This window comes from Pseudoalteromonas sp. SG43-3 (assembly GCF_014164385.1).
Taxonomy (GTDB): Bacteria; Pseudomonadota; Gammaproteobacteria; order Enterobacterales; family Alteromonadaceae; genus Pseudoalteromonas; species Pseudoalteromonas distincta.
The window spans coordinates 1-57,671 of the sequence record NZ_JACJFC010000011.1; the positions used below are offsets into that span (position 1 = coordinate 1).

The 57,671-nt window shown below is 38.5% G+C and carries 49 protein-coding genes and 1 pseudogene (1 of these 50 running past the window's edge); 15 read left to right on the top strand and 35 right to left on the bottom strand.

Features of this window, described 5'->3' with window-relative positions; all coding sequences use genetic code 11:
* Positions 1–118: 118 nt before the first annotated feature.
* A pseudogene (locus H5157_RS11650) lies at positions 119–628 on the bottom strand (siderophore-interacting protein); the annotation flags it as partial.
* 204 nt (positions 629–832) lie between these two features.
* Here H5157_RS11650 and H5157_RS11655 point away from each other — a divergent pair.
* The 3 genes from H5157_RS11655 to H5157_RS11665 all read left to right on the top strand — a co-directional run bounded on the left by H5157_RS11655 (position 833) and on the right by H5157_RS11665 (position 2,994).
* A complete protein-coding gene (locus tag H5157_RS11655; protein ID WP_024597583.1) occupies positions 833–1,252 on the top strand; it encodes a MarR family winged helix-turn-helix transcriptional regulator in 420 nt (139 codons plus the stop codon).
* 81 nt (positions 1,253–1,333) lie between these two features.
* Positions 1,334–1,747: a S24 family peptidase gene (locus H5157_RS11660; RefSeq protein ID WP_004334808.1), complete on the top strand. Its 414-nt coding sequence runs from the start codon at positions 1,334–1,336 to the stop codon at positions 1,745–1,747.
* Positions 1,735–2,994: a Y-family DNA polymerase gene (locus H5157_RS11665; protein ID WP_182724717.1), complete on the top strand. Its 1,260-nt coding sequence runs from the start codon at positions 1,735–1,737 to the stop codon at positions 2,992–2,994. The genes H5157_RS11660 and H5157_RS11665 overlap by 13 nt, the downstream gene beginning before the upstream one ends.
* A 27-nt stretch (positions 2,995–3,021) precedes the next feature.
* Here H5157_RS11665 and H5157_RS11670 read toward each other — a convergent pair whose 3' ends face one another.
* The 5 genes from H5157_RS11670 to H5157_RS11690 all read right to left on the bottom strand — a co-directional run bounded on the left by H5157_RS11670 (position 3,022) and on the right by H5157_RS11690 (position 5,210).
* On the bottom strand, positions 3,022–3,483 hold the full coding sequence (locus H5157_RS11670) for a hypothetical protein (RefSeq protein WP_004334802.1): 462 nt from the start codon (positions 3,481–3,483) through the stop codon (positions 3,022–3,024).
* A gap of 439 nt (positions 3,484–3,922) precedes the next feature.
* Entirely contained in the window at positions 3,923–4,441 is a 519-nt protein-coding gene (locus tag H5157_RS11675) for a DUF4240 domain-containing protein (RefSeq protein ID WP_024598177.1), read from the bottom strand.
* Complete coding sequence (locus H5157_RS11680; protein WP_004334795.1) at positions 4,441–4,632, bottom strand: YwbE family protein; 192 nt, start codon at positions 4,630–4,632, stop codon at positions 4,441–4,443. Before H5157_RS11680 ends, H5157_RS11675 begins: the two co-directional genes overlap by 1 nt.
* A 68-nt stretch (positions 4,633–4,700) precedes the next feature.
* The gene (locus tag H5157_RS11685) at positions 4,701–4,982 is read right to left on the bottom strand and encodes a hypothetical protein (RefSeq protein ID WP_182724718.1); all 282 of its coding nucleotides are present in this window, start codon (positions 4,980–4,982) and stop codon (positions 4,701–4,703) included.
* Between the two features lie 15 nt (positions 4,983–4,997).
* Positions 4,998–5,210: a hypothetical protein gene (locus H5157_RS11690; RefSeq protein WP_004334789.1), complete on the bottom strand. Its 213-nt coding sequence runs from the start codon at positions 5,208–5,210 to the stop codon at positions 4,998–5,000.
* Between the two features lie 100 nt (positions 5,211–5,310).
* Here H5157_RS11690 and H5157_RS11695 point away from each other — a divergent pair, with 100 nt between their 5' ends.
* Positions 5,311–6,117: an ion transporter gene (locus H5157_RS11695; RefSeq protein ID WP_182724719.1), complete on the top strand. Its 807-nt coding sequence runs from the start codon at positions 5,311–5,313 to the stop codon at positions 6,115–6,117.
* An 83-nt stretch (positions 6,118–6,200) separates the two neighbouring features.
* Here H5157_RS11695 and H5157_RS11700 read toward each other — a convergent pair whose 3' ends face one another.
* The 19 genes from H5157_RS11700 to H5157_RS11790 all read right to left on the bottom strand — a co-directional run bounded on the left by H5157_RS11700 (position 6,201) and on the right by H5157_RS11790 (position 32,804).
* The gene (locus tag H5157_RS11700) at positions 6,201–7,349 is read right to left on the bottom strand and encodes a DUF748 domain-containing protein (RefSeq protein WP_182724720.1); all 1,149 of its coding nucleotides are present in this window, start codon (positions 7,347–7,349) and stop codon (positions 6,201–6,203) included.
* A gap of 229 nt (positions 7,350–7,578) precedes the next feature.
* Entirely contained in the window at positions 7,579–9,468 is a 1,890-nt protein-coding gene (locus H5157_RS11705) for a bifunctional diguanylate cyclase/phosphodiesterase (protein ID WP_220496843.1), read from the bottom strand.
* 338 nt (positions 9,469–9,806) lie between these two features.
* Complete coding sequence (asd, locus tag H5157_RS11710; protein WP_182724722.1) at positions 9,807–10,946, bottom strand: aspartate-semialdehyde dehydrogenase; 1,140 nt, start codon at positions 10,944–10,946, stop codon at positions 9,807–9,809.
* Positions 10,947–11,149: 203 nt separating this feature from the next.
* The gene (locus tag H5157_RS11715; RefSeq protein WP_182724723.1) at positions 11,150–13,846 is read right to left on the bottom strand and encodes a TonB-dependent receptor domain-containing protein; all 2,697 of its coding nucleotides are present in this window, start codon (positions 13,844–13,846) and stop codon (positions 11,150–11,152) included.
* A 64-nt stretch (positions 13,847–13,910) separates the two neighbouring features.
* The gene (locus H5157_RS11720) at positions 13,911–17,999 is read right to left on the bottom strand and encodes a hypothetical protein (protein ID WP_182724724.1); all 4,089 of its coding nucleotides are present in this window, start codon (positions 17,997–17,999) and stop codon (positions 13,911–13,913) included.
* Between the two features lie 296 nt (positions 18,000–18,295).
* Positions 18,296–19,624, bottom strand: coding sequence for a lipopolysaccharide assembly protein LapB (locus H5157_RS11725; RefSeq protein ID WP_182724725.1), 1,329 nt, complete (start codon positions 19,622–19,624; stop codon positions 18,296–18,298).
* A 44-nt stretch (positions 19,625–19,668) separates the two neighbouring features.
* Complete coding sequence (locus H5157_RS11730) at positions 19,669–20,274, bottom strand: energy transducer TonB (protein ID WP_182724774.1); 606 nt, start codon at positions 20,272–20,274, stop codon at positions 19,669–19,671.
* A gap of 12 nt (positions 20,275–20,286) precedes the next feature.
* On the bottom strand, positions 20,287–20,700 hold the full coding sequence (locus tag H5157_RS11735; protein ID WP_004334764.1) for a biopolymer transporter ExbD: 414 nt from the start codon (positions 20,698–20,700) through the stop codon (positions 20,287–20,289).
* Between the two features lie 53 nt (positions 20,701–20,753).
* Positions 20,754–21,281 carry a MotA/TolQ/ExbB proton channel family protein gene (locus H5157_RS11740; protein ID WP_010552929.1) on the bottom strand — a complete coding sequence of 176 codons (528 nt, stop codon included), beginning with the start codon at positions 21,279–21,281 and terminating at the stop codon, positions 20,754–20,756.
* Positions 21,282–21,284: 3 nt separating this feature from the next.
* A complete protein-coding gene (locus tag H5157_RS11745) occupies positions 21,285–22,652 on the bottom strand; it encodes a MotA/TolQ/ExbB proton channel family protein (RefSeq protein ID WP_182724726.1) in 1,368 nt (455 codons plus the stop codon).
* Positions 22,653–22,662: 10 nt separating this feature from the next.
* Positions 22,663–23,415 (bottom strand): DUF3450 domain-containing protein, encoded by a 753-nt coding sequence (locus tag H5157_RS11750; RefSeq protein ID WP_004334751.1) that lies wholly within the window; start codon positions 23,413–23,415, stop codon positions 22,663–22,665.
* 250 nt (positions 23,416–23,665) lie between these two features.
* Entirely contained in the window at positions 23,666–24,280 is a 615-nt protein-coding gene (locus H5157_RS11755; RefSeq protein WP_182724727.1) for a DsbA family protein, read from the bottom strand.
* A gap of 13 nt (positions 24,281–24,293) precedes the next feature.
* A complete protein-coding gene (locus tag H5157_RS11760; RefSeq protein ID WP_182724728.1) occupies positions 24,294–25,376 on the bottom strand; it encodes a GGDEF domain-containing protein in 1,083 nt (360 codons plus the stop codon).
* A gap of 5 nt (positions 25,377–25,381) precedes the next feature.
* Positions 25,382–27,271, bottom strand: a complete 1,890-nt coding sequence (locus tag H5157_RS11765) for a methyl-accepting chemotaxis protein (RefSeq protein ID WP_182724729.1) — start codon at positions 27,269–27,271, stop codon at positions 25,382–25,384.
* 255 nt (positions 27,272–27,526) lie between these two features.
* Positions 27,527–28,783, bottom strand: a complete 1,257-nt coding sequence (locus H5157_RS11770) for a sugar MFS transporter (RefSeq protein ID WP_024595015.1) — start codon at positions 28,781–28,783, stop codon at positions 27,527–27,529.
* Positions 28,784–28,871: 88 nt separating this feature from the next.
* Positions 28,872–29,762 (bottom strand): ABC transporter substrate-binding protein, encoded by an 891-nt coding sequence (locus H5157_RS11775; protein WP_024595016.1) that lies wholly within the window; start codon positions 29,760–29,762, stop codon positions 28,872–28,874.
* Between the two features lie 78 nt (positions 29,763–29,840).
* Positions 29,841–30,353, bottom strand: coding sequence for an RNA methyltransferase (locus H5157_RS11780; protein WP_024595017.1), 513 nt, complete (start codon positions 30,351–30,353; stop codon positions 29,841–29,843).
* Entirely contained in the window at positions 30,353–30,865 is a 513-nt protein-coding gene (locus H5157_RS11785) for a YcgN family cysteine cluster protein (RefSeq protein WP_004334734.1), read from the bottom strand. The genes H5157_RS11780 and H5157_RS11785 overlap by 1 nt, the downstream gene beginning before the upstream one ends.
* Before the next feature lie 97 nt (positions 30,866–30,962).
* Positions 30,963–32,804: a DUF885 family protein gene (locus H5157_RS11790; RefSeq protein WP_024595018.1), complete on the bottom strand. Its 1,842-nt coding sequence runs from the start codon at positions 32,802–32,804 to the stop codon at positions 30,963–30,965.
* Positions 32,805–32,958: 154 nt separating this feature from the next.
* Between H5157_RS11790 and H5157_RS11795 the strand changes: the two genes are divergently transcribed.
* On the top strand, positions 32,959–34,236 hold the full coding sequence (locus tag H5157_RS11795) for an amidohydrolase family protein (protein WP_154902860.1): 1,278 nt from the start codon (positions 32,959–32,961) through the stop codon (positions 34,234–34,236).
* Positions 34,237–34,454: 218 nt separating this feature from the next.
* The gene (locus H5157_RS11800; RefSeq protein ID WP_024596844.1) at positions 34,455–36,875 is read left to right on the top strand and encodes a TonB-dependent siderophore receptor; all 2,421 of its coding nucleotides are present in this window, start codon (positions 34,455–34,457) and stop codon (positions 36,873–36,875) included.
* Between the two features lie 138 nt (positions 36,876–37,013).
* Here H5157_RS11800 and adhP read toward each other — a convergent pair whose 3' ends face one another.
* Complete coding sequence (gene adhP / locus H5157_RS11805) at positions 37,014–38,024, bottom strand: alcohol dehydrogenase AdhP (RefSeq protein ID WP_024596845.1); 1,011 nt, start codon at positions 38,022–38,024, stop codon at positions 37,014–37,016.
* A 205-nt stretch (positions 38,025–38,229) separates the two neighbouring features.
* Between adhP and H5157_RS11810 the strand changes: the two genes are divergently transcribed.
* Positions 38,230–38,775 carry a GbsR/MarR family transcriptional regulator gene (locus H5157_RS11810; protein ID WP_024596846.1) on the top strand — a complete coding sequence of 182 codons (546 nt, stop codon included), beginning with the start codon at positions 38,230–38,232 and terminating at the stop codon, positions 38,773–38,775.
* Positions 38,776–38,815: 40 nt separating this feature from the next.
* Here H5157_RS11810 and H5157_RS11815 read toward each other — a convergent pair whose 3' ends face one another.
* Positions 38,816–39,832 (bottom strand): lytic transglycosylase domain-containing protein, encoded by a 1,017-nt coding sequence (locus H5157_RS11815; RefSeq protein WP_004334714.1) that lies wholly within the window; start codon positions 39,830–39,832, stop codon positions 38,816–38,818.
* Positions 39,825–40,112, bottom strand: coding sequence for a YcgL domain-containing protein (locus H5157_RS11820; RefSeq protein WP_004334712.1), 288 nt, complete (start codon positions 40,110–40,112; stop codon positions 39,825–39,827). Before H5157_RS11820 ends, H5157_RS11815 begins: the two co-directional genes overlap by 8 nt.
* Positions 40,113–40,267: 155 nt before the next feature.
* Here H5157_RS11820 and minC point away from each other — a divergent pair, with 155 nt between their 5' ends.
* The 3 genes from minC to minE are packed head-to-tail and all read left to right on the top strand — an operon-like array spanning position 40,268 to position 42,052.
* On the top strand, positions 40,268–40,972 hold the full coding sequence (gene minC / locus H5157_RS11825; protein ID WP_024596847.1) for a septum site-determining protein MinC: 705 nt from the start codon (positions 40,268–40,270) through the stop codon (positions 40,970–40,972).
* Between the two features lie 5 nt (positions 40,973–40,977).
* On the top strand, positions 40,978–41,787 hold the full coding sequence (gene minD, locus H5157_RS11830; RefSeq protein WP_004334708.1) for a septum site-determining protein MinD: 810 nt from the start codon (positions 40,978–40,980) through the stop codon (positions 41,785–41,787).
* A 1-nt stretch (position 41,788) separates the two neighbouring features.
* Positions 41,789–42,052 (top strand): cell division topological specificity factor MinE, encoded by a 264-nt coding sequence (minE, locus tag H5157_RS11835; protein WP_004334706.1) that lies wholly within the window; start codon positions 41,789–41,791, stop codon positions 42,050–42,052.
* A 324-nt stretch (positions 42,053–42,376) separates the two neighbouring features.
* Here minE and rnd read toward each other — a convergent pair whose 3' ends face one another.
* The 3 genes from rnd to H5157_RS11850 form a co-directional block, all read right to left on the bottom strand.
* Positions 42,377–43,507, bottom strand: a complete 1,131-nt coding sequence (gene rnd / locus H5157_RS11840) for a ribonuclease D (RefSeq protein WP_182724730.1) — start codon at positions 43,505–43,507, stop codon at positions 42,377–42,379.
* 51 nt (positions 43,508–43,558) lie between these two features.
* Positions 43,559–45,211 (bottom strand): long-chain-fatty-acid--CoA ligase FadD, encoded by a 1,653-nt coding sequence (gene fadD, locus H5157_RS11845; protein WP_182672373.1) that lies wholly within the window; start codon positions 45,209–45,211, stop codon positions 43,559–43,561.
* A 115-nt stretch (positions 45,212–45,326) separates the two neighbouring features.
* Complete coding sequence (locus H5157_RS11850; RefSeq protein WP_182692914.1) at positions 45,327–46,178, bottom strand: alpha/beta hydrolase; 852 nt, start codon at positions 46,176–46,178, stop codon at positions 45,327–45,329.
* Between the two features lie 411 nt (positions 46,179–46,589).
* On the opposite strand from H5157_RS11850, the gene H5157_RS11855 reads away from it, so the two are divergent.
* Entirely contained in the window at positions 46,590–47,879 is a 1,290-nt protein-coding gene (locus H5157_RS11855; RefSeq protein ID WP_182724731.1) for an alkaline phosphatase, read from the top strand.
* A 95-nt stretch (positions 47,880–47,974) separates the two neighbouring features.
* On the opposite strand, the gene H5157_RS11860 is transcribed toward H5157_RS11855, so the two are convergent.
* From H5157_RS11860 to H5157_RS11870, 3 genes are all read right to left on the bottom strand, one after another.
* Positions 47,975–48,304: a hypothetical protein gene (locus H5157_RS11860; RefSeq protein ID WP_182716646.1), complete on the bottom strand. Its 330-nt coding sequence runs from the start codon at positions 48,302–48,304 to the stop codon at positions 47,975–47,977.
* A 68-nt stretch (positions 48,305–48,372) separates the two neighbouring features.
* Complete coding sequence (tsaB, locus tag H5157_RS11865) at positions 48,373–49,074, bottom strand: tRNA (adenosine(37)-N6)-threonylcarbamoyltransferase complex dimerization subunit type 1 TsaB (RefSeq protein ID WP_182724732.1); 702 nt, start codon at positions 49,072–49,074, stop codon at positions 48,373–48,375.
* 9 nt (positions 49,075–49,083) lie between these two features.
* Positions 49,084–51,000 (bottom strand): ATP-dependent DNA helicase, encoded by a 1,917-nt coding sequence (locus H5157_RS11870; RefSeq protein WP_182693235.1) that lies wholly within the window; start codon positions 50,998–51,000, stop codon positions 49,084–49,086.
* A 332-nt stretch (positions 51,001–51,332) separates the two neighbouring features.
* Between H5157_RS11870 and H5157_RS11875 the strand changes: the two genes are divergently transcribed.
* Both H5157_RS11875 and H5157_RS11880 read left to right on the top strand, forming a co-directional pair.
* On the top strand, positions 51,333–52,616 hold the full coding sequence (locus H5157_RS11875) for a sodium:proton antiporter (protein WP_024597348.1): 1,284 nt from the start codon (positions 51,333–51,335) through the stop codon (positions 52,614–52,616).
* A 283-nt stretch (positions 52,617–52,899) separates the two neighbouring features.
* Positions 52,900–54,753, top strand: a complete 1,854-nt coding sequence (locus tag H5157_RS11880; protein ID WP_182694935.1) for a cytochrome c/FTR1 family iron permease — start codon at positions 52,900–52,902, stop codon at positions 54,751–54,753.
* A 114-nt stretch (positions 54,754–54,867) separates the two neighbouring features.
* Here H5157_RS11880 and H5157_RS11885 read toward each other — a convergent pair whose 3' ends face one another.
* Positions 54,868–55,104 carry a hypothetical protein gene (locus H5157_RS11885; RefSeq protein WP_002960256.1) on the bottom strand — a complete coding sequence of 79 codons (237 nt, stop codon included), beginning with the start codon at positions 55,102–55,104 and terminating at the stop codon, positions 54,868–54,870.
* 419 nt (positions 55,105–55,523) lie between these two features.
* Here H5157_RS11885 and hisG point away from each other — a divergent pair, with 419 nt between their 5' ends.
* Both hisG and hisD read left to right on the top strand, forming a co-directional pair.
* The gene (hisG, locus tag H5157_RS11890) at positions 55,524–56,423 is read left to right on the top strand and encodes an ATP phosphoribosyltransferase (RefSeq protein ID WP_002960257.1); all 900 of its coding nucleotides are present in this window, start codon (positions 55,524–55,526) and stop codon (positions 56,421–56,423) included.
* A gap of 5 nt (positions 56,424–56,428) precedes the next feature.
* Positions 56,429–57,671: the 5' portion of a histidinol dehydrogenase gene (gene hisD, locus H5157_RS11895; protein ID WP_024597350.1), read on the top strand. 59 nt of this gene lie beyond the right edge of the window; the window shows 1,243 of its 1,302 coding nt (coding positions 1–1,243); it begins with the start codon at positions 56,429–56,431; its stop codon lies beyond the right edge, outside the window.

Consider the following 57,671-nt stretch of genomic DNA (forward strand, 5'->3'; position numbering starts at 1 on the left):
AGAGGAGCCTTCAATCAATCGAACTACTGTATAAAAGGCTTTGGTTGCAGCCAAAGCTTGGGCCTCACATTACCCGAACTTGGTTAAAGTATTAATTAATTTATGGGTTTATTATCCATACAAGCCAATTAATATCGCGGCTTGTTTCTAAATCAATAATGTCTTGCTCAGTGGGCGCATGTACAAAAGCATCAATTTTTGAAGTTAAAGGTAATTGCTGCGCATACCCCTTTATTGCATTTACCGATGTTAAATCCCCTAGCAACACATAATGCGAATGCCCATAATTATCTAGCTTTTTAGGGCCTGGGCCTGCAATACCTACCTCATCACCTACTTTTGCAATTTTAGCCCAGTCAGTTGCCGGACCTTGGTGCATATTTATAACAAAATCCAGTGTTAACGCGCCTGTTTGTGCATCTACATGCCTTATTGTGTAAGATCGCATACACGCTGTTTTTAAGTTAAAATCTACTTCACCATTTTTTGGGATCAGTACTTTTACATAGTTACCAATGTGCTGTGAGGTTAAGTCGTTAAAATCATCAGAGCCTACAACAATGCGTTGTAGGTGTGGTGTGATTTGCTGCGTACTTAATATGTTAGCTTTGCGAATTTGTTTACCCATGCATTACCTCGTTTTACAAAACTTGGACTTTAATACCAACTTGCATAAATCTTTGATCAATTTAACAAATTAAATAAACCCCATATATAAGCAGATTGGTATAATAATTAGCTGCTATAAAAGCAGACATTGCACAACGCCCCATTGGTTGATAAAATCAACTATAACAAGTTAATTGACTTTGTCAACTACATTGAGAGTTTTATGAATACACCTTTATCAAATACGCTGTTTGAATTGATGCAAAATTACCGCGTCACAATTCGTGAAGCAATTAACGCAGGCGAACTTGGTATAAATGCTATGCACGTACGCTGCATACATATTATCGCGAACGTAAATAACTGTACGGCTAACGATATTGTTACTAAAACGCAGCGCGACAAAGCGCAAATAGCACGTTTAATTAAAGATCTTATTGGCTTAAATTTAATAAATAAACAGGCAAGTGAGCACGATAAGCGCTGCTTTATTTTGTCGCTCACAGAGCAAGGCAAAGTTCTTTTTGATAAGTTATTAGCCTCAGAGCAGAAAATAAATAATCAAATGTGTAAAAACTTAAAACCTCAGCAAATCAAAGACTTTTTAGATATCGCACAGCAAATGATCAAAAATATGGATTGATCGGTTATACATTTCTTGGCATAACTTACACAAAACGCATATACTGTACACTTATACAGTATATGCGTTTTAGGTTGTGTTATGTTTGTCATTCCCATTTATATAGAAGCAGGCGTGTGTGGTTTTGAATCGCCCGCAGCGCAGTACACCGAGCTAGGTGTAACCCTTGATGAGCTTTTAATAAAGCACCCAAATGCTACCTTTATTGGCCTAGCATCGGGTAACTCTATGCAAGAAGTCGGAATTTTTGAAGGGGACTTATTAGTTATCGACCGTGCAGAGCCTGCAGAAAATGGTGACGTTATTGTTGCTAACTTAAATGGTCTTTTTGTATGCAAGCTGCTTGATAAAACCAATGCGCGGCTGCTTTCAGCTTCTTCTTTACATAAGCCTGTACAACTAACCTCTGCAGACGAGTTTCAGCTCGAAGGCGTAGTAACGCTATCAATAAGAATGCACAGGCAAAGCCCAGAGTTACTAAAATGTATGCCTTAGTTGATGCTGTGTCGTTTTATGCCAGCGCCGAAAAAGTATTCGACCCTGCTATTCGATCAAAACCCGTGGTTGTACTTACCAATAACGATGGCTGTGTATGCGCTATTTGCCCTATTGCTCGGCGCTTAAATATTCCTAAATTTGGCCCGTACTTTAAAGTTAAGCATTTACTTGAGCAAAACAACGTTGTTATTCGCTCTAGCAATTACGAGCTTTATGCTGATTTAAGCGACAAAATGATGAATATCATCGCTCGCTTTTGCGATACACAGCACATATACAGTATTGATGAATCGTTTTTGCACTTTGATGGCTACACATCATTAATTAAAGACTGGCATGAATACGGTCATACAATAAGGCGCACAGTATGGCGCGAAACAAAGCTACCTGTAGGTGTTGGTTTTGGCCCGACCCCTACTTTAGCAAAAGCCGCTAACCATGCCGCTAAAAAGCTCAGTGGTTTTAATGGTGTAGCAGTAATAAATAGCGAACAAACTCGCCAAGCTATTTTACAAAGAATGAGCTGCGAAGATGTGTGGGGGATAGGCCGGCGGCTAGCTAAAAAACTTAAAATAATGAATATACACACCGCCTGGGATCTTGCTCAGCAAAACCCTAGAGCAATGCGCCGTGCATTTAGTGTGGTTGTTGAACGCACAGTAAGCGAGCTTAACGGAATAGCATGTTTAAACTGGGATGATGTACGACAAGACAAGCGGGAGATTTATTCGACCCGTAGTTTTGGAGAGCGCATATGTGAGCCAACAGCACTTAAAACAGCGCTAATTAACCATGTAACCACAGTGGCTAATAAACTAAGAGCGCAACACTCGCTCACTCACCAGCTTTATATTTTTGCAGCCAGTGGCGCGCACGAAAATAGATATTATAAAAAGTCTTTTGTGTATAAGTTCCCCTCACCCACTAACGACACCTGCGTGATGGCTAATGCTGTATCTGAGGTATTTAATAAGATTTACCAACCCGGTATACGGTTTTATAAATGTGGTGTGGGTGCGGTAGAGCTAATATCAGAACAGTTTCAGCAAAATGACTTATTTAATAAAAGCCCTGATAATCCAAAACTTATGCAATGCTTAGACACAATTAACAATCGATACGGAAAAGGAATGCTAAGCCTTGCAAGTAGTAAATTAAATGACCGGTGGCACATGAACCGTGATTTTTTGTCGCCGCAGTACACTACGCGTTGGCGCGATATCCCTAAAATATACTGCGAATGATTTGCTACTTACTACTTACTAGATGCTTTATTTACTCTCATCTGCTTTTTTAAATGTGCACTCTACATTGGGTTCGCTCAATGTGTATTTGAGTGTGTTATCAGCTAAAAATTTGATACTTTGACTGATTGTTTTTTCGTTTGCAGGGCTTTCACAACGGCTCATTCTTAAGCCGTTTTCAAGGCCATCACTTTTATATTTAAGCGTGCTGGTTATAAAGCAAAAGTTTGGTTTTTTAATGGTTCGGGTACCATTGTGGAGCGATCCAAATACAATTTGCTCACCAAGTTTAAAACCAGCACTTAAATCACTTTCATCTGTCAAACTCAAATTGCTGTTAACGCATAACCCTGAGTTGCTCGACACAACTTCGTAGGCTCCCAATTTTGACTTTAAAAGCGGTATAAATCGTGTTTTATTACTCGGCTCAGAAAAAGCATTTGCACTTGTAAAAGCGACAGTTAATAAAGCGAGTGTTAAATATTTCATTTCGTGGGTGTATCCTCGTGAGTCAGCGTGTTAAATAATAGCAAAATGCCTAATCACTTAGCTTTTATAACTTTTAACAACTATAACAGAGATTTACTATAAAAGGAGAGAAGTCGTATTCAGGAACTAAGACACGAGCAGCTAAGGGAGTTTTGCTCGACTATTACTGATTCTTACATGTGTGTAAGCCAGTAAGATAACGCAAGAGCAATTACCGATCCCATTAGGTTACAAACCTCGTGCCACAAATAAATCCCTTAGATTGAACACATTTAAATCCACAAAGATTCATCCTAGATACTGCATTACAAACCATTTTGCTGTTAAGTACTTTAGTTAATACGTACTTAAACAACAAAACGATTTATATCAATGCGCTTACTTGTAGGGAAATTAAACTCATTAAATTGTTTAAATAGCGCACAAATTACTATTTATTTTATTGCCAGTACTTTGCAAATAATAAAGGGTAGCTTTGCTTTAAAAACTTAGGTTTGTCTTTAAAACGTTTGCCTTTGGGTTCATCGCTGCCTGATGGAATAAACGGTAATTCGTCTTCGCTGCGTTCTTCAAATAATAAACCGGCTATTAAATCATACTCATCAATATACGGGTAAGGCTGCTCATTTAAGTAATAAACAGGTGTACACTGCGCTAACGAATCAGCATTTTCTAAAGCGTTTTCGAAAACTGTTTTACCACGCGAAATTAACCAACATCTAAACTCACTAAAACCGTAATCGTCGTTACATCCAGCCATCACAAAAGCGGCACCAAATAAATCCCAGGTAAAACACTTGCGCATATGTATGCCAAAATGCTTATCAAAATCAATAAGGTGTTGATCGCTTAAATCATTAAGTTTAGTTTTTAGGTTATCGCTCACACTTTGCGGATCGAGCCCTAAATCAGGCGTTGTTACTAATTCCCAAAAAGCCTGTTCTGTTAACGCTGCCATTATAAAATCTCTTTTACTCGGCCAACTTGACCATCTTCTAAACGTACTTTAATGCCGTGTGGGTGATTTGGTGATTTTGTTAAAAGGCGCTCAACCACACCCTCAGTTAATGTGCCGCTGCGTTGATCTTCTTTTAATACAATATTTACTGTGGTACCTGGTGAAATTTGCGAACGCGAAGGAACAGCCATAATTTAAACCCTAAAAATAATTTATCTAATTATAACGTCCATGTGCTATCAAACCAACAAAAGCTCTGTTAATTGGCGGAAAATGAAATCTGTGCTGGTTTTGCGTTCAACTTAATACTAGTAAGCTCTTTGAGTATTATATTTGTTAATTCGTTAAGTTGCGGTTTTGCACTTTCAAGGGCTATATCATCATTAAAATAGCATTGTACTTTTAACGTGTTTACTTCGTTATTTAAATCAACTGTATGCGTTAGATAATCAAAACCAATTACCATTTCTTTTATTGCTTCGCATGCATTAGTAAGCGCTAAGCGAATTTGCTTATCGCGCTGTTTTTGAGTTTTAGTCATAAATATAAAGGTTACTTATTTAGTCTGGGCTTGTTGCTGTTTTTTAAACTCTTCGTAGTTAGAGTCTTGTTTATCTAGGCATTCGTAATATTCTTTGTCAGCTTTATAGTTACACTCATCAAGGCGCGCCGATTGTAATTCATGAAAACGTGCATCAGAGCTGCAACCAGCCAAAACACATGATCCAATAATAAGTAATGCGCTGCTTTTTAGTTTATTGATAAACATTAAATTTCCTTACACTTTCTATATCGAAAAAGCGTTAAATTATTACGATACTATTGTATATTAGCGCCATAAAATCTTAATATCCAAAGGATCTATTACTATGATGTCGCAGTTACAAAAGTTGTTTCAGCGTATAGACAAAAGCAAGATATTTCAATCATTTGTTATAGCTGTAATTATTGTTTCTGCCCTTACAGTAGGTGCACACACTTACTCACTACATCCTACCGTAGAGCTTGCTCTAAATTGGATGGATGTTGGCATTACTGCATTCTTTTTAATTGAACTAATAATTCGCTTTGTTGCAAGCAAAGGCATTAAAGACTTCTTTTCTAAGGGATGGAATATATTTGACACTATCATAGTATTGGGCAGTTTATACCCTGCTGCTGGCTCTACAATGTTAATAGCTAGGCTGTTGCGCATATTTAGAGTGTTACGATTGGTTTCGATGATCCCAGAGCTGCGCTTATTGGTTAACTCATTGCTTAAAGCCATTCCACAAATGGGTTATATAGCCCTATTAATGTTTGTTATTTTTTATATATACGCTGCAATGGGTAGCATGATGTTTGCTGAAATCAATCCCGTACTTTGGCAAGACGTCTCAATATCAATGCTTACCTTGTTTAGAATAGCAACGTTTGAAGATTGGACCGACATAATGTACGAAACAATGGCGGTGTACGAATTAAGCTGGATATATTACCTTACGTTTATATTCTTAACTGCATTTGTATTTTTAAACATGATGGTAGGTGCGATTTTAGAAGTAATGAGTGAGGAGCACCGAAATGCCCGAGAAGAGCTTGCGGATAACGATTCTCTACCTGCAACACAAGGTCAGGTAAATGAGCTACAACTTCAAATTGCAGAGCTTAAAGCGCTATTAAGTAAAGACAAATAGAAACCTCTAAACCAAGTAACACCAACATCAATGATGTTGGTGTTACTTTGAGTTAAACGTTTAATTTGGGAAATATAAATACATTAATTACTTTTATTACTTTTATTACTTTTATTACTTAAAGATTCATCACTCTTAGGAGCTTCAAAAGAAATAACATTATCCACTTTCATTTTAAACGCATCAAAAAAAGCATTTTTTAAAACCGAAATAACGGCTTGAAAAGTCGAAACATCCGTATTATCTAATTGCCCCTCTATAGGAATGCGTGCAGCAACAAGTTTAGACTCATCGTTTTCAAGTATAGAGCCCAGTAAATCTACACTGCCTTCAAATATAGCAGTAAAGATACCGTCATCATCTTTTTCTATATCTTCTCGCCAAGAAAATACACTCAGGTTTTGAACACCCGCTTTTACATAGCCATTTAAGTTATTATCTTTAGCCACAAGTTCCATTGCGCCATCAATGCCCCCCGCTTCAATATCAAAGGGTGTATACACTTTAAATACAGTGTCGAGATTTTTAACTGAGAAGCGCTGTACCTCTGCGTTAAAATCAAAATTAGCGTGTTTGCTAAAAGGGTCTAGTTTGCCATCAAGTTTTAATGCGGCCTCCCCCATTAACGCCCCCTCTACGTTTAGACTAGTCACAAGTGTTTTTGATAGGTTTTGCGCATTCGTTATATTTTCAATTTTGGCATTAATATTTGATATAAAAGTGGGTTTTTCACCGCTATTGGTTGAGTTAACTAAGGTTAACTTGCCTTGCTCAATTATTAAGGTATCAATAGAAAACAGTACTAAGTCATTCGCCAGCCCCACCCAAGTGGTTTCATCTTTTACTTGTTGATTTTGCTCAGAAGCATTGGGGTCTTTATCGTAAATAACTATCTCAGGACGCGTAAAAGCCATATTTGTGACTAAATTCCCTTTTAAAAGGGCTGACCACGCAAGTGAAAAATCGAGAGTTTGAATACTCAGTAAAGGCTTAGGAGCTGAAGTTGCATCAACAGCGTAAATTTCAACGTCGTCAATCGCGTAGGCACCGCGATATAAAAACAAATCTACATCACCAACATGCCCCGTAACACCTTGCGTATGTTTTAGCTGATAATTTACATACTGCTGAAGCGCATAAGGTGCGGCTATTCTGGCAATAATAAGGACTAATAAAATAACCGCTAATGAGTTAAACCATTTGCTATGAAATACATTAGAAACCGAGCTCATTGTAATTTCCTTTACCTAATACTTTCAAATGAGCATTTTAAACATGTAAGAATTACGCAAAATTGTAATAAGACTACGTAAATCGTATTTAAAATACATCGTTAATAGCCTAAGTGAAGTTAAAGTGGCTAATTTAAGTATTAACAGCAAAGGTTATACCAATTTAAGATTACTACAAAAAATTGGGTTTATGCAGCAATGCTTAACTAAATAAAAACAGCGAGTACCTTTAATATATCAAGGATAGTGCTTGATCAAATCTAACTGGTTTATTGAATATAAAACCTTGGTATTTATCAATTTCTAAGCTTTGTAATAACGTTAACTGAGCGGAGTTTTCTACGCCCTCCGCTATTACTTGGCAACCAATCATATGCGACATGTTAGTTACCGCAGAAACAATACTTTTATCTTTTGAGCACTCACAAATATTATCAATATAAGATTTGTCTATTTTAATGTAATCAACTGATAGCTCTTTTAAAACCGATATAGAAGAAAACCCAGTACCAAAGTCATCAATAGAAATATGCACTCCAGTATTTTTTATGGCCGTAATCACTTTAGACAAATACGGTAAATTTTTAATCATGACTGTTTCTGTTATTTCTAAATGCACATTGTATGGTTTAACTGCGTATCTATTTAAAAGCGCAACTAAAAAATCTAAAAAGTTATGGTTTTCTAGTTGCAACACCGACACATTAATCGACAATCCAATATTACTATTTACGGCATTTAGCCTACTTAAGCTCGCAATAGCTTGCTCTAGTACAAATTCGCCGAGTATATTAATTTTTCCATATCGCTCTGCAATATCTATAAATTCTGAAGGGGGAATAAATTCATCATTAAACTGCCAACGAAGTAGTACTTCAAACGTAGTTATTTCATTTGTGCTTATATCAACAATAGGTTGATAGCACAGATGAAAGTCACCTTTTTCTACGCACTCTTTAATTGAGCTGCGAAGTACTTCTTCTCTTTTAAGCGATTCATGCATTCGCTCGTCAAATACCGATATTTCATTACGGCTTTTCTTACCTTCATACATAGCTACATCAGCGTATTTAATCGCCTCTGCAAGATTAAAATTTTCGCGCGTAAAATACAGCCCAACCTTAAAAGAGGGATTTACTTGATAGCTGTCCATGCTTACTGTTTTCGTTAAGGTTTTAACTAATCTAAAAACACAGTCAAAAAGTTCGTCTTCGGTGTTAGTGCGAGAATAAAAAATAAACTCATCACCTCCCCATCGACAAGCAATAAAGTCGCCTTGGGTTTGTGTTTCAACTAATCGTTTACCTGTTTGAGCCAGTACAAAATCACCAAAATCGTGACCGTATTTATCGTTGATGATTTTAAAGTCATCCATATCTAAAAATAAAACAGCTTTAATATCATCATTTTGATTGGCTAAATCAAGTTCAACATTAGAAACAAAGCTCCCCCTGTTAAACAATTTAGTTAGGTTGTCTTTTTGCTCTAAAGAAATTATTTGTTCGGTACAAAGTTGCACTTCGTTTTCTAAGTTTTCAATAAATTGATCTAACTTAAGTTCGTTATTAATTGATGACTTTACATCTTTTGCACTACGTGAAGCCGTTATAAAACACAAAATAAACCATAAAACGAGCCCTAAAACACCTAGTACATTCTCATCTTCAATAGGCTGTAAAAGTAATAAAATACTAAAAGGAACCAATAAGCAGGTTATATACGACAAGGAGGAACGAATATCTGAAGCTAAAACATTAACGCCTCCACCAGCAAGGGAGCTAAAAACAACCAATGATACAAATTTTTCCTGCATTTGCATGTTTTCATAAAACAAAATAGGAAAAGCAGCCCATGTTAAAGCCGTTAATAATAAACCTATAAAATACAGATGATATTTAAAAGCATGGGTGTTGTTAACAAATACATGGCTTGCTATTCGAAGTAATGAAATAAATGATAACGTAAAAAGCCAATAAAGTTTTTCTTGCGAGGCGCTGTGGTTAATACTGCTAAAAATAAGAAAACAAGAAACAACCGTGTTTATAGCAATTGCAGAACTAAAATAGGAGCTAACAAATGCTAATCGCTTATTGGCAAAGTTATTTGTGTGAGAGGTCATTAATGTTACTTGAATAGGCTGTTGCACAATGTAAACAGTTTACTTAAGTTCAATAATAAACAAAAGTGAACATTCATAAAAAAGTATTGTTTTAGCCTCTTAAGCGGTTTTATAAGCCATTAAACTAAAAAGGGCTGGCAAATTGCCAACCCCTTTTGTTAATACTGATTATATATTATACCAATTCGCTTAATTAAGTGATCTATTTTGAGGGAAGAAAATCGTGTCGATAACAAGGCAAAAATTTCGTTATTTAGTTGTTCTATATCAGAAATATTTAACGTAGTTAACGTCAGATTTAACCCCTCAAATTGATTAAGTATTATTGCGAATTGGTATTACTCACCATCAACAATTATGCGTAGCATACGACGAAGTGGCTCTGCCGCGCCCCATAAAAGCTGATCGCCAACTGTAAATGCGCTAATGTATTTTGGTCCCATAGCTAATTTACGAATACGCCCAACAGGAATGCTTAAAGTGCCCGTTACTTTAACCGGTGTTAAGTCTGTGGCACTAATTTCACGCTCGTTTGGAATTACCTTAACCCACTCATTATGAGACGCTAAAATTTCTTCAATTTTTTCTACGCTAATATCTTCACGTAATTTAATAGTCATCGCTTGTGAATGACAACGCATAGCGCCAATACGAACACATAAACCATCAATTGGCACTGGTTGCTTAGAAGAGCCTAAAATTTTATTGGCTTCTACTTGCGCTTTCCATTCTTCTTTAGACTGACCGCTTGGCATAGGTACGTCAATCCACGGGATTAAACTGCCCGCTAGTGGCACACCAAATTGGTCTTGTGGTAAGTCATTTGACGCCATTGTTTGACTGACTATTTTATCAATTTCTAAAATAGCAGAACTTGGGTTATCTAATTGCTCAGCAACACTTGCATGAATAGCGCCCATTTGTGCAATAAGCTCTTTCATATTTCGTGCACCAGCACCAGAGGCTGCTTGGTAAGTCATTGGGCTTACCCATTCAATTAGGTCTTGCTCAAACAAACCACCTAGTGCAAGTAGCATTAGCGATACTGTACAGTTACCGCCAACAAACGTTTTAACGCCTTGCTCTAAGCCTTGTTCAATAACATCTTTGTTTACGGGATCTAGCACTATTATGCTGTCCTCACTCATACGCAGTGCTGAAGCTGCATCAATCCAGTAACCATCCCAACCCGACTCGCGTAATTTTGGATATACCGCATTGGTGTAGTCACCGCCTTGGCAAGTAACAATAATATCCATTTTAGCAAGTTCGCTAATGTCACTTGCATCTAGCAATGGTTTTGCGTCGCCTGCTATATTAGGGCCTAGTTGACCCGCTTGTGAGGTGGTGAAAAAGGTGGTGTCGATATGGGCAAAATCACTTTGCTGCTGCATACGTTCTAATAACACAGAGCCAACCATGCCACGCCAACCGGCTAATCCTACTTTTTTCATTGTTTGTTCCACTGTTTGATTCATAAAAGATGCCTTAATACATTAAAAATTAAATTCATTGCGTGAGATTTAATTTTCATTAACGTCAAAATAACACCACCAGCGCGCTAAAACTAGTGAATAAAGTAGAACTTAAATATTTTTCATAGTCATAAAAAAGCCCTGTATTAAATACAGGGCTAATAGGTAATTAGGTTTTATTATATCCCCCTTCCTTGGGTAGAAAATTAAAACTCGTAGCTAAAGCTTAAACTAAACTCAGTGCCTTCTTCTTGACGCCAAAGTGTTAAGTTTTCTTGTTCAATTTCTTTTTCTTGGCCAAGTATATTTTTAACTTTAAAATTAACTTTAGTATTAAAGTTAGGGAAGTAAGAATAAACTAAATCAAGAGAATGAAATGACTTTTCTTCTGCGTCTTCGTTACCACGCGTACCTGGTACGATTATGCGCGGCCCAAACACGTTATAAACAACTGAGGTAGAATGAAAACCATCAGCAGAGTCATAACCCATTTGTAAGTTTGCTACCCATTCAGAATGACCAACTAAACGACGTTTATTATTAGTAACAATGTTAGAAACAGAGTCAGCTTCCAACGCCTCTTTTAGTTGTTGTTCAAATAATGAATCAACCCCATCAGCATCGTTTATGCCAAGCTCAACACTTGAATCCGATAGAGTAACGTTACCTGATAAAAATATGGCAGATAAATCATTATGAATAAAACTAAAGTCAGTTAAAAAGTCTACCTCAATACCTGCTAGTTCACCCGACTGCGCATTTGCTGTTAGTAATTGCGGAGCAGCTCCACCAACACCCGCTAACTCAACCATTTCAATTGGGTTTTCAATATCTTTATAAAACAAAGCAACTGATAGATTGTTTCCTGAAGGCATGTACCACTCAAACCTAAAGTCAGCATTTTTTAGCTTAGAGCTTTGAAGTGTAGGCGAGCCTCGGACTAAAAACTCTGTTAGTGGGTCAACATAATAAGTTGAGCTTACATCACGCATATCTGGGCGAATCGTCGTTTCACTTAAGTTTAAGCGAAACTGCATTTCTTCATCCATAATATAAGTAATTGCTAAAGAAGGAAAAAAGTTATCTTCTTTTATTGCAACTTCGCTCACTTCTTCAATTGTTCCATCAAAGAAATTAGTATGAGCCTGAAAAGGCACTGATATTTGAGAAAAGTCTTCCCAACGAATACCACCGGTTATACGCCATGTGTTTTCGTAGAAAAAGTCGGCCATAAAATAATAAGCGTCTAACTTATGTGCAGCGCTGTACTTATCACCATCTGCGGTACCATCATCAAAAATACCAGAGCCTGTAATACTTGTATAAAACTCACTATTAGCTAAATTTTCGTCAGAAAAAATTTGGTCTATGTTTGAGCCAAATGTATATTCATCTGTTATACCACGGTGCGTAATACCAAATTGAATATTACTTGCATCACGTTTTTTTTCAGAAAAATCGCCACCCACCTTAAGCTCTAACTCATAGCCATCACCATAAAACGGGATGCCCATATTCCAACCATACGTATCTACGTCATCATGCAAAGTTTGATAATCACGCGTTACGTTAGTAGCAGCAACATCTTGTAACTGCTCTGATTCAAATACACCATCATTTAAGTTAGTTTGAAAAACAACATCTAACGCACCTGGAGCATCCCTGTTGGCGCGGCTTGTACCTGCATACCAATCAAAAAATAAATTTTCTAATTCAGGAAAATTATGCGTCCCTTTGAGCTGCGTAGAGAACATTTCACGCTCTTCATACATAACGTCAACACGGCGTAACTCAGTAACACCTTCTTCAGACTCGTTAGCATCGAAAAAGTCACGATTACGCACTCTGTCACTCATATCATGAAGAGCTATATTCGTTAGTTCAAATTTATGGTTATTATTAAATTCATAACCTAAATTTAATGTGCCACTCCAACGAACGGTTTGTTCAGTAGATATGCCATCATAAGTTTGTGCAAAACATTTGTCTTCGCAGCCCAAACTACCTAAATTTGTACCGCTTTGCTCTTTAACTACTTCCCATTCATTGTCATAGGAAACAGCTGCAAGAACGCCAAAAGTACCTACTTCAGACTCAAACCTATCACCTAGTGCTACTGAAAAATTCATGCCTGGATCAACGTCTTTCTCAGTAGGTCCAACTTGCCAATCTAGAGATTGTAGGAGCGCTTGACGCTGCTCAAGCGTAGTACTGCTGTCACCTTCAAGTCCTGCATCACTTTTAAGCGCTGTAGAAATTAATGAAGGTAAAGCACGTGTACCATCATCGCGCCCCATCCAATCATCATCACCACCACTGTAAAAATAACCGGTGTCACTGTTAGAGGTGTTATATGAAGTACCTAACTGTATTTTAAACAAAAAATCAGAAGGAATAGATTTGGTGCGTATATTTACATTACCACCACCAAAATGCGCTGGCATATCAGGAGAAAACGATTTCTGCACACTTAAGCTTTCAATAATATCCGATGGAAATAAATCCAGTGGAACAACTGATCGAGTGGGATCTGGGCTTGGAACATACATGCTATTAAGTTGGGTACTTGAATAACGCTCACCCAAACCACGAACATAAATATATTTACCATCGACTAAGGTTAAACCAGTCACACGACGAAGCGCTGAAGCTGCATCGCCATCACCTGTGCGTGATATTTGATCAGCACCCATAATATCAGCAACAAATGCCTGATTTTGACGCTCTTGTAGTACTGCGCCTGCACTACCTTTTAGTCGCTGGCCAACAGCAACTACTTCTTCTATTTCTTGCTCTTCGGCTTCGGCTGCTATAGCTGTGTTTACTGATAGCCCCATAATTGCAGCCATAACTGCGCAATTTAGTTTACATAGAACAAGAGAAGAGGGTTTAAAAGATTTCATTTTTATACTCCGAAACAAAACAAGACATTAGCCGAGCTTTCGCTCGGCTATAATGTGGTTTGGATTAAAGACCTACCTTAACCCAACCTGCTGTCCAGTCTGTTTGTGCATCCATTGCACCAATGTAATCTACTGAATCAAAGTAACTATCTAGGCTTGAAGAATCAAAACCATTACCTAACAGTAATGACTCAGCCGAAGGCATATATCCGTTATCTGCTAAACCAAGGTCTGTGGCTGCTTGCACAGAGTTACCTGTTTGGCCTAAGAACCAAGACTCAACATTACCAGTACCAATTGCTTGCGTACCAAAGTTATTTGCCGTTTCACATGCAACAACTGAGTGAGTAACAGTTAATGTACCATCCTCTGCGCGAGGAGCTGAATCTGAACCTACACGTAAGCAATTTGAATAATCTGCCCCACCTGTCACAACCACGTTTTTAAGCATACCCGCAGTGCCTGCACGTAGACGTATACCGTTAACCCCTACATTACCAATAATAGTAACATTAGAAATTGTAGGCATTGTGAGTGGTGTTGCACTTGAATCAAACTCAGAGTTATCCGCCTCAATTGCATTATCACCTGTTGATTCGGCTTGCTTGATAAGTACGTATTGCGCTTTACCCGTCCAACCAAATGACCAATCTAGTGAGTCATCACCAATATTAGTTAAAACAAGGTGACTGATGTTTGCAGTACCACCGAAAAATTCAACACCATCGTCCAGGTTTTCATGAACGTGAATGTAATCAAGCTCTGTTTGACTACCAACACCAGCAAGCGTAATGCCGTTTAACTCATCTCCGTTACCAAGCGTTTTACCTGCTTGTTTAACTGCCACGTATTTTAAAGTACCTGAGTTATCTTCTGGGTCATTACCACCAAATTGGCCAGCGTCACCTTCAGCAGACACACCACAGTTTGCAAGCTCATCAGCGGTAGCATCGCCTTCTTGATCGCCACACGAGTTAGCCGGTGCATTACCTAAAAGCACTAAACCGCCCCATTGACCAATAGTCGTTTCGCCACCAGTAACATCTTCAATAGACGTCATAGTAATTGGCTGAGTTGCACTGCCCACAGCCTCTATTTTAGAACCACGGCGAACAACTAAAAAGTCATCACCCGACTCGCCAATAAGCGTAGTACCAAATTGAACATATAAAGTCGTTTCATCAGCGCGGTCATTACCTACGGCTGTACGGCCTTTTAGAATCCAATGGGCATCGTTAGTTAATGTTACGTCTGAAGTGAATACAACATCAGAAGTTAACTGATAAACTGGCTTGTCTGTTATTTCAGGAAAGCTTGCTGATACATCAGTAGCAAAACCCTGCTCTAAGGCATTTTGAATATCATCAGGAAAACTTGGTGTTATAGCGACTGTCCAACCATCCATCCAGTTATTATCGCCATCAAACGCACCAATATAATCTGTTTTAGTAAAGAACGAATCAAGGTCTGACGAATCAACACCCGAACCTAATAATGGTGAGCTAGATTTAGGTGTAAAGCCATCGGTTGCTAAACTAAGGCCAGCAGCTGTCAGCGTTTGGTTACCTGTTTGGCCTTCAAACCAAGATTGAACGTTACCACCACCAATTGCTTCACTACCAAAGTTATTATCTTCACTACATGCCACTACTGAGTTTTCAATAGAAAGCTCTCCAGATTCTGCATTTGCTACAGAGTCAGAACCCACACGTAAACAGTTTGAGTAACCTTCAGGTCCTGTAATTACTACATTACGTAGAACGCCCGCTGTACCTGCACGTAAACGAACACCGTTAGTACCATCAGCACCTACAATTGTTACGTTAGAAATTAGTGGCTTTGTTAAAGGTGTAGCATTTGAATCAAATTCTGAGTTATCCGCTTCAATAGCGTTATCACCACCAACAGCACTTTGTTGAATATAAATATTTTGCGCACGACCTGTCCAACCAAACGACCAATCAAATGCATCATCACCAATGTCAGTAAGTACTATGTTACGAACATTTACAGTACCACCAAAAAACTCAACGCCATCATCAAGGTTTTGATGAACTTGGATATATTCTACTTTTGTTGCAGAGCCTACACCCGCAAACGAAATACCATTAAGCTCATCGCCGTTACCGAGAGTTTTACCTGCGTGCTTAACGACAATATAGCGAAGTACACCTGAGTTATCATCGCTAATATCGCCACCAAACTGACCAGCGTCACCTTCAGCTGATACACCACAGTTAGCAAGTTCTTCAGCAGTCGTTTCGCCAGTTTGATCGCCACACGAGTTAGCAGGAGCATTACCTAAAAGTACTAAACCGCCCCATTGACCAATTGTTGTTTCAGCGCCTGTTACATCTTCAATAGATGTCATTGTAATAGGTGCAGTTGCATTACCATTTGCGTTAATTTGCGAACCACGACGAACAACTAAAAAGTCATCACCTGATTCACCAATTAATGTCGTGCCTGCTTGAACATAAAGTGTTGTAGCGTCTGCACGGTCATTACCTACTGCGGTACGGCCATTTAAAATCCAATGTGCGTCATTTGTAAGTGTTACATCCGCTGTAAACGTTGTATCTTCAGCTAAGCGATATACTGGCTTATCTGTAATTTCCGGAAATTCGCTAGAAACATCTGAGGCTAAACCTTGTGATAGCGCATTATCAATATCAGTAGGGAAGCCACCATTAATACCAACAGTCCAACCTTCCATCCAATTAGTTGAGCCATCAAATGCACCAACTTGCGTATTTGCAATAAGCGGCGAGCCAGCAAGTGGTGTATAACCGTTGTCATCTAGCATTAAATCAGCTGGAGTAAGTGTTTGGTTAGCGTCTTGGCCTTCAAACCAAGATTGTACATCGCCACCGTTAATAACTTCGCTGCCAAAGTTATTCGCTGCAGTTTGACAAGCAACAATAGAGTTTGTAATCGTAAGTGTGCCATCCTCTGCACGAGGTACTGAATCAGAGCCTACACGTAAGCAGTTTTCATAAGTAGCTGGGCCCGTTACAAATACATTTTTAAGAACCCCAGCAGTACCCGCACGTAAACGAATGCCGTTATTGCCCTCAGCACCCACAATTGTAACGTTTGAAATAGTAGGTAAAGTTAATGGTGTTGCACTTGAATCAAACTCAGAGTTATCAGCTTCGATAGCGTTATCGCCTACGTTAGCCGCTTGCTGAATATAAACGTTTGTAGCCGAACCCGTCCAACCAAAAGACCAATCTAGCGAATCGTCACCAATATTTGTAAGTACAACATTGCTCACATTAACTGTGCCGCCAAAGAACTCTATACCATCATCAAGATTTTCATGTACTTGAATATAATCAACCGTAGTTGCAGAACCAACACCGGCAAACGTAATACCATTTAACTCATCACCATTACCTAACGTTTTACCGGCTTGCTTAACAAGTACATACTTTAAAGTACCTGAATTATCATCACTGATATCGCCACCAAACTGACCAGCATCACCTTCAGCCGATACACCACAATTAGTAAGTTCATCAGCTGTTGCTTCACCTTCTTGGTCGCCGCAAGAATTTGCTGGCGCGTTACCTAATAATACTAAACCGCCCCACTGACCAATCGTTGTTTCTTGAGCTGTAACATCTTGAATTGAGGTCATTGTAATGGGCTGACTTACAGTCCCTACCGATTCAATTTGTGAACCGCGACGAACAACTAGGAAGTCATCTCCTGTTTCGCCAATAATCGTTGTACCTTGCTGAATATAAAGCTTGGCGTTATCTGCGCGATCATTACCAACCGCAGTACGGCCATTTAAGATCCAGTGTGCGTCGTTTGTTAACGATACATCAGTAGTGAACACGGTATCTGCAGCTAAGCGATATACGGGCTTATCTGTAATAGATGTAAACTCACTAGAAACATCAGTTGCTAAACCTTGAGTTAGTGCATTATCAATATCAGTAGGAAAGCCAGTGGTAGCATTTTGTGAATCATCACGTGATGACGTTTCACCACTTGTATCGTCACCCCCTTCAATAACGTTAGTTACTGTATCACCTTCATTAATAGTTGTGTCGCCTTCAGATACTACTAAGTCTCCACCACAACCAGCTAAAGATACTGCAGTTGCAATCAAACTTACTTTGAATAAGTCAGATAATTTCATTGTTCACTCCGTTAAAGTATTTAATTATTTTTTAGGTGCTCAAATAAACTCAAGTCACCATAAAACACTTAAATAATGCTTTAAGGTCACTTGAGTTTAGCTGCGGTTACAATACGGGAGACTTATGACAAAGTAGTTACAGTTTAATAACCATAAGATGACAAAAGTAACTTATTTAAAATCAAGCAATTGGATGCTTTTAGAGACGATAAAAACCGCCCTGAGGCGGTTTTAGTGTTGCGATTATGAACTGGTTTTACACGCGTTACTTGTTAATTAGTAAAGCGCTTTAAAATTTACAGTAAAGCTGTTCTAAGTGTTTCTGCATGCACTTTTTCGCGCTTTACATATTTGATCCACTGCTGTGCTAAACGCTGAGATTTTTTATGTTTTTCTGCCTGCTCAAACGCTAAAATTGATGCATCAAAATTTTGCATGTTGTACTGCGCCATACCCAGTGCAACAAATGCATTTGATTCAAAATCAAGACCACCTTTATCAAGTGCTTTACGCGCTGCATCGGCGGCTTCTTCATATTGCTCTGTATTTACAAATACTTCGGCTAAACGTTGATCGTATTTACCGTGCTCAGATAAATCAGCAGCTTTTGCAAAGTAGGTAATAGATTTTTCATCTTCTTTAGCTTGGATCATCGCCTCGGCAACAAAAGCGTAGTTTTTTGCTGTTTTTTCAGCAATATCTTTATCAATGGCATCGCTCATCACTTTTGCAGCTTTAAACGCTAAACCATTGTATAAATACACTTGCGCTAATTGGCGTAAATCAGATTTAGAGGTTAAAAATCCTTGCTGGTAAGCGGCTTCAATTACCGCCAACTGTTGTTTTTCCCTACCTGTTTCACCATACATACCCGATAACTGCACCCAATACTCAGGCTTATTATAAAGCTTTACCATGCGCTCAAGTACTTCAACAACTTTGTCAGCTTGATTAAGCGAGTAATACATTGCACGCTGAAGTACTAACCAGTTTTCCTTAGGAATTTTACCTTCGCTATCACTTAAGGAGATAACTTGGGAGATATACTCAAGCCCTTTTTTATAATCCTTTAACTGATAGTATGTTTGAGCCCTTAACAAGTAGTAGCCTTCTGTTTTAGGCTGAGTGTTAATACTGTCCCAATCATCTAAAAAAGAGATAACTCTAGTGTAATCACTATTAGCCATAGCCAGTTGAGCCAAGCTAAATGTAGTGCTTAAACGAAGTGACTCAGGAATGGCTTCCTCAGCTACCACTTTTTCAAACGAGGCAATCGCTTTTGGTAAGTCGTTTTCGTTGTAATAAATAAACCCGTAAAAGTTATGCATCATTGCCACTTCGTACGAGTTCATGCTTGCAGCTCGCTCTTGAATGCTATCAAGCGCTTCAAGTCCACCTTTAACATCACCATCGTCTGCAAGTTTTTGGGCACGAGCAAGCTGGCTATAAACCTTTTCACGTAGTGCTGGTACACGTTTCGTTTTTTGTTCTTGCTCTGCATATGCCGTAGCTACATGTAGCCCTGGAATTAGGCTTAGAGCACTTGGTGTAACAATACTTGTACTGATCGCAGCGGTACAAAATAGTGTTAACTTTAAAAGTTTAGCTGTAGGTAGTAATTTCATAATCGCCTCGCATTTCTGTCCGTTTACTCGTGGTTAATTACTAATTAACCGCTAATTTGGAAAGATATTTTGTTCTGAACACCCGCAACTTCAACGGCTTCACCGTTTACTACGCGCGGTTTATATTTAAATTTAAGGGCTGCATCCATCGCAGCTCTATCAAAAAGTGACTCAGGCTCTGCTTTTACTACTTGTGGGTCGCGTACAGTGCCTTGTTTAGTTACTGTAAATTCAACAATCACGTAGCCTTCTATGCCACGTGATAACGCACGGCGCGGATAAACTGGGGCCACCTTTACAATCGGTAAGTATTCACCATCACTTGTTTCAAGTGCTAACCCGCCGGCTAAATTTACATCCGCATCTACATTGGCACCAAAGTCAAAGTTGTTAGCATTTGCTGTAGCATCACTATTTTGCATTTGCGGTGATTCCATTGGTGGTGGCGGCTCTTTTGGTGTTGGTGGCTTTTGTGGCTTACGCTCTTTTTTTTGTACGGTTTCTTCTTTTTTCAAGCGAACAAAATCAAGTACGTTACCCTTTAACGGATCCGTCATAGCGCCTTCACCGCCAGTGATCAGTGCCTGCATGCCTAAAAACAACATAAAGGTCACTACACCGGCTATCACTAATGCAACTAAATATCGCAACATAACTAGCCCTTAAGACGCATCTTGTGCGGCAATTGATACATCAAATGCGCCCGCCGCGCGCGAGGCATCCATCACCTTTATTAACATTTCGGTAGTGGCTTTTTTATCTGCTTGAATCACAACGCTACCTTGTGGATTTTCTGCTTTTAAACGCTCGATATTGGCTTGTACTGCGCGTACATCAATTTGACGTTTATTAATCCAAATCTCGCCTGTATCAGAAATAGCCACTAAAATATTAGCACGCTCTTTTTTAACAGCTGTTGCGGCTTCTGGGCGGTTTACATCAATACCGGCTTCTTTAACAAAAGAGGCAGTTACAATAAAGAAAATAAGCATGATAAATACAACGTCTAACATTGGGGTCATGTTTATTTCTTCAGCTTCGTCTTCTTGAAATAGGTTTCCTAACGGGGCTCTCATTTTTATTCTCCTAGGATAAGTGGCTTTATATAAGCCGCTTATCAAAATTTTGCTTAATGGTCTAAAACCATGCTGTCTTGTAGTAGTTCTACTTCGCGCTTAGCTTTTCGTTGTAAGTACGTTGAGGCAAATACCCCAGATAACGCACCTACCATGCCTGCCATTGTCGGAATAGTTGCTTTAGATACCCCTGATGCCATTGAACGCGCACTACCTGTGCCAGTAATTGCCATTACATCAAACACTTCTATCATGCCCGTCACCGTGCCTAACAAACCAAGTAGCGGGCACAAAGCAACCATCACATTAATCAAAGAAAGATTGGTGTTTAAGCGCATACCAGCTCGCGATATCATAGCTTCGCGTATTTGCTCTGCATTCCAGCTATCACGTTCTGCACGGTTAATCCAATTGGCTTTAAGAGCGTGTTTATAGCTTCTAAAACCATTAAAAAAGTAAATAAATCGCTCGAGTATCAATAACCACATCGCGAAGATTAACACCCCGATGACCAAGAGAACTTGGCCACCAGTGTCGAGAAAATCACGGATAGCATTGATTGAATCAATCAATAGCACCATGGTTTATGCTCCTTTCTCGCTTCGCTCTGCAATAATACCGGCGCTCTGCTCTTGAATAGTTAACAAGATATTTTTAGCGCGCGTATTAAGTAAGGTGTATAAAAATACCGTTGGTATGGCGACCACTAAGCCCAATACCGTTGTTACTAGCGCTTGAGAAATACCACCCGCCATAAGCTTAGGATCCCCAGTACCAAATAAGGTGATTGCTTGGAATGTATTGATCATGCCGGTTACCGTACCTAATAAACCTAGTAGCGGCGCAACAACAGAGATGATTTTGATAAGTGTTAAATTACGCGTCACTTTTGGCATTTCACGTAAAATAGCTTCACTTAGTTTAAGCTCCAGTGTGTCGTGTGAAACACTTGGAAATTGATCTTTTACTTTCATTACGCGTCCAAGCGGATTGTCATCACGTGCAACTGTATCTTTAAGCTGGCGACGAATTTTACCGCCCATAATCAATAGTGAGAAAAAACGCTCAAGTGATATAAGAAGTGCAATAACACCTACGCCTAAAATCACATAACCCACTGTGCCACCTTGATGAACACGTTCTTGTGTATCAGGTGCTTGTACTAATAAACCAAGAATAGAGCCGCCTGTTGGGTCAAGTGCAAATTGCACCACGCCACTTTTAGTGCTTTGTAGCTCTTCTGCTGTTGCAGTAAAGCGCGATACAGGTTGGCGAGTTAATTCACTCAAAGAATTAGTCGAGGAATTAAACTCTAAATACTTACCGTTTGATATAAGGTTAAATGCCCCCACTCGCACAACTTCTTGCTGTGCTTTAGTACCGCCTTCAACAATAACACTTGCGTTAAAACGACTTACTTTACCTTGCTCGGTCATTTCGCGTTGTAATTCAAACCATACTTTTTCAATATCTTCTATTGACGCAAGTTTTGAAGTTGAACCCATCTTTTGAGCAAGGTCATCCATAAACGTACTGCGCCCAGCAATCTGAGCAGATACTATTGATGTCGCAAATTTATTACTAGAATCCCCTGCAACTTGTTGAAGAACGCCAAACAACTCTTTAAGCGAACCCATGCGTTTAGAAAGCGTGTCTGTTAAGTTAGCAAGTTTTACTTCGTTTTCTTCAAATTGCGTTTCTAGACGTTCAGATTCCACCAGCATTTGATTGCGCTTTGCTTGGGTATTTTTAAGTGTTTGTACTTGCTCGTTTTGGCGAGCAGCAAACTCTTGTTCACGTTGTTTATTTTGCTCGCTTTGAGCTAATTTACCATTTTCGAGCGTTTTAAGTAATGAATCTAAGTTCATTGGCTCTGCCGCTATACTTGCACCAGTAATGCTTAGGCTTGCAGCAAAAAGAGCTATTTTTGTCATTTGAGTAAACAATTTCATTTTCAACCTCTTATTCTGCTGCATGTACTGGCAGAGTTAACATATCTGGGGCAAGTTGTTTACGCGCAATGCGTAAACCTTTATTAATTTGGCTTATTGTAGAGTCTGGTAATGCTTCAAATGATTTTGTATCTGCATTCCAACTACCTGCTTTTTTGCCATCGCGTGTTAAGTAAATAAGCTCTAAACGGCCAATGCGTAAAAAATCAACTTCACGCTCTTTGTCATCCACATTTAAAAGTGCGGTATAAGCTTCAATAGTGCGCCCGTAGTCTACTTCTACTTGATACGCTTCAAGTACACGGCGAAATTTTTCACTTGAGTTAATATCAGCACGATTCATCATTTCTTTTAAAGACGTAACGCGCTTAGTGCGCTCATCAGCTAAAAATGGAATATCTAAAGATACAAACTGCTCAAGACCTTCAATCATTCTAAGCATTAGCGGAGTAATTTGACGTTCAATAATAGAAACCTGATCCATTGACAGGTTTAAAGATTCCATCTCTTCTATTTGATTATTTAATTGTTTAGTTAGCTGGGCGTTGTATACAGCTAAACCATCAATCTCTTTATTGAGGGTTTTAAATTGCTGTAAACGTCCTTGCATTGAATCTGCAATCTTGTCTATTTTTGTTTGTGATTGCGCAGCTGATTTATTAATTTCACTGCTTTTATCAATAACCTTATCTAAATCGTTTGCGTGTACTGCTGCACTTGCGGCCACAATACCAGCTAAGATTAATGGTTTAACGCCTTTCATCGCATACACCTTTACTCGTTAGTTAGCGGATTTGCTAGTTTGTTTTTTTAGGTCATAAACTTTGTTATATAAATAATTTATGACTTAATAATTCAATGAGCAGGAGTTTATAGATGAAACATGACAAGGATGTTGCGCAAAAAAGTCGCTTTTATGACAATGGTAACAATTAAGACTTACGAGGAGGTTTTAACGCCAATAAGGGTACTTGCTGGCCAAATACCCCAATTAAGAAGATGCAAGAAGGTGGTTAATCCAAAATTGAATTAATTTGATTAAGGGAATAGTGCCAATCGGTATAATTAATTTCTATAGGGTAAGCTTTATTATCTTTAATAAGCACTAGTGAGGGAAAACCTTGAATTGGTAAAGTACGAACAAACGATAACTCCGCTTTAAATTCATCATTAAGCTCGCTTGACGCTAGCTGCTCCGAAAACTCATCTTTATTTAAGCCAATTTTTTCAGCCAAACTAATTAATGTACTTTCATCAGACGGGTTTTGTGCGTTTAGGTAATAAGCGTGTTGAATGGCAGCCACCATTTGAGCTTCTTTACCCGCTTTACGCGCTATAAGTGCAGCTCTGCATGCGGGATACGTTGAACGCCTTGGCTGGCAGTTGCGCCAAAAATCATAATTAAATTGCGTACCTAACTGCGCTGAAATTTTATGCCAAGTTCCCTCAAGCATCTCTTTCATATTTTGTGGCATTGGGTCTTGGCTATCGGGTGCTAGGCCACCTACTTTATATTCAATTGCCACTTTACCAGCAAGCTCTGATTTTAGCTTAAGCCAGGTTGGTGAGTAACCCCAACACCAACTACACATTGGGTCATGAACATATATTAACTTACTTTGAGACATATTAATCCTTCAACTAGTTTGAGACGACTCTATTGCGACCAGCAGCCTTTGCACTATAAAGAGCTTCATCAGCTTGCTTTAATGAATCATCATAATCAGTTACTTTATTTACTTGGGAAATACCAATGCTACAGGTGATTGAAATACGCTGCTTGTCATCAGTAAATATAACATGCCCTGCCACGGCTTCTCGAAATTTGTTCGCAATTACAGAGGCTGCAGAGGCTGTGAGCTGCGGTAAAATAACAACAAATTCCTCACCGCCATAACGGGCCTTTAACGCAGTTGCCAAAAACTGAGACTCAAGAAGTTTGGTAAATTCAATCAATACCGTATCACCGAAATCGTGGCCATGCGTATCGTTTAAAGATTTAAAATTATCTAAATCAATTAACAATATTGAAAAAGGTAAGTACTGCTCTGGGCGTGTTTGAGCAAGCTTTAAAAAATGAGAGGTAATAAAACGCCTATTTGCTATGCCAGTAAGGGGGTCAGTATAAGCATCTTGTTTTTGCTCTAGCGTAATATCGGCAATAGCCATGTGGCTTTTATGTCTAAAATACTCACCAATAAATGAGAATAAAAACACCATAGAAAAGGACGCTATAAAACGTGTTTTTTCTACGTTGCCATAGCTAACTTGACCAAAGTCAGGGCCGTATAAAATAACAATACAAGAAAACAGTAAGGTACAGCCTAACCAAGCACCTAGTCTAACCCCTAAAGATGCAAACGTTACGACAGGATAAAACATTAGCCAATATAGCGCGGTATTATCTTTACCGCCGGTATAAACAAGTGCAACAAACATCATGCACACAATGCTCATACTTATTAATGCCACAACTTGCAGATTACCCGTTTTTATAAAATAGATAGAACAGCTTATATTTGTAATGTTAACGATAATTAATGAAGCGGTCAGTAGTGGCGAATAAAGCTTATAATTAAAAAACACTAATACTGCGATCAACACAATTGAAATCCCAATCATGGTAAATAAGGAAAACGCTTTGCGTTGCATGTCTGAGCTATAAACACTGTCGATATTTATCAGACTGAGCCAATTTGGTTTATTCACATTTTTTTTAGTCATTAATTTTATACTTTAAACTTTTGAACCATATTTTCTAAAGCACTAAACTGTTGTTTTAGTTTGGTACATTCGTCAAGCGTGTCATTTAAGTTGGCCTTGCCTTGTATACAAAGCGAATTAATTGTTTGAATATCTGTATCTAATAACTTAACAACTTGGTTTTGCTCATCTGTTGCAGTGGCCACAGAGTGATTTGCATCGTTAATTTGTTGAATCGCTTGTATAACATGGCTCATTAAATTGCCAACAGCATCGGCTTGTTGCACGCTTTTTTCACTGCCTTCAAGGCTTGTTTTCATAAGCTCTACAGCAAGGTTTGAGCCTTTTTGCAACTGACTAACCGTGTCTTCAATCTCTTGCGTTGACTGTTGAGTGCGGTGCGCTAATTGGCGAACTTCATCTGCTACAACGGCAAAACCGCGTCCCGCCTCTCCTGCTCTAGCCGCCTCAATTGCGGCATTAAGTGCCAATAAATTAGTCTGCTCGCTTACACCTTTAATAACTTCAAGCACTTGGCCAATACTGGCTGTATGCGTATTTAAACTGTTTATAGTTTGCTGAGCTTTTTCCATATTACCCGAGAGCTGGTGGATAGTTGCAACACTGTGGCTTAATGCTTCTTGGTTTTGTGTTGAGTGTTCATCTGCATTTTTAGCAAGCTGCGATGCACTCTCTGCATTACTTGAAATATCCATTGATGTGGCAGAAAACTGGTTGATAGCTGCTGCAACGCTATCGGTTCGTTTACTTTGATCATCATACATAGACAGCGAAGAATGTGTTTGTGATACCAAGCTCTCAATAGCTGTATCTAATTGCTTTGTAGACTCTTTTACTTGTTCTATTGAATGCTGAATTTTTTCGATGAAAATATTAAATGAATAGCTTAAATCGCCAAATTCATCGTCGTTTTCAACGGTTAAACGCCTTGTTAAATCGCCCTCACCTTGTGCTATATCTTTAATAGCATCGTTTAAACGATTCATTGGCTGCATTAAATAGCGTAATAAAAGCTGCATCATAATTATAATAGTGATAATTCCTATCACCATAAAAACAGCTGCGGTTTGGCCAAAATTAGAGACACTGGCATACGCTTTATCTTTGTCTATAACAACACCTAGGTACCAATCTACGTTTTCAATACCACTAATTTTTGTAAACGAAATAAGCTTAGACTCTCCGTTTATCTCGTACTGGGTAAACTCACTTTGTAAAGGCGTATTGGTGCCAAAGATGTCTGATGTATTTTTTAAGTTTAACTGAGCATTTGGATGGCTTAACACTTGGCCTTTATTATCGAGTAAAAAACCATAACCGAGTCCTAAAAAGTCAATATCGTTGATAATTTTTGTCACGGTCTGCATATCAATATCGGCACCTGCAACGCCGCTAAACTGACTATTTTGGAGTATGGGTACTACCGCTGAAATTGTAAGCTCGTTAGTGGTTACATCAATATAAGGAGTTGTAAAAGCGGTATTTGATTTGTTTTCGACTAATTTATACCAAGGACGAGAAGTCGCATCAAAATCTGCAGGTAATACAACTGATTGATCGTTTAATATAAACGTGCCGCTAGATTTACCTATATACGTATTTTTAAAGCTTCCAGCAAGCTCTGCTGTATTTAATTGTGAAAGGGTGAGTGCTTTAGAATCATTCGCTTTATGGGTTTTAGCAATTGATATTACAATCGCCAACTTTGCATTTAACCAACTCGCTATATTTTGTGAAACAGATTCGGAATTTTGTTGTAATACTAGGCTTAACTGCTGCTCGGTTTGCTTGCGCATCGCAATGTAGTTATTAAAAGTAAATAACCCTAGCACCAAAACCAAAATTAAGGAGGCTGCAATAGTCACTTTGGAAGTAAATTTCAACGAGTTAAGCATATACACCCTTTTTATTATTTATCGTTATTAGCCTTACTGTTTTAGCAAAAATTTAGCTAAATGTCCTAGTAAAAGAGACTTACAGTTAGGTTATTGATGAAAAATAAGAATAAAGGATTGTAAAACAAAAGGCTTTCGTGGGTAACTGGCTAATATTAAATAATTAATGACTAGATTTATTTTTTATGGAACGTTCCCATTAAATATAGCTTTATAAGTGACTGAATACGTATTCAGTCACTCTTGTATAGTCTGTTATTTCCACTTATTTGCTAAGCGAACAACATTTAAACCATACCATGCAATAAATACATAACATAACATTGGAACAAAAAAGCTTTGCTGTATATTTACTGTATCAGCTATAAACCCTTGCAGTAATGGTACAAGTGCACCACCAACAATTGCTAAACATAACCAGCCAGAACCTTTGCTCGTCAATGATCCTAGTCGCTCGATTGCAACTGAAAATATAGTCGGGAACATAATTGAGTTAAATAAACCAATTACCAATACTGAGTATAAAGCGACGTCACCTTGAGTAAAAATAGTGATCAATAATAGCGCAATAATACTAAATGCATTAAACGCTATAGCTTTAGAAGGTGCTATCTTTTGTAATAATACAGAGCCTATAAAACGCCCTACCATTGCCCCGCCCCAGTAATAACTAATAAGTGCGGCCGCAGTATGCTCTTCAAGCCCTGCTATGTGCGCCTCACCAAAGTAGTTAACTAAAAAGCTGCCAATGGCAACTTCCCCGCCTACGTAGCAAAATATAGCAAGTACACCCATAGTTAGGTGCGGTGCTTGCATTAACGAACGAGATTCAATTGCTGTATTATTTTCCTCTTTGTGGGCTTCAATTTCTGGAAGCTTTATAAAGGCAAATACAATAGCGATAAGCAATAAAGCGCCAGCAAGCATTAAATAAGGCACTTTTACAGATTCAGCAGTTGCTGCCGATGCGGCTAAACTACCTGCCGTACCGAAAAATAATAAACCACCAACATAAGGCCCAACGGTAGTACCAAGCGCATTAAGTGCTTGTGCTAAATTTAGACGAGAAGAAGCTGTTTTTTCACTGCCAAGAGCTGCAACATAAGGGTTAGCAGAAACCTGAAGTACAGTTACACCAGCAGCAAGTACAAATAAAGCGCCTAAAAATAGCCAATATTCATGTACTACAACAGCAGGGTAAAACAACATACACCCCATTGAAGCCACAATTAAACCAGTTAAAATTCCTTTTTTGTAACCAAATTGCTTAACTAAAAGCCCCGCAGGAATAGAAACAATAAAGTAAGCCCCAAAAAAGCAAAACTGTACTAGCATCGCTTCAAAAAAGCTCAAATCAAATACGCCTTTTAAGCGTGGTATTAGTACATCGTTTAAAACAGTAATAAAACCCCATAAAAAAAATAGGGTCGTCATTGCAGTCAGTGGAAACAGATAATTTTTATTTGGCTGTTCGTTGACCGCGAATGATTGGTTTGTATTTATTTCACTCACGTCGTTTTCACTCCATTAACAAGTTGAAAACGATTTTACATGTTTAAATATAAATTAGTCAGCGCACTTATGGAACGTTCCAGTGGCGTTATTCACATTGCGTGTTGGTCGCTCTAACAATTCGGTCTATTTCGCCACTGTTATTAAACTGATAAAGCCCTTCGTTTATATCCTCTAATACTAAAAGCCAATTATGTGCACGCTTACTAATGGCAAAATATAACGAGTTATATTGCAAAGGAATGCTTTCTTGCTCAATGGAAGAAAGCAAAGTCTGTTTTTCAGGTTTAGTTAAAGAGGAGTAAGCCACAGATGATTTCAAAGCTTGAGGATCGCCTATAACCAAATCAACACGTTTAGCAGTCAGTAGCTTAACAAGCTGTAAGTCATCAACAGAGGCGATAACTTCAAACTCACCATTGTCCATCATGGCATCAAACTCTGGCGTATTTTGATACCCTCGAACAACACCAATCTTAAGCCCTTTGAGCGAGTTCAAGTTTCCTGTGAAATGGTCTGTATCGCCTTTCCTTTTTAAAAAAGCAATTTCGCCACCTTTAAACGAATTAGATAAGCCGAGTAATTCTCGACGTGTTTTACCATCAACATAATCGGAGGGGGCTGTATCTTCTATAAAGTATTCAGGCATTAGTATGTCAGCCCTGCCTAGTTCTACATTTCGTACCGCTCTTGCCCAAGGCAAAAATTCAATATATACGCTGTAGCCCTTACTATTTAACAAGGCAATTGAAAATTGATAAACCCAGCCTTTATTACATACATTATTACCAATATAAGGAGGCCAATCGAGTGTGGCTAGATGAAGTGTTTGTTTGGAGTTTTTAGCTTCATAGAGCACCCCTGATTTATGGGAATGCCCAGTTAAAGTGTGTTGAGTACCATTTTGAAAATACTCAACCGATGTTTCAGCAAAACTATTACTAGTTGTTAGCAATAATATAAAATAAAACCAGCGCATTTTAGTATCTATTTGTGATTAATAGTGTTTTTAAGTTTAGCTACTACTAACACTTTTGCACAAATAAACCTTAACTAATCAGCTTTTTTGCCACCTCATTTTATTGTTTGTATCACGAGAGCTAATAATAGTATCGTCACTACTCTCAACGCCGCCTAATTTAGCTAAGCGGTCATACAAAACTACATTACAGGTTGCCGCTAAATTCATACAGCCAATAGTTGGAATATATACCACTTCATCACACCACTTTAAGACGTCTTTTGATACAGAACCATCTTCGGGGCCAAATACATAAAATGCATTTTCAGGATGTTTAAACTCAGGTAAAGGTGTTGCACCTTCAATAAGCTCAATAACCACAACCGTTGCGCCTTGTGGCTTTATTGCTTCTAAATTATCTGTTTCGGTTAAAGGAATACGCTCCACTACATTTTTTGTATCTGTATGGAACTTTTTGGCGTTTAAGTAGCGATTGCCTGTAAAAAAAACTTGTTTAGCGTCATAACAGCCAGCTGCTCGCAATACACCGCCAACATTAGTCGGGCTTTTAGGATTGATTAAACCAATTACGGCTTGTTGTTTACTCATTAATCTACGTCCTTTGTTGGCCATTCTGCAATGTACAAATCAAAGTCGTCGAGCTTTACATCGCAATCTTTTACTGTTTTGTCTTTTACAGAAATACCTAGCTCATGCATCTTTGTTTTATCACCATTATTTAATAACGGATGCCAAGAAGCCAAACCACGACCTTCATGTAAACGACGGTAACTGCAGCTTTGTGGCATAAAAAAGATGTCTTTAAGGTTTTCTTTTGTGAGTTTTACACAAGAAGGAACAAGCGTTTGGCGGTTTTCATATTCGCTACAACCACAGGTGTTGTTATCGAGATACTGACATACAATATTAGTAAATATTAATTGCTCACCTTCGCGTAACTGATCGGTGGCGGTAAATTCGTCTTCATCTTCGCTATCAATAAACGTATTTAAACAACATTTTCCGCATCCATCACAAATGGCTTCCCATTCGTTTTGACTCATGTCGCTTAAGCTTTTTTTAAGCCAAAATTGTGTATTTGCTAATTGTTGATCAAACATAGTTTACTCGTGCCCCCTAAAGAGCGCGCATTCTACCGTATTGCTGTAAATGGCGCAAAGCCAATACCCTTTCAAAGTACTGGCTTTGCGCTACAAATTAGCTTTGAGATTTAACCCAACGCTTAATTTTTTCCTCTAGGATTGGCATTGGTAATGCGCCATCAATTAATATTTGCGTGTGAAACGCTTTAATATCAAATTTATCACCGAGTTCTTTTTTAGAAAAATCACGTAATTCTTGAATTTTAAATTGCCCTAACTTGTAAGAAAGCGCTTGTCCTGGCCATGCAATATATCGCTCTACTTCAGCAATTACATCACTTTTAGCCATAGATGAATTTGCAAGCATGTAATCTATACCTTGTTGACGCGTCCACCCTTTTGCATGAAAACCAGTATCAAGCACTAAACGCATTGCGCGTAATTGCTCATCCGATAAACGTCCATACCACATATAAGGGTCGGTAAATAAGCCTAGCTCTTTGCCTAAGCTTTCTGCGTAAAGCGCCCAACCTTCTGCGAACACGGTATAGCCACCAAATTTACGAAAATCAGGTAAGCCCTCTATTTCTTGCTGAAGTGCTATTTGAAAGTGATGACCTGGGGCTGCTTCGTGAATCGATAAAGTTTCGAGTAAAAATTTAGGCTGCGCTTTTAAGTTATAAGCATTGATATAAAAAATACCAGGGCGAGAGCCATCAGGCGCCGGAGATGCATAGGATGCACCTGCTGCCGACTGCGCTCTGTAGGCTTCAACTGCTTTTACAACGTAAGGTGCTTTGGGTGCTATGTTAAAAAGTAGAGGTAAACGCGCATCTATTTTTTTCTTAACGTTTTCATATGCCGCAATTAACTCCTCGGGCGTGTCGTAGTAAAATTCATCTGAATCGCGTAAATGATCAAAAAATTCAGATAGCTCACCTTTAAAGCCTACGGTTTCTTTTACTTTTTTCATTTCGCTTAAAATGCGCGACACTTCACTTAAACCAATGTCATGAATTTCGTCTGCAGATAAGCTAAGCGTCGTGTTTTTCTTAATTTGGTATTCGTACCATGCTTTACCGTTTGGTAAGTCACTGTAACCTACGCTTTCTCGACTATTAGGAATATATTGATTAGCTAAAAAGTCACTCATACTTTTATAAGCCGGTACTAAGTGCTGCATAATCAATTGACGATACTGCGCTGTAATTTTTTGCTTTTGTTGTTCGCTAAACGATTCTGGTAATTTTTTAACTGGTCTCCAAAATAATGAGTCTTCGGCATTTTTAACTACATGAGCTGCAAATTGTGGCTGTAATTTTTCAGCAAGTGGTTTTGGTAACGTAATACCTAGTTTGATGCCTTGCGCCATTGAACGCTCTACACTTGCAAGCCACTTTACAAAACCTTCGCTACGCGAGATAAAAGCGGTGTAATCTTCAACGGTATTAAACGGCTGAGCACTTTGACCTGAACCAAAACCTGCAAAGGTGTTATGCGCACCCGCCATTTGATTTATTGGTAGTAAATAATCAGGGAACTGCATGCCTTCTAATTTAAGTGCAAGGTCACGCTCTAATATTTCAAAACTTAAAAGCGATTGCCCTGTTAACTGTGCTTTATCTATAAAGTTTAATCGCTGTTGATATTTTTTATAAAAAGCGGCTTTTTTTGCTCTATTTTCTTTTGAAATCACAGGCGTGAATTGATCGTTAAACTCATTACGACCATTGTACGTTGCGCTGATGGGGCTATATGTGAGCGATTCATCGTAATACTGTGCAACAAGTACATCGAGTTGTTGCTCTGCTGAAAGCTCTGAAACAATACCTGCTGATGCGTTAACTGTGTTTAACTGCGTACTGGTATTAGTCTGTGTACTAAGCTCAGTATTCATACAGCCACTTAAAGCAAACATAACGCCACTGGCAACTAATGCTAATTTAATTGATTTCATGATAATCCTTTTTAATATCGTTTTTTAATTATGCGCATTAAACCGTGCTTAATAAAGAAATTACGATAGATTGCATTCATCGTATTAAATTTGCACTTTTATCTGAACTTGTTACATTTCTATTAATTCAAATATGATTTAAAAGAAAAATAAAATGAAAAAACAACTACTCAGCACCTCTATTGCCTTACTTTGCTTAACCACTTTTAATAGCCATGCAGTTACATACCTATCGGCTAAAGCCATGGTTGATGTTAAAGATGGCAAGCTCATTAAATCACCCTTAATTACTATTGATGATGGCGTAATTACAAACATTGAACAAAATAAAAAACCAACGCTGACTAAAGATGATAAACACATTCAACTCCCTGATTTAACCCTTATGCCAGGTTTAATGGATATGCATGTGCATTTAACGAGTGACCCTACGGTGCCGCGCAGTGAGCGTTTAGGCCAGTCAGTTCCTAGAATGGCGATTAAAGCGGCTCATTTTGCTAAAAAAACCTTAGAAGCTGGATTTACAACAGTACGTAATGTTGGCGCAGAAGGTTACAGCGTCATAGCCGTGCGTGACGGCATAAATGCGGGTGACATAGTTGGCCCTCGTATTTGGGCTGCAGGCCCATCACTCGGCATTACTGGCGGGCACTGTGATAACAACCGCCTGCCTCCTGAGCTTAAATATACTTCAAGTGGCGTCGCAGACGGTCCATGGGCTGCGCGTATAAAAGTACGCGAAAATATTAAATACGGGGCAAATGCTATTAAGTTTTGCGCCACAGGTGGAGTATTTTCAAAAGGGACTAAAGTAGGTGCACAGCAGTATTCTTTTGAAGAAATGAAAGCCATTGTTGATGAAGCCCATATGCGAGATTTACCAGTAGCTGCTCACGCACACGGTACAAGCGGTATAAAAACAGCCATTAAAGCAGGTGTTGATAGCGTAGAGCATGCCAGCTTTTTAGATGACGAAGCGATAGCGCTTGCCAAAGAGCATGGAACTTGGCTTTCTATGGATATTTATAACACCGAATACACACTCACTTATGGCGAGCAAAACGGCGTAGACGAAGAAAACCTAAATAAAGAGCGCCAAGTTTCTAAAAGGCAACGTGATAGCTTTAGCCGTGCCGTAAAAGCGGGTGTTAAAATGGTGTTCGGTACCGATGCAGCAATTTACCCGCACGGAGATAATGCAAAACAGTTTAGCCGCATGGTTGAATTTGGCATGACAGAACTACAAGCCATTCAAGCATCAACTATTAATAGCGCTAAGTTATTAAAAATGGATACTCAGTTAGGACAAATTAAAACCGGATTTGCAGCTGATATAATTGCGGTAAAAGCAAATCCTCTTAAAAGTATTAAAACCTTAGAGGCAGTACCTTTTGTAATGAAAGCAGGTGTTGTTTATAAAAACCAGTTGTAAATACACGCTATTAAGGCTGAGTTTACTCAGCCTTAATAAAACTCTCACCTATATTGAATATGCCATAAAAGGGTCACCGCCCCCCTATTAGACTCGCTTTTGTCTATTAATTATCCGAACAGTTTTATTTAATCAAATAAAATGAACTTTCTATTCACTTTAAAAACAATAACCATTATCATTCGCGAAAATTCAATAACGCGAATAGTTATCACTCTATGAAAACGTTTAAGTACTCTCTTATTACTCTTGCTTGTTTAAATGCAAATGTGGCATTTGCCCAAAATACACAAGTTAATCCTGATATTGAACGCATCAGCGTATACGAAAAGCAAAACCGCGTGGTGATGAGCTCTGGTCTTGCTACTAAATCAGACATGTCTTTAATGGAAACTCCTGCACCGGTAGTAATTATTGACCGAGAACTGATTGAATCTCAAGGTGTAGATAGCTTACAAGATTTAGTTAGAAACGTAAGTGGCTTAACACAAGCAGGTAATAATTACGGTATTGGTGATAACTTAGTAATTCGTGGTTTAGATGCAAACTACACCTACGATGGTATGTATGGTGGTGCAGGCCTGGGGAATACATTTAACCCAACTCGTTCACTTACAAATGTTGAATCTGTTGAGGTTTTAAAAGGCCCAGCAACAGGTTTATATGGCATTGGTAGTGCAGGTGGCGTAATTAACCTAATTGAAAAAAAACCAGAGTTTGAAGAAAAACACAAAGTTGCGGCTGAGCTTGGCCAGTGGGATAGCTATTCATTATCGTTTGATAGCACTAACGCTATAACAGATGATTTAGCTTATCGTGTAATGGCTAAAACAGCGTCAAGTGACGGCTTTCGCGATTTAAAAGAAGATCGCGACGAAATTTATACCTCACTTAAATACGTGCTTAATGACAGACAAAACATCATGCTTTCTGCAGCCTATATAAAAGATGAAATAGCGGTTGATTCTATTGGTCATCCTATTCGTATTTACAGTGCAGAAACTGCAAACGGCTTAAGCGCGGGTGAAGTAACTGGTGCCGATTTAGTAAACGATCCGACAGTAAGCGGCGTACAGTTAAGTGATGCACAACGCGACCAACTTGCTAATTCATTATCTGCATCTGATGGCTTAACACCTTATAGCTTTGGCACAAATGGTATTATTTCACCAATGGCTGATGCTAACGAAGGTGAAGAGTTGCGTTTTAAATTAACGCATAACTATTACATTACTGACGATTTGTTTTTAAACCAGCAGCTACAGTACCGTAACTACACATCAAGTTTTGCGCGCCAAACAGGTGCATATAACTACGTCTATTCAACACGCGATGGAATAATTAATAACGACCCTCGTGCTCCATTAGTTGAAGACGGTGTACTTTACCCGTATGCAGCACGCCGCCAAGAATACCGCCAAGTAGAAGCAGATGAAAAATCATGGCAGTACTTCTTAGATTTACGTTATGACTTTATGTTAGGCGACGTAGATAACGAATTACTAGTTAACGCCAACTACGAAGATAGAGATATTCGTTTTAAACAATTCTCAATATGGGATCAAGATTACGTACTCACAAACAATGATGGTGATGTAACGTACCAAGGTTCTTTGCCGTATATTTACGATATAAGAGAACCAAATTGGCCAACCGGTAACTTTGAAGATTACGATCCGCTTAAAACAAGTGACTACAATAAAAAAGTACAAGCATGGGGCTTAGGCATTCAACATGTTGGTTACATAACTGAAGAACTTACAACGCGTATTGGTGTAGCATATAACCGAATTGAGCAAACTTATGAGCACTTTGGTGTTGATGAGCGCTACAGTTCTAGCCGTGCAGAGCCAACACCTGAAGCGAGTACATCAGATTCTGGCTTAACGTATAACCTTGGTGCAACGTATCAGCCATCTGAAGATTTATCTGTATTTGTAAATCATTCAAAAGGGCGTACAGCGTATAGTGTATTAGGCTCTGTGGCAGGAAACGAAGCTGACCGTGAAGATTCAGAGTCTATAAGTAACGACCTAGGCTTTAGATTTAAAGCATTTGATGACCAACTACTCGCATCTGTTGTTATATTTGAAAGCTCTCGTACTAATTTAGAATACGCAAACCCGCTTTATGACGCATTAACATCAGGCTCAGATGTACCTGAAAGCTATTATGATGGTAAAGAGCAAACAAAAGGTGTTGAGCTTGATTTAAATGCTTACTTGAACGATAAATGGAAAGTAAACGTAAACGGTATTTATCAAGATGCACGTGACAAAAGTAATCCTAATAGCAGCAGTTACGACACACGCCAAAAAGGTGTGCCTTACGTAACAGCAAGTACGTGGGTAACCTACTACGCAGATATGTTTAATTTACCTGAAGCTGTAAATATAAGTGGTGGTATTACGTTTGTAGATAACAGAAGTACTAATTCAAGTTCATTCTCGATTCCTGATGGTTATGTACCAAGTTATACGACTTACGATACAGCTGTATCGTATACAACTGATAAATGGCATATGCAGTTAAACTTAAATAACTTGTTCAACAAAAAGTATTACTCAAAAGCGATGTTTTTAGGTGGTATGCCAGGGGAAGAGCGTAATGCAAAACTAAGTTTTAGTTACACACTTTAACTAGCTAACCTGAACTCTGGATAATAAATCTATCTCAAGCAGCTATTTTCAGCGCTCAGGTTAGTTAAAGACTTAAAAAGCACGGTTTTCTAATTTAGAAGCCGTGCTTTTTTGTGTTTTATAAACGCTTAATCTAAATTAAATGGTAACCACTATGCGACCGTTAATTTCACCTTTGAGCATATCATCAAAAATTTCGTTAATGTCCTCTAAGCGTTTTTCTTCAATAATCGCTTTTACTTTACCTTGCGCTGCAAATTCCAAGCATTCTTGCAAATCTTTACGTGTACCAACAATAGAGCCAACTACTGAAATGCCATTAAGCACAGTATCAAAAATAGGAAGTGGCATATCCTCTGGAGGTAATCCCACTAATACGCATTTACCGCCACGGCGTACACTTTTATAGGCTTGTTCAAATCCAGCTTTAGACACTGCAGTACACACAACGCCATGCGCACCACCTACTTGTTCAAAAATAGCTTCGCTTGGAACCACCTCTTTAAAATCGAGGGTGATATCTGCGCCTAGCTCTTTAGCAAGCGCGAGTTTTTCTTTACCTGTATCAACAGCTATTACATTAAAACCCATTGCTTTAGCGTACTGTACTGCTAAATGACCAAGCCCGCCCACACCAACAATAGCAACCCACTGTCCTGGTTTAGCACCGGATACTTTTAATGCTTTATAGGTTGTAACACCTGCACAAAATAATGGAGCAGCCTCAGAAAAACCGAGTTCTTCTGGTATTTTTACAACGTAGTCGCCATGCGCTAAACAATATTCTGCATAACTACCGTCAATAGAATAGCCAGTATTGTGCTGCGATAAACACAGTGTTTCTTTACCATCTAGGCAAAACTCACAGTGCCCACATGCACTATAGAGCCAAGGAATACCGACTCTATCGCCAACTTCTAAGTGCTTAATGTTGCTTCCGACTTTTTCGATAACACCGACACCTTCGTGCCCTGGTACTAATGGCATTTTTGGTTTTACTGGCCAATCCCCATGACAGGCATGTAAATCGGTATGGCAAACGCCACAGGCCGCTATTTTTACTAAAACATCATTTATTCCCACCTCAGGAATTGGTAAGTCTGTTATTTCTAATTTACCTTTGTATTGAGTATTAATTGCAGCTTTCATAGTCATTCCATCGTATGTGAAGAAAATTAAAGATAAGGATTTATTTATGTATTGTTGTGTACAACATATCCTAATATAGATGTATAAATATTAATCTAAATCATATTTTAGTCATTTAAATTAACTTATAAGCCTGCTAAGAACTTGCTATCCATAATGAGCGTGCTAGCATTTACTTTCTGAAATTACTGAAAGTTACTAAGCTATGAGTTTATCCGAAAAGAATTTTGCCTTTGTAATGCATTGTGGTGAGATGGGCAGCCGATGGGGATTCAATCGTACGATCGGACAAATGTGTGGTTTGCTGATTATTACTAAAAACCCAATGACAGCTAATGAGATTGCAGATGCGCTTAGTATTTCTCGCGGTAATGTAAGTATGGGCATTAAAGAGCTGCAATCGTGGCAGTTAATTAAAGTACAGCATATTCCTGGCGATCGTAAAGAGTACTACGCCCCTGCTGGCGATATTTGGGATATGGCAAATCGCGTATTTGAAGAACGTAAAAAACGTGAAATTGAGCCCACCTTAACACTACTACGCGATAACTTATTAGACGAAGCCAGTAACGATGATGAGCTTTATGCACAAAAACAAATGGGTGAGATTCACAACCTACTTGAAACCGTCACTAAATGGTCATCAGAACTACAGCGTTTAACGCCAGAGCAACTTAATAAGCTAATGAAGCTAGGTTCTGGAATTGGTAAAGTTATTGACCTAAAAGAAAAGATATTCAAAAAAGAATAAAGCCGCAATTGCGGCTTTATTTATAGGTATATTTTAAAAATTAGATTTTTGGATAACCAATTCTGTCCGACAAGTAACCTACACTAGTAGCAAAGTAATACGAGCGATTCCAATGCATAAACACTTTGTAGTTATCGTACGCTAAGTACATACGACCATTTATATCATCAGGCATAACCAGCGCAGCACGTACGTCTACATTAGGTAAATCAGAACCATCAGCTTTACGAACACCCAGTGCTTGCCAATCAGCTAATGAGCGCTCTGAGTCGTTCCAATATTCTAACCACTGCTTGCGAGTTTTTGTACCACGCACTAAAACGTATTTACTATCAAAGTTTTCAGGTAACTGAACTTGGCGACCCCACGTAAGAGAGTCATTCCAGCCTTCTTGCTTTAGGTAATTAGCAATTGAGGCAAAAGCATCTTCTTTTGTAGTCCAAATATCTTTACGACCATCGTTATTGTAATCAACCGCGTAAGCATTAAAAGAGGTAGGCATAAATTGCGTTTGCCCCATTGCGCCTGCCCAAGAGCCTTTAAATTTATCAAGCGTTATGTGGCCCGACTTTAAAATATCCAGTGCAGCCCAAAGTTGGCGCTTATAAAGTGCTTCTCGGCGTCCATCAAAAGCAAGTGTCACTAATGATGAAATAACGTTATGACCGCCTTGAATTGTACCAAAGTTACTTTCAAGCCCCCAAAGCGCGACTATAAAGCGTGCTTGTACGCCAAACTCTTTCGCTACTTTTTCAAGTACCTCTTTGTTTTCTGCGTAAAGCTTACGTGCGCGGTCAATTTTCCATTGTGGTACACGTTTTGGTAAATACGTTTCAAGGGTTTCTTTTACTTCTGGCTGGTTTTTGTCAGCCGAAACCACTTTTTCTTTATACGTTGCTGTTGCAAACGCATCGTCAATAAGTTTGGCTTCGTAACCTTTTGCGATAGCTTCTTGCTTTAAATTCGCTAAATAATCTTGAAATTCAGCCTGAGTTTTTGCCATAACAGGTGAGCTTAAACATACACCACATAATATAACGATAAGTTTTTTAATCACTATCAACTCCATTGTCTTTTCGTAATTGGCTTAGCAAATTTTGCTCAGGTGGTGGAATTTGTAAGTAGTAGCCTTTATCAGGATTTGATAACGCTGCTTTTACAGTTTCTAAATCTGCCCCACCTAAATGCTCACGTTTTGCTAAATTGATGATCATCACATAAACAGGTTGACCAAACATAGCCATCAAAGGTTCCGGAACTTTACTAAAATCATCTCTTTTTTCAACAAATAAGAACGTATCCGCTTTTTTCTTACTTTTATATACTGCAGTGAGCATTATGGCCCTATAAATTCTTGCTTAACAATGCCGCACACTATAACATGAGAGTAATAATAAGTTAGAAAAATTAGATTAGAAATTTCAATAAAGGCCCTATTCAGCCTACGTTTATCTAAAATTAATTTCTAATCAGACAAATCAATTGAGCGTGTATGTCGGACCAAATTTTTGAGTTAAAAGGGAATCTTTTTACGTTATCAGTTTTGCATCTTTATAGTACTGATATAAACCTTTTAGCAGAACAACTGTATGTAAAAATAGCCCAGGCCCCTAAGTTTTTTGAGGGTGCGCCTATTGTCGTTAATTTAATAGAAATTAAAAACAGTTCACTTGATTTTGTTCACTTAAAATCATTAATCGAGCGAATGAGTTTTAATGCGGTTGGTGTGTGTAATGGCTCAGATGAGCAACATACTCAAGCAAAGGCTGCTGGCTTATCTGTTTTAAATTATTCACAAGACGTTAAGAGCGAACCTGTTAAACAAGAGCCCAATACATCGATTGTAGAAAAAACGGTGCATTTACCAGCGCAAATTATCAGCGGTACAGTTCGCTCTGGACAACAAGTTTATGCAAAAGATAGAGATTTGATAGTACTTGGCGCAGTTAGTCATGGTGCGGAAGTCATTGCCGATGGGAATGTGCATATTTATGGCACCCTACGCGGTCGCGCTATTGCAGGCGCAAAAGGTTTTAAAGAAGCACACATTTTTTGCCAAAAACTTGAAGCCGAGCTGGTTTCAATAGATGGTAATTACTGGATCAGTGATTCGCTACAAGGTGAACATTGGGGAAATGCAGTGCAAATACAACAAAAAGACGAATCATTAGAAATTTCAGCTTTGGTTAAAGGATAAATCTCATGGCAAAAGTAATTGTCGTTACCTCAGGTAAAGGCGGTGTTGGTAAAACAACATCAAGTGCTGCAATTGGCACAGGCTTAGCGTTAAAAGGCTATAAAACAGTTATTATCGACTTTGATATTGGTTTACGTAACTTAGATTTAATTATGGGTTGTGAACGCCGCGTTGTTTATGACTTTGTAAATGTAATTAATGGTGAGGCAAACCTTAACCAAGCGCTTATTAAAGATAAACGTGTAGATAAATTATTTTTACTACCTGCTTCACAAACTCGTGATAAAGATGCTTTAACACGTGAAGGTGTTGAACGCGTACTAAATGAACTAAAAGAAGACTTTGATTACATAGTATGTGATTCACCAGCAGGTATTGAAGCTGGCGCTATGATGGCAATGTACTTTGCTGATGAAGCAATTGTTACAACAAACCCAGAGGTGTCGTCAGTTCGAGATTCAGATCGTATTTTAGGTATTTTACACAGCAAATCAAAACGTGCTGAAGAAGGCCTAGAAAATATTAAAGAACACTTACTATTAACACGCTATAACCCTGGTCGTGTTGAAAAAGGTGAAATGTTATCGGTAGAAGATGTGCAAGATATTCTGTCAATCCCATTATTAGGGGTTATTCCTGAATCGCAAGCGGTATTAAGTGCTTCAAACTCAGGCCAACCTGTTATATTGGATACAGAATCTGATGCAGGCCAAGCTTATTCTGATGCAATTAACCGCTTACTAGGTGAAACCGTCGATTTTCGCTTCTTAGACGTTGAGAAAAAAGGCTTATTTAAACGGATTTTTGGAGGTTAACGTGTCTTTACTTGACTACTTCCGCTCAGAAAAGAAAAACAGTGCGTCACTAGCAAAAGAGCGATTGCAGATCATTGTCGCGCACGAGCGTTCTCAGCGAGGAACGCCGGATTACTTACCACAATTAAAACAAGATATTTTAGATGTGATCCGTAAATACGTGAACGTAAGTACCGATGCAGTTCAGGTTCAGTTTGATCAAAACGAAGACGATTTAGCCGTACTTGAGCTAAACGTTACACTACCTGATGAAGAAAAGAAGTAATTGAAGAAAGGGCGCTTTATAAGCGCCCTCTTTATTTTCATTTACTTTTTAATAACTTTCTAAATATCTACGTTTTAATCCCTTGCATGCAACTAAAACTTTTCTACTATGTAACACAAAAATTATAGATAATACCAATTCGCTTAATTAAGTGATCTATTTTGAGGATGGAAAAACGTGTTGATAGCTAGGCAAAAAAATCACTATTTAGTTGTTCTAAATGAGATATTTTTAACACAGGTAACGACACGTTTAGCGCCGCAAAACGATTAAGTATTATTGCGGATTGGTATAAGTATTACACAGTAAAAAAAATATCTAGTCTTAAGTATCCCACTCTTTTAAAGCGTCTTTAACGTAGGTATATCGCCAAGAGCTTAATAAATCAGGCTTAATATGGCTTTCTTTTTGTTTTGACGTTAACTTCCAATTCCAACTAATCAATTGATTAATTTGCTTTTTAGAGGCCATAACGTCTTCTGGTATATTGTGCTCTTTAGCGACTTTAGTGATCTTTTGTTTAATATCTTTGGCTACTTTTTTATAGGTAGGAAAATCAATTAAGCGCTTAAGTACATCAGGATGCTCAGCATCTGGTATTGCTTTGGCAACTTCAATACACTTGATTATATCTACACCAGAGCGATTAACTTCAATAGCTTCAACTCCTGGGATTTGACGTAGAGCATTTAAACTTGAAGGACCACGTTTGGCAATTTCAGTCATGTTATGTTCTTTTAACACAAAATTTAGCGCTAAATTCTTCTTAATGGCTTTGTTTCTACGCCATACAGCAAGTTCTTTTAAAACCGCGAGTTCGTGCGGTTTGAGTTGCCATGCATTTTTAATATCTTTATATAAAAGATCGTCTGGTGTTTGAAACGCACGTTTTTTAGCTATCAGCTCACTCTCGTTTATTACAATGTCAAAGAACCCAGCGGCATTAATACGCTCTATAATCAGCTCGAAACACGGCAATAAGTAAAAAGTATCTGCAGCAGCATAATCTAACTGTTTTTTAGTTAACGGACGTTGCAGCCAGTTAGTGCGTGACTCACTTTTATCTATTTCAATACCTTGCAACTCTTTTACCATAAGGGCAAAGCCCATACAGTTACCTTCCCCAAGTAACTGCAACGCAAATTGTGTATCAAAAAGTGGGGATGGAACAAAGCCTGCATATTTTTGAAAAACCTCAATATCTTCTGAAGGAGAATGCAGTACTTTTAAAACACTAGGATCTTTTAGTATTTCCCAAAAATCGAATAATGAGAGCTCAGCTAACGGATCGATAAGCGCTAAATGCTCACCATCAAAAACTTGGATAAGTGCAACTTCTGGATACAAAGTGCGACGACGCATAAACTCAGTATCAATAGCTAAAATAGGCTTATTTTTTATTTGTTCAACAAAAGTGTTCAGTTGATTTTGGGTTTCGATCAATTGGTATTGCACTTAATCTCCTACAATAAAAAAGCCGACATATGTCGGCTTTTTTATAGGTTGCTAATCTTTCAAGGCTCTTCGGAGTATTTTACCTACGTTAGTTTTAGGTAACTCATCCCTAAACTCTACCAGTTTTGGGACCTTGTAATTAGTTAAATTATCACGACAGTGACTTATTATATCTTTTTCAGTTAAAGAAGGGTCTTTTTTAACAACAAAAACTTTAACTTGTTCACCACTTACATCGTGAGGAATACCAATAGCAGCAACTTCAAGCACACCTTCGTGCATAGCCACTACCTCTTCTATCTCATTAGGGAAAACATTAAAGCCAGATACAATGATCATGTCTTTTTTGCGATCTACAATAAAGAAGAAACCTTCATCGTCATAAGTTGCAATATCACCTGTTGCAAACCAGCCATCTTTTAAACATTCAGCTGTTGCATCTGGTCGATTGTAATAGCCCACCATAACCTGCGGGCCTTTCACACACATTTCACCCGGTTCACCTTTAGCGGCCTCTTCACCGTTATCAAGTATTAGCTTAATCTCAGTATTAGGCGCAGGCAAACCAATAGAGCCGTTATATGCTTCTAAATCATAAGGACTAATAGTTACTAATGGAGAACATTCTGTAAGGCCATAGCCTTCCATTAATTTTGAGCCAGTCACTTTTTGCCACTTTTCAGCAACAGGACGTTGCACGGCCATACCGCCACCAAGTGACATTTTTAAATGACTGAAATCAAGTTCAGCAAAACCTGGTGTGTTTAATAAACCGTTAAATAACGTATTAACACCAGTAATAGCTGTAAATTTATGCTGACCTAGCTCTTTAACGAACCCAGGCATATCTCGTGGATTTGTGATTAATATATTTAAACCACCGTACTTCATAAACGTCAGGCAGTTAGCTGTTAAAGCAAATATATGATAAAGCGGTAAAGCGGTAACAACAACTTCTGTACCACGATTTAACACTTTGTCTAAACAGCCTGAAACTTGCTCAAGGTTACCAACCATATTGCCATGGCTCAGCATTGCCCCTTTTGATACACCTGTTGTACCACCGGTGTACTGTAAAAAAGCAAGATCTGACAAGCTCATTTCAGGACGTGTATATTTAGTTTCGTCTGCAGCTAGAACGTCTGAAAAGTTAATTGTGTTTGGTAAGTTGAACTTTGGCACCATTTTTTTAATGTGCTTCACAACAAAGTTAACTATGTGCTTTTTAAGCCCACCAACCATGTCGCCTACTTGCGTTACTACAATGTGTTTAACATCAGTGTGTGCAAGCGACTTTTCAAGTGTGTCAGCAAAGTTTGCTAAAATGAAAATAGCGGTAGTGTCAGAATCCTTTAGCTGATGCTCTAATTCACGCACAGTGTAAAGTGGGTTAACATTTACAACCACACAACCTGCACGTAGAATACCTAAAATGGTTACTGGTGTTTGTAGTAAGTTAGGCATCATTACGGCAACTTTGTCGCCTTTTTTAAGACCTAAATCATTTTGAATGTAGGAAGCAACTTTTTTTGTTGCTGTATCTATTTCGCTATAAGACAGCGTTTTACCCATATTAGTAAATGCAGGTAAATCGGTGTAGTCAGTAAAACTTTTTTCGAACACTTCGAGTAACGAGTTGTAATGCTCAGGATCGATTGTTTCAGGCATACCCTCTGGGTAGCGCTTAAGCCAGATTTTTTCCACTCTTAGCCCCTGTTTATAATTATATTTTTATTAACCTTAATCTAAGTAAGGCGCTTTAACAATTGAGCAAATACTCTAATGGAGGAATAATCCCACATTTTACGTAAACTTACAATTAACATGCACCATTTTGCAGCATAAAGTCTTGAATATGCTTAAAACATAGTTCACTACTTTGCATATGACAGTGGTGCCCACCATCTACATTAATTACCTTTAAGCTATTGTAATAACTAATATACTTTGCCAGATTTTGTTTTACAAACGAATAACCTTCGTTACCTAAAATTAATTGACACGGTGCAATTAAATCTTTTATTGCACCAATACATTGCGCCTCATTAAACCTAAAACCTGAGTGATTTTTAAGCTTCGGATCAGTTGTTAATGTATAACCATCTAAAACCGATTTTATATTTCGCTGCATTAAAAGAGCAATAAGCTCACTATTCAAATCGGTTGTTTGAGCACGTGCTTCATAAATAAGCTCTTTCGATTTATAAACTCTCTGCTTCTTATTTTTTAAACGCGCTCTATTTAATACTGCACTTTTTAGCTGTTCACATACGCCTTCGCTAGGAGTTGTAACACACCCAATCCCCTCAATAAAGGTAACAGATTTTACATAATCACCAAAGCAACTAGCAAAAAGCCCTGCAACCATGGCTCCCATCGAATGCCCAACTAAATGAACTTTTTTAACACCAAGCGCATTAATAAGTTGGTACACATCATCAATATAATCAACAAAATAATAATGTGCATCATCACTTCGCCAAGATGATAAACCATGCCCGACAAAATCAATACAGTACCAAGTGTGCTTTGGCTTAGCTTTACTTAACATTGGTATAAAACTGTGGCAGTTATCTAACCAACCATGCAACGCTATTACTATTTCATCCCCAGAACCTACTTTTAAGCCATGAATATTCAAGTTATTGGTTTCAATATTAAATGGCTGCACGGCAAGTCCTTTATTAATTTAGAGCATCATTATTTATAGCATACAAGTTGTCAGACCACTAACCGAGAAAATGGTGCCAAATTCGCTATTTAATTATCTTGATGTTCTAAAGAAAGTAAAAAATATAAAATAAAATTTAAACGATATCATAAGCTTAATTACAAAAAAAATAAGCTGACCTTTTTAAATATATTTGCTTTGTATGCCTTTTGAACAATTAAAAGGTGATAGCATCATATGTAGTTAAGCTATAACCAGTATAATTTAAATAAATAGAACTAACAGCGTTAACTACAATTCTATTCATATAACCCTAAATTATAAATATCTTAGATATTCATTTATTTATCATACTATCTGTATACAATATCAGCGGCTATTAAATAAGGTACACTCATAAGGTACACAACCATGAAAAAACAGATCAGCTTATTAGCGCTTTTATGCACCGCTTCTGGTGCTTACGCAGAATCAGCACCTAAAAATGTAATTTATATGATTGGTGACGGCATGGGTCCGGCTTACACCACGGCTTATCGCTATTTTAAAGACGACCCTGCAACAAAAGAAGTAGAAGGCACGGTTTTTGACACTATTTTAAAGGGTATGGCTCGTACCTACCCTGATGACCATACTTATGTGACAGACAGCGCAGCAGGTGCTACAGCACTTAGTAGCGGCCATAAAAGTTATAATGGTGCAGTTGCTGTAGATACAGATAAAAAGCCAGTTAAAACCATGCTTGAAATGGCAAAAGAGCGCGGTATGACAACAGCGCTTGTAGCAACTTCACAAATAAACCATGCAACACCTGCTAGCTTTACAGCTCACAATGAATCTCGTTACAACTACGATGATATTGCCAACGATTATATTGATAATAAGATTGCTGGTAAATTACCTGTTGATTTAATGCTAGGTGGCGGTACTAAATATTTTATTCGTGACGACCGTAATTTAGTTGAAGAATTTAAAGCGGCAGGTTACCAATACGGTGACGATATTAATAATCTGGGACAAATTACACAAATACCTGCCATAGGTTTGTATGCAAGCAAAGGCTTGCCATTTGCCCTTGATATGAACCCAACTCGCCTTACTCAGTTAACATCTAAAGCGCTTGGTTTACTAGATAACCAGAATGAAGAAGGCTTTTTTGTGATGATTGAGGGCAGCCAAATTGATTGGTGTGGTCACTCTAACGATATAGCGTGTGCGATGGCTGAAATGGACGACTTTGCTAAATCAATCGAAAAAGCAAAAGCGTACGTTGATAAAAATAAAGACACTATACTTGTAGTTACAGCCGATCACTCAACGGGCGGCTTAACTATTGGTTCGCACGGCCAATTTAAATGGGAAACAGACGTAATTAAAGGTGTTAAGGCAACGGCTAGTAAGTTAACAGACAAACTTATGGAGTCTAAAGACTTAAAACCAGTATGGACTGCTAACACCAATATTGAATTTACAACTGAAAACCAAATCAAACTTGAGCAAGCTAAAAAAATGGGTGAAAAAGCGCTTAATTTAGCTGTTAAGAGTATTATTAGCGATGCAAGCTTTACTGGCTGGACAACAGGCGGACATACAGCTGTAGACGTGCAGGTATTTGCCTATGGTAAAGGCAGTGAGCAATTTATTGGTTCACAAAATAATACTGATATAGCAGATAAGCTGATTGGCTTTATTAAGCAGTAAGCTTTACGTAGTTTTGAACACAAAAAGCCCGAACATTTGTTCGGGCTTTTTATTAAATTTTATAGCTGTATTTATCTAAAGCGCTTAAATAAGCGTTAAGCGTATATATCAACGCCTATTAAATTTTGTACTTCTGCTCTGCGTTCTAAATTAGCAAATTCAGTATAAGTAGAAATCGCTTTGCTTACTTGAGCTGTCGGTTGGTCGTAAATTGTTTGGCTGTATTCATTACTTTTAGCACTACTTTTAAACAGCTGATTAGCAAGTTCAACGCCCTCGACACTGCTTTTTACATAATCGGGATTCGTTTTTTGAGCAGCCGGTTGGTCTAATAAACTCTGTGGTTTATTAGTAACAACTTTAGTAGAGCTAACCCTACCCGGAATATCTCCGGTAAAAAAACCTGAACCAATAGGCAGCGTCATTACGCGTCTCCAACCTTAATATTACATAAAATTATGATTTAAAAACAACCAATTTGCAAATAATATGATTACTCACGTCCTGGTAGCTTTTTCCACGTTACCGTATCGCGCACATATTTAGGTTGAGCGTCACTCGCTTTTACAACGTCACCCGCTAAAAACGCGGCTTCAACATGCGCTAACATATAACGTGCATCTGGTAATGTAATATCAGTATTAATTGTCACGTTTTCAAAGTCATTAAGCGCATCAGGATAGGTTTTAAAACCTGTGCCCACTGCTACAGATGGCTCAGTGGTTGCTATATACTTATTGTTTAGTAAATCAGGTTTTATAACGCATTCTTGGTTAACTAAAAGCATTAGATTATTTTGCGCTTGGTAATGTGCAAAGTATATCTCCCCCATACGCGCATCTATACTTGGATAAACACTCAGGCTGCCTTTTTGTTCAAACGTTTGTTGAGCCATAGTAGCCAGTGTAGACACACCAACAAGCGGCAAATTAGTTGAATACGCTAAGCCTTGCGCTATAGCAACACTAATACGTACACCGGTGAAACTACCTGGCCCCTGGCCAAAACCAATTACGTCTAAGTCTTTTAATTTACAGTTTGCTTTAGTTAAAAGTTCATCCACAAGTGGAAGTATTTTTTGGCTGTGCTGCTGCGGACACTCTTCAAAATGATGAAACGTTTGGCCCTGGTAATGTAAAACAATTGAAAGTGCTTCAGTTGAAGCATCAAGGGCAAGGATATTACTTTTGATCATTTTAGTACTCTAATTAATTTGTTTTAAAAATGTATTGGCATCTTCTAAGCTTCGCGTGCGGCGCATCGGTGGTAAGCTTTTTAAAAATACTTGGCCATATTGGCGTGTAACTAAGCGATTATCACATATTACAAGTACGCCTTTGTCTTTACTATCTCGAATTAAACGCCCTACACCTTGCTTTAGCGCAATTACAGCCTGCGGTAATTGTATGTGTGAAAAAGGGTCTTTTCCCTGCATTTGGCAATCTTGCATTTTAGCTTGTAGCAATGGATCGTCAGGGGCTGCAAATGGCAATTTGTCTATAATAACACAACTTAATGTACTGCCGCGTACATCGACACCTTCCCAAAAAGAAGCCGTGCCGAGTAATACCGCATTACCATGGCGAGTAAATTTCTCTAAAATTATACGCTTAGACATTTGCCCTTGCATATAAACTGGGTAGTCTATTTGTGTAGTTAGCCCTTCGGCCACTAAGTGCATCATTCGATAGCTAGTAAATAACACAAAACAACGCCCTTGTGCTGATTTTATAAGCTCAAGCGTTAGTTTTACAATTGCATGTGGCATATTATCAGCATGCGATTCGGGTAAGTAGCGAGGTAAACACAGCAGCGCCTGATTAGGGTAGTCAAATGGGCTATCTACCATCATGCTTTGTTTTGGCTTTAAACCTAGGCTTGCATTAAAATGCTCTAGTTTGTTATCAACCGAAAGTGTTGCAGAAGTGAATACAAATCCTGCGCCCGTGTCTTGCATCATTTGAGCAAACTTAGCTGATACATTCAATGGCGTTATATTAATTGTTAAATAACGGCGCGTTGTTTCATACCAATAACTAAAGCCGGTTTGGGCTGTATCAAAAACCCGCTCTAACTGCCCTTTAAACGCAAGTGCACGTTCAAATGGATGCTCAATTTTGTCGCTTCTATCTAGGCAAAGCTTGAGTACTTGATAAACAAAATCTAAATCACTGATCACACGATGGAGCGCCGAGCAAATTTGTTTATCGCTTAGTTTTTCTCGCCAATCGCCACGGCTGCCATCAACACCAAATTGTAAACGTAAATCAGCAACGCTTGTCTCAAGCTTGTTTAAGCTTTTACCAAGTTGCAGCATATCGGGAATTTCAGCTCTATAAATAGCACGTAAATCATTAATTAAATCTACCAACTTTTTAGTGCTAACACTTTCACCAAAGTAATCGCTGGCAATTTCGCTTAACTGATGGGCTTCATCAAATATATATGCGTCGGCTTTTGGCATAAGTTCAGCAAAGCCACTTTCTTTTACAGCCATATCAGCAAAAAACAAATGGTGATTAATTACAACCACATCGGCATCGGCCGCAGTTAAACGTGCTTTGCGTATATAACAGCTTTGAAAATCTGGACACTCTTTACCTAAACAATTATCGGCTGTTGAATTTACATAAGGCAGTACTTTGGCATCATCTTCTATACCTATACAATCGGCCAAATCGCCCGATTGTGTTTCGCTTGCAAACTTAGCTACCATAGCTAGTTGATGCATTACGTCGGAGTCGTCAGTAGGTACATGTGCAACATGTTGATTAAGTCGGTAGGTGCATAGGTAATTGGCGCGCCCTTTTAATAAGGCGGTTTTTTTTGAAGCACTTAAAGCTTTAACTAGTTGCGGTAAATCGCGGTGATAAAGCTGCTCTTGTAGAGCTTTAGAACCTGTTGATATTATCGTGCGCCCTTTTGACTTAAGTGCAGGGGCTAAATATGCAAATGTTTTACCCGTACCCGTGCCTGCTTCAACAACTAATTGCGAACTGTTTTTTAATGCATCCGCAACAGCTACTGCCATATCAATTTGTGGTTGGCGAGGCGTATACCCATCTAAAGATAACGCTAAAGGCCCGGTTGCACTAAACAGCTGTTTGATAATACCAATCACTTTACAATAAATAATAGCGGGATTTTACGTAAGCAAAGCATTAAGGGCAAGTAATTACAAAACCCACTTTTACTTTACGAATTAATACGCACTTTAATAGTGAGATTAATCATTCGATTTTACAATACACTGTGTATTTATAACGTACATTTAATTTAATAATGACAATATTTACAAAGCCTAATTTTCTATTAACTCTTACTAAAAATAATCCGTATTAAAAGCTATATTTAGGCATAAAAACTGTGACTCTGAAATATTACAGGAGTACCATATGCCGCGTTTATACTCCCCTTTTTCGTTTGTCGTTAAAAAAATAGTAAGGTTAGCCAATGAATGCTTGGTATCTCATTTGTTTTCTCTCTGCCATTGCAATTTTTATTGCTTTTGCAAACCAATATATCCTCAAAATGCAAACTACAATTGCCATTACTACAGGCTCAGTTGTTATTTCTTTATTATTGATTATTGCCGTTAAATTATTAGGCGATCAAAATGCGTTAGCCATGACCCAAATTGTTTCCAGTATTAACTTTAACGAGTTATTACTCAAAGGTATGCTCGGATTTTTACTTTATGCTGGCGCATTGGAAATTAACCTTATGGCGCTTCGTAAACAGCGCTGGGAAATAACCGCACTAGTGCTATTTTCTACTATTGCTTCCACTTTTATAGTCGGTTATTTAAGTTTTTATCTATTTGCCTTATTTGGCTTTGATGTACCGTTTATATACTGTTTATTATTTGGCGCGCTTATTAGCCCAACCGACCCTATTGCTGTACTTGCTATTATTAAACAAATGCGAGCGCCAGAAGGAATCTCAGTTCAAGTAGAAGGTGAGTCGCTATTTAACGACGGTATTGGTTTAGTAATATTTACGACCATTTTTTCGGTTGCTTTTTATGGCACCGATGCACAATTTGGCGATATAGCAGAACTCTTTTTTGTAGACGCCCTAGGCGGCATTGCGTTTGGTTTGGTTATCGCTTTGGTTGGCCACTTTTTAATTATTAACAGCCGCGATGTAAACATTCGCTTATTGATAACCTTAACTATTCCTACCGCAGGTTTTGCTGCTGCAAATATTTGGGAAATATCAGGCGCACTTGCCATGGTTACGAGCGGCATATTGATGGGTAACATTACTCGTACTAAAGCAACTGAGCGCACGGGGCCTGAAGACACTCGTTACGTAAAAGATTTTTGGCATGCAACCGATAGCTTTTTAAATGCCCTACTGTTTTTAATAATAGGTATGCTAATAGTGACGATGCCAATCACGCTTGGTGAAATTGGCTTAGGCTTACTAATGGTACCTGCAGTATTACTAGCACGCTTTATTAGCGTAGGCGCACCCTTTGTTATCTTTAAACGCTTTAGAAGTTACGATAAACACAGTGTTAAAATTTTAACCTGGGGTGGGCTACGCGGTGGTCTTGCACTGGCAATGGCAGCAGCGATTCCACGCGAGCAAGTTTTTGTAGGTGGCTCTGACCTACATAACCTAATCGTGATTGTTACCTACGTTGTGGTTATATTTTCTATTATTGTACAAGGCTTAACTATTTCACCGCTTATTCAAAGCAGTATTAAATCAGCTGAGCAAGCAAAGTAATAAATGCTTTGTGAGCAATCAACTCAGTAACCAAGTTATTATATAAATCACTTGGTTACTGTTACTCACGTGTTACAAAAACACTTTAAAGTTCTATAAATTGTTATCCTTTTTATTTATCTTCTTTGTTTGAATTAATCCGCTTGAAATGCAAATGAAAACAATTATAATTTTGGCTTTTCCTCTTTAGGGCTTTTCAATGTCCAAAAATAATTCTCACGTGTTTTTAAATTTTGTATCTCTGGGCAAACGACAATTTCATTGTTTTTTTGTGCTTTTTATAATGGCTATGGCAAGCTTTAATGTGTCGGCCTCACCTAATGAGCAAACAAAAATAAAACAAATTGCACAGCTTGCAGAGTATGTAGGTGTAGATTACGTGGCAGCTGTTGGAAATGGTGAAATACTAGACCCCGACGAATATCAAGAAATGACTGAATTTTCGCACGTTATTATTGAGCAAGCTGGACAGCTATCAAGCCAAACCAATGAGTTTGATACAGTAAAGGCACAAGCTAAAGCACTGCATACAGCGATTGCTAATAAAGCGAGTGTTGCCGATGTACGTGCAGCAAGCTCAGCGCTTCGTGAGTCGCTGCTTACCTTTATGCCACAACTATCGTTACCTACATCACTGCTTCCGGTTGAGCAAACTAAAGCGCTTTTTGCTACTAACTGCTCAATGTGTCACGGCCAAAGCGGTCAAGGCGACGGTCCGCTTGCAAAAAATTTATCGCCAGAGCCTACCAACTTTACCGATGAAGAACGCGCAACAAACCGCTCATTAATGGGGTTATTTGACGCTGTAAGTAACGGCATTGACGACACGCCTATGGTTGCTTTTACCCAATTTAATGAACAACAACGATGGTCTTTAGCTTTTTATGTAGGTAGCTTGGCATTTAAAGATGTTCAAAAACCACAAAATGTAGAACAAAACATTACCGCTTCGCAGATTGTAAACCTAAACCCTGCACAATTATCGGCAGGTCAAAGTGAAGCACAAGCACATTACGTTAAATGGCTTCGTGGTAATCCAGAGCAATTATTTAGCGCTAACAAAAATCCGATAACAGTTACTCGCACGCAGTTACTTGCAGCGCAAGCTGCGCATGCTAAAGGCAATTACTCACAAGCAAGTGATTTAGCAATTAGCGCATACTTAGATGGCTTTGAGCTTGTTGAAAACAACTTAAATGCCTACGACGAAACACTGCGTAAAAACATCGAAGTACAACTGATGAACCTACGCCAAACATTCAAAAACGAAAAAGATACAGCCGTCGTTGCCGAAAAAGTAAATGCCGCACTAACGCAACTCGCTAAAGCAGATAGCATGCTAAACGAAACCAAGCTAACTGATGGCGCCCTACTTTCAGCGAGTTTAATAATATTACTGCGAGAAGGCTTAGAGGCACTCTTAGTTATAATTGCCCTTATGACTGTGCTTATTAAAACGAAACGTCAAGATGCGCTTAAATACGTACATGTTGGCTGGGTAACCGCACTTATTGCCGGTGGCTTAACATGGGCTGCTGCGCAAACATTAATAGAAATAAGTGGTGCAAGTCGCGAAGTTATGGAAGGTGCTGGTGCATTGTTTGCCGCTGTAATCTTACTGTATGTTGGCGTATGGATGCACAGTAAAACAAGTGCGCAACAATGGCAAAAATATATAAAAGACAATATAGATAAGCGTCTTGAGTCGGGAACACTTTGGGGATTAGCGGGGCTTTCTTTTATTGCCGTGTACCGAGAAGTATTCGAAACCGTATTGTTTTATCAGTCTTTATTAACGCAAAGCTCGCCTGCTCAATATTCATCTATTGCATCGGGTTTCGCGATAGCTGTAGCAATACTGGCTATTATTACGTGGGTATTAATTAAGTACTCAATTAAATTACCGGTTGCTAAGTTTTTTGCAATTACCACTTACCTATTATTTGCACTCTCGTTTGTGCTTATGGGCAAAGCCGTTATTGCATTACAAGAGGCCGATATAATAGGTATTGCGTCGCTACCAATGAGCTTTGAAATAGCATGGCTTGGTATTAAGTCAACATGGCAAGGTATTGTAGCTCAGGTATGTGTGTTCGCTATATTTAGCTTTTATATATTTAAAAGCAAAAACCAATAGTAATGCCTATCTGCTTAAGAGTTTAAGCTAATTGGCATAAGCAAAATACATAGTAAAAAGGCCCGCAAGGGCCTTTTTAGTTAATTGCTTATGTATTTAGTAAAATTGGTATTATCAAGCCCATGTATCTAAATGGGGGTTTTCGTCATCATCTACGTTAGACTTTTTTTTACTATTTTGGTCGTCAAGCATATTGAGCTTTTTCTTTTTTTGTAACTCACGCCTTTTTTTATTCTCTAGCTCAACTTTTTCAGCGGCCGATCCACTTTGCACACCCGCAATATGAAAAGCACTTTTTGACTCAACTTCTAGTCTGGTTATTCTTCCTAAATAAGGAATCATGATATCCATACACACTTCCTTAGTTTACTGTTAAATTATCTAAACGCTTGGTTTGGCTAATAAACAAACAAATATATGCAAAAAATGCACTTCCCTTCTTAATATTATCGACAGTTATAAGATATGCTTTAATTAAGCTAAAAAAAACTTGCCATAATATGGCTGTTTATGTTTTTATGAATGCGAAATTTATTTAAACAGATAACAACTGAACGTTACTATAACAACGAGCAGTTAAATAGGATAAAAAATGCGCTTAAACCTGACAACAGTACATCATCACCACCATTCACCGGAATAACCTGTCAGGTCTTTCGCTGAGAGGTTATTCCTAAAAGGAACCTCTGGCGATTCAAAAAACATTGATTCATTTTCGCCCTGAGGTTCCCCTCGGGGTTTTTAGTTTTTAAATTAAAGGAAAATGAATAATGAGTAACACAAATCGTCTACGTATCGCCATCCAAAAAGGCGGCCGCCTATCTAAAGATTGTCAAGATCTGTTAAAACAGTTAGGTGTTAAACTTAACCTTCGTGAACAACGCTTAATTGCACACTCAACTAATATGCCAATTGACGTACTACGTGTGCGTGATGACGATATTCCTGGTTTAGTAATGGACGGTGTATGTGATTTAGGTATTGTTGGCGAAAACGTACTAGTAGAAGTTCAAGCAGAACGTGAACGCCAAGGTGTTCCAAGCGAAGTAAACAAACTTTCAAAACTAGATTTTGGTTACTGTCGTCTTGCACTTGCATGGCCACAAGAGCTAGGCGCTCGCGATAAGAGCTGGTTTGAAGGCAAACGTATTGCAACTACCTACCCAGAAATTTTAACTCAGTGGTTAAAGCGCGAAGGCATCAACGCAAGTACAGTAATGCTTACTGGCTCTGTTGAAGTAGCACCACGAGCAGGTTTATCTGATGCAATTTGTGATTTAGTATCTACTGGCGCAACACTTGAAGCTAACGGCTTAATTCAAGGTGATACAATTTTAGAATCAAACGCATGTTTAATTCAAAATAAAGATCTGCAAGACGCTGACAAACTAGCACTAATCAATAAGCTTATGCCGCGCCTACGTGGTGTTAGACAAGCTAAAGAAAGCAAATACATCATGCTACACGCACCAAAAAACAAACTTGATGAAATTTGTGAAATTTTACCTGGTTCTGGTCAACCGACTCTACTTGCCCTTGCGGGTAATGAAGAATACGTAGCACTGCACATGGTAAGCAGCGAAACATTATTTTGGGAAACAATGGAGCAGTTAAAAGCCCTAGGCGCTAATTCTATTTTAGTTATGCCAATTGAAAAAATGATGGAGTAAGTACCATGCTTCGTTGGAATGAGGAATCTTCACAAGTACAAGCAGCGGCGCTAATGCGCCCTGCAGTTTCTGTAAGCGCAAAGGTTGAAGCAATATGCAAAACTATTTTAGCTAATGTAAAAGAGCAAGGCGATGAGGCCTTACTTAGCATGGCCAAAGAGTTTGATAATAGAGCTAACCCACGTTTGCGCGTACCGCTAGATGAAATTAACGCATCTGAGCAAGCACTAAGTGCTGAGCTTAAATACGCAATTGACACCGCTTATGCAAATGTTAAACGTTTTCACGAAGCGCAGTTGCCAAAAGATATTAAATTATCAACCCAACCAGGCGTTGTATGTGAACTGAAATATCAAGCCATCGAAGCAGTCGGTATTTATGTACCCGGTGGCAGTGCTCCGCTGCCATCGTCAGTTATTATGCAAGGTGTATTAGCACAGTTAAGCGGCGCTAAAACCGTTGTACTAGCTACGCCGGTACAAGGTGATAAAGCAATTAACCCTGCTATTTTATATGCAGCTAAGTTATGTGGCATTACTACTTTGATAGAAAGTGGTGGCGCAGGCGCAATTGCAGCAATGGCTTATGGCACCGAATCGGTTCCTAAAGTAAACAAAATTTTTGGCCCAGGTAATAGCTTCGTAACAATGGCTAAACAGCTCGTTGCGCAAACTATCCCAGGTATGGCAATTGATATGCCAGCAGGTCCTTCTGAAGTATTAGTTATTGCAGATGAACGTGCAAACCCAGAATTTATAGCCGCCGATTTACTCTCACAAGCAGAGCACGGCGCAGACTCGCAAGTTATTTTATTATGTAACAGCGAAAGTATTATAGAACAAACTCAGCAGGCACTTACACGCCAGTTAGCTAATTTGAGCCGCAAAGAAACAGCCGAGCAAGCGCTCGCTAATTCTTCACTTATTTTGGTTGATTCAGTTGAGCAAGCATTTGATGTATCGGCGCAATACGGCCCAGAGCATTTAATTTTACAACTAGGCGATGCAACACCTTACCTAGATAAAGTTAAAAATGCAGGCTCAGTATTTGTAGGTGACTACACACCAGAATCTGCAGGCGATTACGCATCGGGTACTAACCACGTGTTACCAACATATGGTTACAGTGCAACTTACTCGAGTTTAAACTTGCTTGATTTTTTCCGTACATACACAGTGCAAACAATTACTAAAAGTGGTTTAACGCAGCTTTCAAAAGCAATTTTACCACTTGCAGATGCAGAAGGCC

Excerpts from the sequence above, each read along its gene's own strand:
- H5157_RS11655 (WP_024597583.1), top strand. The coding sequence starts at position 833 with ATGAATACACCTTTATCAAATACGCTGTTTGAATTGATGCAAAATTAC.
- H5157_RS11660 (WP_004334808.1), top strand. The coding sequence starts at position 1,334 with ATGTTTGTCATTCCCATTTATATAGAAGCAGGCGTGTGTGGTTTTGAA.
- H5157_RS11665 (WP_182724717.1), top strand. The coding sequence starts at position 1,735 with ATGTATGCCTTAGTTGATGCTGTGTCGTTTTATGCCAGCGCCGAAAAA.
- H5157_RS11670 (WP_004334802.1), bottom strand. The coding sequence starts at position 3,483 with ATGAAATATTTAACACTCGCTTTATTAACTGTCGCTTTTACAAGTGCA.
- H5157_RS11675 (WP_024598177.1), bottom strand. The coding sequence starts at position 4,441 with ATGGCAGCGTTAACAGAACAGGCTTTTTGGGAATTAGTAACAACGCCT.
- H5157_RS11680 (WP_004334795.1), bottom strand. The coding sequence starts at position 4,632 with ATGGCTGTTCCTTCGCGTTCGCAAATTTCACCAGGTACCACAGTAAAT.
- H5157_RS11685 (WP_182724718.1), bottom strand. The coding sequence starts at position 4,982 with ATGACTAAAACTCAAAAACAGCGCGATAAGCAAATTCGCTTAGCGCTT.
- H5157_RS11690 (WP_004334789.1), bottom strand. The coding sequence starts at position 5,210 with ATGTTTATCAATAAACTAAAAAGCAGCGCATTACTTATTATTGGATCA.
- H5157_RS11695 (WP_182724719.1), top strand. The coding sequence starts at position 5,311 with ATGATGTCGCAGTTACAAAAGTTGTTTCAGCGTATAGACAAAAGCAAG.
- H5157_RS11700 (WP_182724720.1), bottom strand. The coding sequence starts at position 7,349 with ATGAGCTCGGTTTCTAATGTATTTCATAGCAAATGGTTTAACTCATTA.
- H5157_RS11705 (WP_220496843.1), bottom strand. The coding sequence starts at position 9,468 with ATGACCTCTCACACAAATAACTTTGCCAATAAGCGATTAGCATTTGTT.
- asd (WP_182724722.1), bottom strand. The coding sequence starts at position 10,946 with ATGAATCAAACAGTGGAACAAACAATGAAAAAAGTAGGATTAGCCGGT.
- H5157_RS11715 (WP_182724723.1), bottom strand. The coding sequence starts at position 13,846 with ATGAAATCTTTTAAACCCTCTTCTCTTGTTCTATGTAAACTAAATTGC.
- H5157_RS11720 (WP_182724724.1), bottom strand. The coding sequence starts at position 17,999 with ATGAAATTATCTGACTTATTCAAAGTAAGTTTGATTGCAACTGCAGTA.
- H5157_RS11725 (WP_182724725.1), bottom strand. The coding sequence starts at position 19,624 with ATGAAATTACTACCTACAGCTAAACTTTTAAAGTTAACACTATTTTGT.
- H5157_RS11735 (WP_004334764.1), bottom strand. The coding sequence starts at position 20,700 with ATGAGAGCCCCGTTAGGAAACCTATTTCAAGAAGACGAAGCTGAAGAA.
- H5157_RS11740 (WP_010552929.1), bottom strand. The coding sequence starts at position 21,281 with ATGGTGCTATTGATTGATTCAATCAATGCTATCCGTGATTTTCTCGAC.
- H5157_RS11745 (WP_182724726.1), bottom strand. The coding sequence starts at position 22,652 with ATGAAATTGTTTACTCAAATGACAAAAATAGCTCTTTTTGCTGCAAGC.
- H5157_RS11750 (WP_004334751.1), bottom strand. The coding sequence starts at position 23,415 with ATGAAAGGCGTTAAACCATTAATCTTAGCTGGTATTGTGGCCGCAAGT.
- H5157_RS11755 (WP_182724727.1), bottom strand. The coding sequence starts at position 24,280 with ATGTCTCAAAGTAAGTTAATATATGTTCATGACCCAATGTGTAGTTGG.
- H5157_RS11760 (WP_182724728.1), bottom strand. The coding sequence starts at position 25,376 with ATGACTAAAAAAAATGTGAATAAACCAAATTGGCTCAGTCTGATAAAT.
- H5157_RS11765 (WP_182724729.1), bottom strand. The coding sequence starts at position 27,271 with ATGCTTAACTCGTTGAAATTTACTTCCAAAGTGACTATTGCAGCCTCC.
- H5157_RS11775 (WP_024595016.1), bottom strand. The coding sequence starts at position 29,762 with ATGCGCTGGTTTTATTTTATATTATTGCTAACAACTAGTAATAGTTTT.
- H5157_RS11780 (WP_024595017.1), bottom strand. The coding sequence starts at position 30,353 with ATGAGTAAACAACAAGCCGTAATTGGTTTAATCAATCCTAAAAGCCCG.
- H5157_RS11785 (WP_004334734.1), bottom strand. The coding sequence starts at position 30,865 with ATGTTTGATCAACAATTAGCAAATACACAATTTTGGCTTAAAAAAAGC.
- H5157_RS11790 (WP_024595018.1), bottom strand. The coding sequence starts at position 32,804 with ATGAAATCAATTAAATTAGCATTAGTTGCCAGTGGCGTTATGTTTGCT.
- H5157_RS11795 (WP_154902860.1), top strand. The coding sequence starts at position 32,959 with ATGAAAAAACAACTACTCAGCACCTCTATTGCCTTACTTTGCTTAACC.
- H5157_RS11800 (WP_024596844.1), top strand. The coding sequence starts at position 34,455 with ATGAAAACGTTTAAGTACTCTCTTATTACTCTTGCTTGTTTAAATGCA.
- adhP (WP_024596845.1), bottom strand. The coding sequence starts at position 38,024 with ATGAAAGCTGCAATTAATACTCAATACAAAGGTAAATTAGAAATAACA.
- H5157_RS11810 (WP_024596846.1), top strand. The coding sequence starts at position 38,230 with ATGAGTTTATCCGAAAAGAATTTTGCCTTTGTAATGCATTGTGGTGAG.
- H5157_RS11820 (WP_004334712.1), bottom strand. The coding sequence starts at position 40,112 with ATGCTCACTGCAGTATATAAAAGTAAGAAAAAAGCGGATACGTTCTTA.
- minC (WP_024596847.1), top strand. The coding sequence starts at position 40,268 with ATGTCGGACCAAATTTTTGAGTTAAAAGGGAATCTTTTTACGTTATCA.
- minD (WP_004334708.1), top strand. The coding sequence starts at position 40,978 with ATGGCAAAAGTAATTGTCGTTACCTCAGGTAAAGGCGGTGTTGGTAAA.
- H5157_RS11855 (WP_182724731.1), top strand. The coding sequence starts at position 46,590 with ATGAAAAAACAGATCAGCTTATTAGCGCTTTTATGCACCGCTTCTGGT.
- H5157_RS11860 (WP_182716646.1), bottom strand. The coding sequence starts at position 48,304 with ATGACGCTGCCTATTGGTTCAGGTTTTTTTACCGGAGATATTCCGGGT.
- tsaB (WP_182724732.1), bottom strand. The coding sequence starts at position 49,074 with ATGATCAAAAGTAATATCCTTGCCCTTGATGCTTCAACTGAAGCACTT.
- H5157_RS11875 (WP_024597348.1), top strand. The coding sequence starts at position 51,333 with ATGAATGCTTGGTATCTCATTTGTTTTCTCTCTGCCATTGCAATTTTT.
- H5157_RS11880 (WP_182694935.1), top strand. The coding sequence starts at position 52,900 with ATGGCTATGGCAAGCTTTAATGTGTCGGCCTCACCTAATGAGCAAACA.
- H5157_RS11885 (WP_002960256.1), bottom strand. The coding sequence starts at position 55,104 with ATGGATATCATGATTCCTTATTTAGGAAGAATAACCAGACTAGAAGTT.
- hisG (WP_002960257.1), top strand. The coding sequence starts at position 55,524 with ATGAGTAACACAAATCGTCTACGTATCGCCATCCAAAAAGGCGGCCGC.